Genomic DNA, 53,936 nt, shown 5'->3' with positions numbered 1-53,936 from the left:
TGTTTAACCGGAGAAGACTCATCCGGACTCGGCGAAAGCGTGGTTAATCGCCTGTAAAATCCTATGCTTAACGGATTCTTATCGAGCCGGCGTGCCTGGCGGCGGGGCTCAGATAAACGAGCGCACCAGGCTGCCGACGAGCAGGTTCCAGCCGTCGATCAGCACGAAGAACAGAATCTTGAAGGGCAGCGAAATCGCCGTCGGGGGAAGCATCATCATGCCCATGGCCATGGTGATGGTCGCGACGATCAGGTCGATCACGAGGAAGGGCAGCATGATCAGGAAGCCGATCTCGAAACCGCGGCGGATCTCCGAGATCATGAAGGCCGGCACGACGGCACGCAGGTCCACCTTCTCGTCGACGACGACGGTCTGGCCCTTCTCCCGGGCGATGTCGATGAAGAGCTGCAGGTCCTTGTCGCGGGTGTTGGCCAGCATGAATTCGCGGAAGGGCTCGGACATCCGCTGCATCGCCTCCGTCTCGGAGATCTCGTTCTTCAGGAGCGGATCGATGCCGTCGCTCCAGGCGCGGTCGAAGGTGGGCGCCATGACATAGAATGTCATGAACAGCGCGAGCGACACCATGATCATGTTGGAGGGCGTCGTGGCGAGCCCCATGCCTGAGCGCAGGATCGCGAAGGCGATGACGAAGCGCGGGAAGCTCGTCACCATGATCAGGATACCCGGGGCCACCGAAAGGACGGTCAGGAGGCCGAAGGTGCGGATGATCCACGAGGCGACGGAGCCGTCGACCGGCGTGTTCAGGATATCGGCGGGGAAGCTCTGAGCCCCGGCAATTCCCGACATCGCCATCATGGCGATTATGAAGGTGGCAAACCGGAGCATCAGCGAATCATTGGATGACGAAGGTGCGGAACATCACATTCGTTACGCGGCCCTCGGAGCGCAGGTCAACCCGCTCCTGGATGTCATCCCGGAGATATTGAAAGCCGCGCGGCCCCTGGATCTGCTGCAGCGACACGGTCTTCAGATAGGCCGCAATATCCTGGTGTATCGTCTCCGCCAGCGCAACGTCGGGAGCGCCATCGAACTGGAGCGCGACCTCGAGGCGAACCCAGTTTTCGGTCGGATAGGCAAGGTTCGTCGTAATGGGATCGAGCTGCACGATGCCGTGTGCCGCCGCGGCGATTTTCGGTATGTCCTCCTCGCCGGTCGCGTTGGCGGGAAGCTCGGCCGGGATTTCCGTCTTCTCGGACGGCGGCGGCGCGAGCAGCATGCCTGCAAGCCAGCCCCCGCCGCCGGCGAGGAGCGTCAGCACCGCTACAGCCGCGATGGTCGTCAGCCGCGAGGGGGCCTTCGTTTCTTTGCTCTCGATTTCTTCCATTGTGCGTTCCGGCCGATCAGAGGGGCGAGACGAGATCGACGAGCTGCTGACCCCACGGCGGCTGCTGGACCTCCGTCAGGCGGCCGCGGCCGCCATAGGAGATGCGCGCCTCGGCGATGCGGTCGTAGGAAATGACGTTGTCGGCGTCCACGTCGCGCGGCCGGACGATGCCCGCGACATTGAGGATGCGCAGCTCGTGGTTGACGCGCACTTCCTGGGAGCCGCTGATCAGCAGGTTGCCGTTTTCGAGGACGCCGGTCACGACCGCGGCGACCAGCAGCCTGAGCTTCTCCGAACGCTCGGTCTTGCCGTCGCCTTCGGTCTTGGTGTTGGAGCCGTATTCGAGATCGCCCGACCAGGCGAAGTCGCTCGTCTGGGACTGCCCGCTGGCGCCGAGATTGAAGCCGCTCGAATTCTTGCGGCTGCGGTCCGTCTCGTTTTCGAAGGAGGCCTTGTCGTCGATACGGATGTCGACCGTCAGAATGTCGCCGATATTGATCGCGCGCGCATCCTTGAAGAGGGCCGCCTGCTGGTCGTTCCACAGGGAGTAGCCGTTGGTGACGTGGCGCGGCTGCTTCGGATACATGGCAAGCTGCGGCGTCTGCGTATATTGCAGGCCGCTGCCGATCGGGCTCATGGCCGGCGCCCGCCCGATCTCGTTGAAGGCCTGATTCTGGCAACCCGCCAGGAGCCCTGCGGCCAGTACGGCCGTGATGCGCGTTCTCATGATGGCTCCTTGGAGGTATTGGGGTCGCTCGCGCTCGAAATGATGTTGGTCAGCACCGCTGCCCTTTCGTCGCTCATCTCGCTCAGGATCAGCGACGACTGGCGTGGCGGCAGCCGCATGACGATCGCCGCCGCGATCTCGGGACGCACCATTTCGAGCTTGCCGGCGGCGGCATCCGGCTTCATCGTCTTGTAGATGTCGACGAGGCCGAGCTCCGCCTGTTTGAGGAAATCGTTGCGGCGCTTAAGCCAGTCCTCGTATTCCGCCCGGCGCGCCTCCAGCGTCGCAATCCGTTCGTCGACATTCGCTTTCAGCTTCTCCAGGTCCTGGCGCTGCAAAACGTAGCGCTGGTCGCGCGCGGCGTCGGCGATATTGGTGCAGAACTTTTCGATTTCGCTCGCGGTCGCGCTGTCGGCCGGCGGCGACGTGACGTCCTGCGCGAAAGCACCGGGCATCGAAAGCATGAGCGCGGCGGCGACCGAGCCCAGGAGAACGCGGCGTGCCTGGCCGAAAAGACGATCGAAGTTTCCGGTCATTGCAGAACAAGCTCCGCCTGTAGGGCTCCCGCCGATTTGATGCTCTGGAGGATCGCGATGATCCCGTCCGGCTTGACGCCGATGCTGTTCAGGCCCGCGACCAGCGAACGCAGGCTGGAGCCGTTGAGGATGGCGACCGTGCCGCCGTCGGCCTGCGCTTCGATCGTGGTGTTGGGCTCGTAGGCCGTCTGACCGCGCGAGAACGGCTCCGGCTGGACGATCGTCGGCGTCTCGCTGACCTGCACCGTCAGCGTACCGTAGCTGACGGCCACTTCGGCGACGCGGACGTCCTGGCCGATGACGATCGTGCCCGTGCGCTCGTTGATGACCACCCGGGCCGGCGCGTCGGTCTCGATCACCAGGTTTTCCACGTCGGCCATCAGGCGCGCGAGATCCGCCATCTTCGGCTTCTGGACCAGGACGGACTGCGAGTCCAAGGCTTCGGCGATGCGGCCGCCAAATTGGGCCGCGGCATATTTGTTTATCGCCGCGGCCATGCCGACGGCGGTGGAAAAGTCCGGGTTGCGCAGCTGCAGCACCAGGTTGAAGCCGTCCTTGAATTTCGACGGCAGTTCCCGCTCGATGATGGCGCCGTTCGGGACACGTCCCGCCGTGGTCACGCCCTGGCTCAATTGGGCGGCTTCACCTTGCGCGTTGAAACCGCTGACGACCACCGAGCCCTGCGCCACGGCGTAGATCTGGCCGTCGGCGCCCGAAAGCGAGGTCATGACCAGCGTCCCGCCGCGCAGCGACGTCGCATCGCCCAGCGAACCGACGGTCACGTCGAGCCGGCTGCCGGGGCTCGCGAAGGGCGGGAGCGTGGCGGTGACGAGCACCGCGGCGACGTTGCGCGTGCGCGAGTCGCCGCCCTGCGTAGAAATGCCGAGGTTCTGCAGCATGGCGCGGATCGACTGATCCGTGAATGGAGACGAGCGCAGGCTGTCACCGGTGCCCTGCAGGCCCACCACCAGGCCGTAACCGATGAGCTGGTTGTCCCTGCCCGACTGCAGGGACGCGACGTCCTTGATCCGCGAGGCCGCATAGGCAGAGGTCAAGCTCGTGGCGAAGACCACCGCGAGCGTCAGCAGCCACTTGCATGCATTGATGTTCATTTCGCCACCACATGGATCGTGCTGTCCGCCATCACCGTCCCGGAGACGATCACGCCCGTATCGACGTTGCGCACGCGGATCAGATCGCCGACCGCGGCATCCTGCAGCGGCGAGCCGGCGGCCGTTATCGTCAGACCGCCATTGTTGAAGACGAGACGAACGGTGGAGCCGCGTTCGACCGCATATTGCTCGCGCAGCGCCGAGGCCAGGATGACCCGCCCGGGAAGAAGGGTCCGCTTGGTCACCATGCCGTCGACCTCGTCGATCGAGCGCACATAGCCGTCGCGCAGGTCCGGATTGGTCACGTCGACCACCTCCAGCATGCTCGCATCGAGCTTTTCGCCGGGATAGATCGTCTGCTTCGGAATGACGGCCGTCGGCGGCTCGGCAAGAGCTGCGGCCGGCGAAAGCAGGCAACCCGCCATTGCGGCAAACAGAACGGCACGCGCCGGCTGCGCGAGGCCGCCTGAAATTGCTTTTCCTCCGGGGGATCGGCGAAACATCATGTTTGCCTCCTCTTCCTGTTACCTCAGGTTCTTGCTCACCGTGGCGGCCATTTCGTCCGCGGCCTGGATGATCTTCGAATTCATCTCATAGGCACGCTGGGCCGAGATGAGGTCGGTAATTTCCTTGACCGGGTCGACGTTCGAAGATTCCAGGTAGTTCTGCTTGATCTGCGCGAAGCCCGGATCGGCCGGCGTGCCGACGATCGGATCCCCGGACGCCGGCGTCTGCCGGAACAGGTTCTCGCCCATCGGCTCGAGGCCCGCCTCGTTGACGAAGTTGGCGATCGTCAGCTGTCCGACTTCCTGCAGTTCCGTGTCGTTGCCGATCCGCACCATCACCTGGCCCGAAGAGGTGAAGACGATCTCGGTCGCGTCCTGCGGCACGGTGACGCCCGGCACCACGGTATAGCCGTCGATGGTGACGAGCTGGCCCGTAGCATTGGTGTTGAAAGCCCCCGAGCGGGTGTAGACCGTCTCGCCATCCGGCGTCTCGATCTGAAACCAGCCGCGGCCGACGAGCGCGAGGTCGTAGTCGTTGCCGGTATTGACGAGGCTGCCCTGGATATGAAGGTTGCGCACGGCGGAGGTCTGGACGCCCAGGCCGATGATCGCGCCTTCCGGCACGATCGCCTGGTTCGAGCGGTTGGGGACGCCCTGCGCCCGCTCGGTCTGGTAAAGCAGGTCGGAAAATTCTGCGCGCGCCCGCTTGTAGCCGGTCGTGTTGATGTTCGCGATGTTGTTCGCGATCACTTCGAGATTCAGTTGCTGGGCGTTCATGCCCGTGGCGGCGATGGAAAGGGCCTTCATGTGTCTTTTCCTCAGATCTGCATGCGCGCGATTTCGAGATAGGCGGTGACCACCTTGTCGCGGATGGCGATTGCGGTCTGGAGAGACTGCTCGGCGCTCATGACGGCATCGACGACTTCGCGGGTATTCGCTTCTCCGCGGATCGCCTGAAGCGAGACCCCCTCGGCCGACTTCATCGAGCGGATGGCGTCCGTGGTCATGTTGCCGAGGACTTCGGCGAAGCTCCCCGCCTGAGGCGCGGCCGCGCCGGCACCCGGCATAACGAGCGAGCCGGAAGAGGCCGAGCCGGCACCTTCGGTCTCCCTGATGGTCGAAAACGCCCCTAAGGACTGAATTGCGTCGATCATTATTGCGAAGCCCTCAACAGGTCGATTGTCTGGGAGATGAGATCGCGAGATTGCTTGATGGTCTGCAGATTGGCCTCGAAAGCGCGGTTGGCCTCGCGCATGTCGGCCATCTCGATCAGGATGTTGACGTTCGGCAATTTCACCATGCCCTTTTCGTCGGCGGCCGGATTGCCCGGGTCGAACTCGATGTTGAAATCGGAATCGTCCGTGCCGAGGCGTTCGACCTCGACGAGGGACGCGCCGCTTGCCCGGTCGACCTCCGCGGCGAAGCTGATCGTCTTGCGGCGGAAAGGATCGGCGCCGGGGGCGTCACCGGTGGAGCGGGCATTGGCAATGTTTTCCGAGACGATGCGCAGGCGCGTCGATTCCGCCTGCAGACCGGAGGCGGAAACCTTAAGGGCGGAGGTCAAAGGATCCATGGTCGCTTACTTCCGTACCGTCATGAGAATCATCCGGTGAAAGGACTTCACCAGCCCGGCATTGAGCTCGTAGTCGCGCTTGATCGCGCCGGTCTTCATCAATTCCTCTTCGAGCGCGACCGTATTGCCGGACTGCTGCACCGCGACATCGTCGAGAGCGCTGACTTCGGTCACATGGGCGGCTTCCGGGCTCTCGGTGAAATGGGCGCGATGCGTCGCGGCCATTTGGATGCCGGTGTTCTGGAGCACGCTTTCGAAGGGCTGGACGTCTTTTGCCCTGTAGTGCGGCGTATTGGCATTGGCGATGTTGCCCGCCACCACGTTCTGGCGGACGGTGAGCCACTGGGCCTGCCGCGACGCGAGTTCGAAAAGCTGAATCGGTTCCATCAAGAGCTCCTGCTGATGATGGCGAACCTAGGCCGGTAATCTTGCGTGGGACTTGTCGAAGATGCGGAAGGAACGGTTTCGGGCGTCTCATAAGCCCCCTCCCCAACCCCTCCCCACCAGGGGCGGAGCTACTTCTGCCGCACCCTCGCCGCCCGAAAAGCCCCTCCGGAGGGGTTGGGGAAGGGTCTGGACGTCCTTCGCCACGCCTCGGACAAGGCGCTACTTCGCCGCGAAAATCTCGCCCTTGGACGTGATCATCACCCAGCGGCCGTCGCGCTCCTCGAAGGTCGCAAGCCGGCTGTTGTCCGGCAATACCGAACCGATACGGACGATATACATGCCGCTGGCATCCTCGATGAGCGCGCGGCCATTGGCGACGTGCATGAGTTTGAAGCTCTCTTTTGCGGGGAACGGCTGATCGGGAACCCCCATGTCCGTGCTTTGGGCGGGATCCTGATCGAGCCCCGGCACCGTCGCGGTCGTCAGGCGATCGACCGCGGCGGCGGTCTCCTCGTCCATGTCCGTCATCGCCAGCGGCGACACCGAGAGGATCTGCCGTTCCGGACGCTCCGGCAGATCGCGCGTCGTTCCCTGCCAGAGCGAAGGCATCGAGAATTTCTCCGGATGCAGATAGACGTACCACGGCAGCAACGTCGCGCAGGCAGCCATGGCCAGGCCGATCGCACCGAGTATCCTGTCGATCAGCGGCATCCCGGTTTCGCGGCGGCGTTGGCGCACGATCTCGTCTGCATCGAAGTCCGTCAAATTCATCCCCTTCCGCGCAGGCCGGCGGCGCCCGGCTGATTGCCCATCGCGGCTGCCTTCAGCGCGTTGGCGAGATCCGTGAAGGCGTCGAAGGCGGGCCGTTCGCCGGGCATCTGCTTCAGTACGTCGTAGATGACCGGCACCTGCTTGATCGCCATGTCGAGATCGGCGTCGCCGCCCGGCCGATAGCCGCCGATGAGCCGGAGGTCCCGGGTTTCCTCGAAGCGGTGGATCAGGGATTTCAACCGGGCAACCAGCTTCTCCTGGTCCGGCGTCCAGGCCTTTCTGGCAAGGCGCGAGATGGAGGCGAGCGGATTGACCGGCGGGTAGCGCCCCTCTTCGGCAAGGCTTCGGTCGAGGACGATGTGCCCGTCGAGAATGCCGCGCGCCGAGTCGGCGACCGGGTCGTTGTGATTGTCGCCGTCGACCAGGATCGAAATGATCGCCGTGATCGTGCCCGTTCCCTCGGCGCCGGGCCCGGCGCGCTCGAGCAGCCGCGGCAATTCGGTGAAGACCGAGGCCGGATAGCCGCGGGCGATCGGCGGCTCCCCCGCTGCCGTCGCCACCTCGCGGATCGCATGAGCGAAACGGGTGACGCTGTCGACGATGAGCAGCACGTTGTCGCCCTTGTCGCGATAATGTTCGGCAATCGTGACCGCGGTCAGCGGAGCCATTTTTCTCAGCATCGGGCTCTCGTCGCTGGTGGCGACGACGGCGACCGATTTCGAAAGATTGTCGCCCAGCGTGTCCTCGATGAACTCGCGCACTTCGCGGCCGCGCTCGCCGACCAGCGCGATCACCACCTTGTCGAAGGCGTCGGCGCGGGCCAGCATGGAAAGCAGCGTCGATTTGCCGACGCCGGAACCCGCGAAGATGCCGAGGCGCTGCCCGAGGCAGAGCGGGGAGAAGATGTCTATCGCCCGCACGCCCGTCCTGAAGCCCTGCTCCACCCGCTTTCGCGTCATGGAGGGCGGCGCGGTGTTCGCGATCGAGCGGCGGATGTCGCCCTGCAGCAGCGGACCCAGACCGTCGATCGGCTCGGCCAGCGCATTGATGGTGCGGCCGCACCAGTTGTCTGTCGGCGCTATGCGGAAGGCACCCTTGCGGATAACGACGTCATGGATGCCGATCGGGTCCCCCGGTTCGATCGGGCAGACGACCACCCGCTCGGGCTCCACGCGGACGACTTCGCCGAGATGGGTGCCGGTCGTGCTCTTGTGCGCGACGAAGTCCCCGAGCCGGACATGCCGCGACAGGCCGCTGACCGTGTAGTGCCCCGGCGAAATCGTCTGGACATGACCGCCCGGTGCGATGGCAAAGTCGGGATTTGCATAGCGCTCGACCAAACCGGCGAGCGCTGCGAGCGACGTCGACGTTGCAGTTTTTTCAACAGCTTCGCGTGCCATCCGGCTTTCCGTTCCGTCCCGCCCTAAATTCCGTCGACAGAATCATCAACGGCTGCCGCCGAGCGTCTCGATGGCTTTGTCGAGCGATCCCTCACTGTCGCGCATCAGCGCGGTGACGTTGTCGAAGGCGCGGGTGATCATGATCAGCTGCGACATTTCCTGTACGGCGTTCACGTTCGACTCCTCCAGGAAGCCTTGCATCACGCCGACATCGAACCGATCAACGACCGGTTCCGGCTGGGCAGCCGGCATAACGGAACTGTTGTCGTAACGCATGAAGCCTTTGCTGAAATCCGTCTCGTAAAGCCCGAGCAGGGCGATCTGAACGCCGTTCTGGTGAATGGCTCCATCGGCACCGACGGTAATTTCACCGGCACCGCCGTTCAGCTGGATCGGCGCGCCGCCGGCATCGAGCACCGGATATCCCTTGATGGTCACGAGCTCGCCGGTCTCCGTCAGCGTGAACCGGCCGTCGCGCGTCAGCGCCGGGCCGCCGGGCGTCTCGATCGAGAACCAGGCGTTGCCCTTGATGGCGAAATCGAGCGCTGAGCCGGTGCGCGCGAGCGCGCCGGTTTTGCTGCTCAGGAATTCTTCGCCTTCCGACACATAGGAAACCTTGGTCGGCCTGGTGTCGCCAAGCACCTGGTTGAACTTCACTTCCGTGGCGCGGAAGCCGACCGTGTTGGAGTTGGCGACATTGTCGGCCAGCGTATTCAGGCGCTTTTCAAGCGCCATCTGCGACGAAAGCGCGACATAGAGACCGGTCTGCAAATCAGCGTCCCCCGAGTTTGAGATTGTTGATGGTCAGAAGCAGGTCGGGAGAAATTCCGTAGCCGCTCGACGCGCCGAAAACCGCAAGCGGGTCATAGCCGCCGGAAGGATTGTCGATTTCCCAAAGGGCGGTGAAGCGGTCCAGGAACTCGGCTGTTTTCTGAGGGTCCTGGAAATCCTTGAAATCGATCGCCGCCTCGTAGGCCTCCGCCTGGCGATCCACATCGGCGGCTGCGAATTCGGCCGGCAGCTGCAGGACGGTACGGACCACACTCGAGAGGGCCTCGTCGGCGATGATTTCGTAGCCATTGGCAATCGTCGGCGCCATGCGCTGGAAATAGAGCGCCAGCCGCACGCCGGTGTTTTCCTCGCCGGCTTTCTGCTCCAGCGTCTGCCGCGTGTATTTTTCGGCCACGCCCTTCTGCGCCCTCTCGAAGGCAGTAGCGGCTTCGCCGTGCCGGGCGAAATTCAACGACTCGACCAGCGCCTTGTAGCGCCCGTCGGCCAGCTTGTTGGCAAAGGCGTCGTCACTGTCGATGCCTTCGGCGAGCACCTTGCGCATGAAGGCCTTGGCATAGGCCATGTCCTCGAGGCCGTGCGCCTTCATGGCGTAGTTGTAGAGCCGGCTGTCGGCGAAGAAATCGTCGAGCGTTTTGATGCTGCCGATCTTCGACAGATAGTACTCCGTCTCGCGGGCGACGTCCGGCTGCGCCGAAACGCGTTCCAGCGATTTCGTCAGATCCGCAGTGATCAGCCTGTAGCTAGTATAGGTCGTCGTCACGATCGGCTCGCCCTGTCGCATGAAGCGTGAGGAAATGTGTGCGGTCTTCAGCCCGCACCGACTGTCGGGGTTCGGAACGCCATGCGATCCGACCCTGGCCAACAACCCTGACGGCGTTGGCTTGCGCGAACCTGTCCCGGACGCCGGGTCTCGCGGCCAGCCTCACGCAAGGATCGGACCCTATTTCATCGGGGGAAAATCACGATCGCGACAGGTATCGGCAATGAACATCATCATCGGGCTTCTTGTGACTTTCGGCTGTATCCTCGGCGGTTACATGGCGATGGGCGGCCACCTGGAAGTCCTCAACCAGCCTTTCGAGCTGATGATCATCGGCGGGGCCGGCATTGGCGGCTTCATCATGGCCAACTCGATGAAGGTGGTCAAAGACACCGGCAAGGCGCTCGGCGAGGCCTTCAGGCACAAGGTGCCGAAGGAACGTCAATACCTCGACACGCTCGGCGTCCTCTACAGCCTGATGCGCGACCTGCGAACGAAGTCGCGCAACGAGATCGAGAGCCACATCGACAATCCGGAAGAATCCTCGATCTTCCAGTCCGCACCCACCGTCCTGCAGAACAAAGAACTGACCGCCTTCATCTGCGACTATGTGCGGCTGATCATCATCGGCAACGCCCGCTCGCATGAGATCGAGGCGCTGATGGACGAGGAAATCCAGACGATCACCCACGACAAGATGAAGTGCTACCACGCGCTGACGAGCATGGGCGATGCGCTGCCGGCGATCGGCATCGTCGCGGCGGTTCTCGGCGTCATCAAGGCGATGGGCGCGATCAGCGAAGCACCGGAAGTGCTGGGCGCCAAGATCGCCGCCGCACTCGTCGGAACGCTGCTCGGCGTGTTCCTTTCCTATTCGATCGTCGGCCCCCTCGTCGCAAACATCAAGTCCGTACGGGAAAAGCAGAACCGGCTCTATGTCATCGTCAAGCAGACGCTGCTTGCCTACATGAACGGTTCGGTTCCGCAGGTCGCACTCGAATACGGCCGCAAGACCATCTCCGCCTATGAACGGCCGTCCATCGATGCGGTCGAACAGGAAATGATGAATCCCGGCGGTGGCAGCGAAAGCAAGGCGGCCTGACATGAGCACAAGCACCGCATCGAACGTCCATGCATTCGACAGAAGGCTGATCGCGCGCATGACCGGCGCGCTCGGCGACGACAAGGCCATCGGCCGAACCGCACTCGAGCTTGCCCAGGTGTTCGACGAACTCCTGCCCGGTGTCCTGCAATCGGAGACCGGATGCGACGTCACGATCGCCTATGCGGGCTTCCGGACGGGGCTCCGCAACGAGCTCATCGCCGCTCTCGGAGACGGAGTCCTGCTCGGCGATCTCTCCCTGCGAAACTGGTGCGCGGACTTCCAGGTCGGCTGCGACAGTCCGGTTCTGATCGCACTTGTCGAGGCTCTGCTCGGGGCCGAACCGACGAGCATCGAGGAGCCGGCTCCACGCTCTCTGTCGAAGATCGAGATCGATGTCGCCTTGCCGGTGTTTCATGGCATCGCCGAGGTCCTGCGCACTGCAGTGAACGCGCCCGGCGGGTTCGAGCCCGTTGTCGGCCGTCCTTACAACAGCGCGGAACGGGCAAAGCCCGATCCAGTGCTTGAAGACGTCTTCGCAGCCTCGATCGACATGACCATAGGCCTCGGGCCGGTGCTCTCCACTTTCTCGGTCATCGTCCCGCAAAGCACGCTCCTCAAGACCCGCATCATCTTTCGGAAGGGTGCCGGCGAGGACCGGAACGCGAAAACCGAATGGACGGAACAGCTGGAGGAGCAGGTCCGCCGATCGGCCGTCGCGCTCGAGGCACGCATCCGGTTGGAAAGCCTGACGCTCGACACTCTCAGCCGCCTGCAGCCCGGGGATGTCATCCCTTTTCACGACGGGCAGGATGTCCGCGTGGAGGTGAGCGCCAACGGGCGCGACCTCTATGTCTGCGAGTTCGGCCGTTCGGGTTCGCGATATACGGTCCGGGTCAAGGATACCCACGGCTCCGAGCAGGACATCCTTCGCCACATCATGAGTTAATCCTCCCTCGCCTGGCAGAATGCCTGAGGCAAGCTTCAACTGGAATATTCGGCACATGGCACCCAAGAAAGCAGCACCCATCGCAGAACCGGCCGCATTCGCGGCAGACGCCGAGCTCGACCAGGCGATCGACGACCTGCGCGGCGTTCTCAAGAAGGACGGCGAGGCTGACTTCGGCGCCGATTTCGCCGCCGCCGGGCCGCTCGAACAGCCCATGGATTTCGGCAGCGACTTCGGTTCCGCCGACAGCGCTGGATTCGGCGGGGATTTCGGCGCCGACGTCACGGAATCCGCCTTCAGCGCGGACTCCGGGGTTGCCGGCGGGGATTTCGATTCGGCACCGGCCGCCGCTGAAACAGCGCCCGGCAGCGGAATGAACGCCAATATGGACCTGATCATGGACATCCCGATCGATGTCCAGATCGTACTCGGGACCAGCCGCATGCAGGTCTCCGGTCTCATGGCGCTCACCGAGGGCGCAACGATCGCGCTCGACCGCAAGATCGGCGAACCCGTGGAGATCATGGTCAACGGCCGGGTGATAGGCCGCGGAGAAATCACCGTTCTCGAGGGCGATGTGACCCGCTTCGGCGTCAAGCTCCTGGAGATCAAAGGCAGCAGGAAATAGTGCGGGATGAGGAAAGGTGTAAGCGGCTTTCCGCCCGCATCCCGTTTCAACTCACTTGGAGCCCGATGACCGGGCGGGGATGAATCCATGACGGATTTCGGAAGTTTCGAGGCACAGGCTCAGGCGCTCGCACAACCGCTGAGCCAGACGGAAAAGGCGGCGGCGGTGCTGCTCGCAATGGGCAAGTCGATTGCCGGGAATCTGTTGAAATTCTTCACCCAGAGCGAGCTGCAGGCCATCATCGCCGCGGCACAGTCGCTCAGAGCCGTGCCGCCGCACGAACTGGAAGCGCTCGTCAACGAGTTCGAGGATCTCTTCACCGAAGGTGCAGGCCTCATGGACAATGCCAAGGCCATTGAGAGCATTCTGGAAGAGGGCCTGACGCCCGACGAGGTGGACGGCCTCCTCGGCCGCCGCGCCACCTTCCAGTCCTACGAGGCGAGCATCTGGGACCGGCTGATGGATTGCGATCCTGCGATCATCGCGCAATTGCTCGCCCGGGAACATCCGCAGACGATCGCCTATGTTCTGTCGATGATGCCGTCGAGCTTCGGCGCCAAGGTGCTGCTGCAGCTGTCCGACAAGCAGCGGCCCGAGATTCTCAACCGTGCCGTCAACATCAAGAACGTCAACCCGAAGGCGGCGGCAATCATCGAGGCGCGGGTGATCGAAATCATCGAAGAGATGGAGGCCGAGCGCAACTCGCCCGGCCCGGCGAAGATCGCCGAAGTGATGAACGAGCTCGATAAGCCGCAGGTGGACACGCTGCTCGCCTCGCTCGAAACGATCAGCACCGATTCGGTCAAGAAGGTCCGGCCGAAGATATTCCTCTTCGACGACATCCTTTTCATGCCGCAGCGCAGCCGCGTGCAGCTCTTCAACGACGTCTCCACCGACGTCATCACCATGGCGCTCAGAGGTTCTGCTGCGGAGTTGCGCGAGTCTATTCTCGCCTCCATCGGCGCCCGCCAGCGGCGCATGATCGAATCGGACCTCGCCGCCGGCGATGCCGGCATCAATCCCCGCGATATCGCGATCGCGAGGCGCTCGATCACGCAGGAGGCGATTCGCCTCTCCGCAAGCGGGCAGCTCGAGCTCAAGGAAAAGGAAGCGGAGGCCGCCTGACGCTTCCGGCCTGCCGATCAATCGCGTTTCGTTTCCGATTTCTGTTGACCCGCGCGGGCTGCCGCACACCCGCACTTGCGCAGGGGCCTGTCCGGGTTCACCACAACAGCGAGCGCTTGCATCTGCTGCCACGATTCCCTCGCGAATTCGGGTCGAGGGGTAACCGCAAGCGTCGTTCACATTGTCGCCTGCTGAGGAGCTTGCTGTTTCATGGCGGAAGAGCAGGACAAGGACAGTAAAACAGAAGCGCCGTCGGAAAAGAAGATTTCCGACGCGACCGAGAAAGGCAACGTCCCCTTCTCGCGTGAGGTGACCGCTTTCGCCTCGACGCTGGCGATCTACATTTTCGTCGTCTTTTTTCTTTCGGACGGCGCGGCAAACATGGCCGAGGCGCTGAAGGACATTTTCGAGCAGCCGGAAGCCTGGCGCCTCGACACCGCAACCGACGCCGTCGCCCTGATTTCGCATGTCGTTCTGAAATGCGCCGCGCTGGTTCTGCCGGTTTTCATCCTGCTCATCCTCTTCGGCGTCGGGTCGTCGATCTTCCAGAACCTGCCGCGGCCGGTCCTCGACCGCATCCAGCCGAAATGGAACCGGGTATCGCCCGTGGCCGGTTTCAAACGGATCTACGGCGTTCAGGGGCTGGTGGAGTTCGGCAAGTCGCTGTTCAAGATCATCGTCGTTTCGATCGTCGTCGTCCTCGTGCTCTGGAACGATTATTTCGCCACGCTCGACATGATGTTCTCCGATCCGGTGACGATCTTCACGACGATGATCTCCGACCTCAAGCAGATCATCATCGTCGTTCTCTTCGCCACCGCGACGCTCGCCATCGTCGATCTCTTCTGGACGCGCCATCACTGGTACACGGAGCTCAGGATGACGAAGCAGGAGGTCAAGGACGAGCTGAAGCAATCGCAGGGCGACCCGATCGTCAAATCGCGGCTCAGATCGATGCAGCGCGACCGCGCCCGCAAGAGGATGATCTCCTCGGTTCCGCGCGCAACCCTGATCATCGCCAACCCGACCCACTATGCCGTAGCACTGCGCTATGTGCGCGAGGAGAGTGACGCGCCGGTCGTCGTGGCCATGGGAAAGGACCTGGTGGCCCTGAAGATTCGCGAAATTGCGGAGAAGAACGGCATCCCCGTCTTCGAAGATCCGCCGCTTGCACGCTCCATGTTTGCACAAGTCTCGGTGGATAGTGTCATTCCACCGGTGTTTTACAAGGCAGTCGCCGAACTGATTCACCGGGTTTATGCAGCTCAGCCGCAACAAAGACGGGTGACATGATCTTGAAAAAGTGCCAATTCTCCGAAGAACGAGAACAGATAGTTGCGGAGGCGATCCGTCCGGTTGCGACCGAATTGCGCCTCATCGATGCTGCGGATTTCATCGCGCTCCTGCGCTTCGAGTCCTATGCGAGCATCGCCGATTTGGTGGAATCGGCGGCAGAGCTCTATTTCCTGCCCGGTACCGTGAACTTCGGCCTCGGCGGCAACTATAATCTCGACTGGGACAGTCGCCCGGAGGTTATCCTCGACCTCGAACTGAAGCCCCGCGGCGTGACGGTCTATGCGCGACTCGTGCTCGCGGGCGATACGGCCGGCATCGAGATCAGCCACATCAACTTTCAACAGTCCTCCGGCAATCCGGACGAGAACACGGCCTTTCTCGCCAAGAGCCTGGCAGAGGCGAAGTTCGTCAAAACCTATCCGCTGCCGCTGGCGAGTTGAGGAAATCGAACAGGCCGCCGCGGGAATTCCGGATCTCGACAGGCCTTAGCGATGGCTAGCTGATATAGCCAAGGCGGATCGCCTTGGCTATCGCCTGGATCCGGTTGACGGAGTCGAGCTTCGTCGTCGCGGCCCCGAGATAGGCATTCACCGTATGTATCGAGAGGCCCATCTTGTCGGCGATCTCCTCGCTGATATGTCCGTCGCCGGCCATTTGCAGGCAGGCGATCTCGCGATCGCTCAAAGCTTCGGTCTTGAACAGGCGCTTCTCGTCGGCGGCCAGGAGGTCTGTCATGATCTGCGCGCTGCGGCCGTGCAGCTCGACGATCTGTTCGCCCGAAACATCGAGGTAGCTGCCGGCGAAAATCACGTAGCCGTTGCCCTGCGCGCCGAGCCTTATCGGAAAGGCGATGCCCGAATAGGAAAGCTTGCGCTCTCTCAGCCGGCGCGTGAAGGGGGCGAAATCCGAGGCTTCGGCGGTCTGATGCTCGCCCTGACCGTTCCAGAGCACCGGCAGCAGGGAAAGATCGAGATGCTGGAGCAACTCGTCGCCGTAGAGAATAATCAGATCACGCGCGTTTTCCTCGCAAGCGGCTCCCCAGTTGTGGAGGACGCAGGTGAGCTTACGCGTTCCGGGGACGCCCCTGCCATTCGTTCGCAGAACGGCGAAATTCTTGGCGTTGATCTGCCGTTGCATGGCCTGCAAGCGCGTCACCAGCGTCGCCGCCCGCGCCGCGCGGACGTTGCGACCCGACCGGCCGGCGTCGTCGCGATCCTGCGTCACGAGATAAGCCATCGTCACCGCTCCTAAACCAGATTGTTGCGCACGGCGTGGGCGATCGCTTCCGACCGCGTTCGCGTCGCCGTCTTGCGCATTACACTGGTGATGTAGTTGTTGATCGTGTTGCGGGAGATCCCGAGTATGACGGCGATCTCATCGCTCGTCTTGCCTTCGGCAATCCAGAACAGACATTCGAGCTCGCGCTCGGTCAGTTCGCATTCCCGGTCGTGGCGCACATCGGCCTTGATCTTGTGACTGGCGACATAGCCGGCAAGCACCGCGATGTCGCGCAGCGCCTCCTGGGAGAGGATCACGTCCTCGGGGAAGAGCAGCATCAAGGAGAACCGCGTGCGCCCTACGCTGAAGGTCACGGCGCAATAGCTCCGGCTGACCCCGCGCGGCAAACCGATATCGTCGGGCATCGTATGGAAGGCCGGCTGCAGTTGGGCGAGGCACTTTTCCAGTTCGGTGCTCTTCGCATGGAGCCCGGCGATAATGCCCGAAAGACGCCGAACGATGTCGAACGGCCAGTCGGAACAGACGACAAAATCAAGTCCGCCGTCCTGCGAAACATCCTGCCGGGCGAGAAGGTAATGGGTTGCGCCGACATATTCCGTCAGCGCCGCCAATCCGTTGCCGAGTCCGGTGCCCGAGGCCACTTCCCCAAGCCTTCGGATCAGTTGCTCCCTTGATATTTTGCGTCCACAAACCCGCGGAGCAGCGGTCTCCGAAGACCAGACTGCGTCCGACCGCGACATTTCCATAACACTCAGCCCCCGTGCCGGATTCGACGCCCTGGAATGTCACGCTTGCCCTGTCGTCCCCGACAGCCGGCTTCGCCGGTATTCTTGCCACCAAGCGAGCATCAGGACGCGAATCAATTGCTAAACTGTACATCGCTGCCCCCAAAAAGACAGGGCGTCCTGTTGCGCGATTACTTGCCAACCTTGCCTTGAGCCATTCACGTATGCGTGAGCCGGTGGGCGGCCGGTCACGCTTCCACTCCGACCGCTTCTCTAATCAAGATGTTGATAATAAACGCTATCCTGCGATCGTTGTTTGTGGCTGCGCGGTTGAAAATCCGTGACATAGGACGGGAGCTCGCCCTGTCGTTGCAGGTCGGTAGCTTTCGGGACGCCTCAACTGTTCATCCAAGACTTACTTTAAGCCGGGGAATGTTGCCGAAATGCATCAAATCCTGGCGGGCCCAATGACAGCAACGCCGGGAATGCGGAAAGTCTGTGCTTGAAATTATATTCCGCCTTTTCGAATATATATTTCAATACTCCTCCGGATCCCGCAAACAACGCGGAGTAACTGGCTGCGCGAGCCGCAGCACGGAGAGCGGCGTGCGAATCTAAATTAATTAAAAATTGGTTTAAATTTGCCGACGGCCATCTGACGGAGTCCATGACGAGGGGCGGATTCTTTGGCCGGACTCCCCCGTGTCGTCGCCAGCCGGAGCTAGACTCGCCAATACTCTCGGAAGGCCCTTGCGCCGGCGCGGGCCGGATTGAGGCGCGCGCAATAGGCAAAGTCCCGCCTGTTGGGCGGGACTTCGTTCCAGTTCAGGTTTCCGCCGGCATTTTTCACGCCGCCCGATCGACCGCCCATTTTCGCAGGATCTTCGCCGCCCGCTCTTCGCTGATCTCGACCATCCGGGCGAGACGCCGCTCCGGCCCTTCCTTGACGCGGCGGTTGAAGCCCGCCTCGTCGCCGAGATTGAGCAGATCGTCGCCGCCGTCGAAGCCGAAATCGGAGCCGAACCCCTCCATGAGGGCACCCCCTGCGCCGGCGCCGGCGGGCGAGAAGTCCGGCAGTTCGAGCCCGGCGGCTTCGCCTTCAAGCTTGCCCGCCTGGCCGCCGAAGCCCAGCTGGCGCGCAAGCGGCCGCATCCCGAACCACACGACCAGGAAAGCGACTGCGACGAAGGCGAGCGCGTTGATGATGCCGCCGAGGTTGCGCGTCAGCATTTCCATGATCCCCGGACCCGGCACCGCCTGGTCGAGGAGCTGTGTCTCCACGAAATCCATGGCGTTCAACGTCACGACGTCGCCGCGGCCCGGATCTATCCCGGCGGCAGAGGAAACGATCTTCTGCATCTCCTGCAGATAGGCATCGATCTTCGCCTGATCCGCGGGTTCGCCAGCCATGGCCGCGAGGCGCCCGCGATTGACGACGACCGCGATCGACAGCCGCTCGATCGAATAGCTGTTCTTGACGGTGGCGATCGTCTTGCTGTTGATCTCGTAATTCGTCTGCTCTTCCTTCTTCTCCGCCTCGTCGCTCGACTGCTGACCGGCTCCGCCGCGCGGGGCGGCCTGGGGGACGTTCTGCTGGACCGTCGCGGCATTGTCCGGCTGCTGCTGGCTGGACTTCTGCTCTTCCTTGATCACGCGCGTCGAGCGCTCGACGCGCGATTCCGGATCGAAGACCGTCTCCTGAATCTGCTGCGCATCGGTGTTGAGCCTGGCGGTGACGCTGGTGCGGAAATTGTCCATCCCGAGGAATGGCGCCAGCGCATTGTCGATCTTCTTTTCGAGATCGGACTGAACGTTCTGGACGACGCCGAGTGACTGATTGAGCGCGCTGTTCGACGGGTCGTCGCCGGATGCGAGCAGTTGGCCGGTCGAATCGAGGACGGTGACGTCGTCGACATCGAGGCCCGGCACGGACGACGCGACCAGATGCCGGATGGAGGACGCGGCGCCGCGGCCGACCGTGGCGCTTGCCCGTATCATGACCGAGGCCGTCGGCGTCTGCTCGGCCTTGCGGAAGCTGCCGCGCTCCGGCATGACGATGTGGACGCGTGCGGCGGCGATGCCGGAGATCTGCTGGATCGTGCGGGCGATTTCGCCCTCGAGCGCCCGAACGCGGGTCACTTCCTGCATGAAGGACGTGAGCCCGAGCGAACCGACATTGTCGAAGAGCTCGTAACCGGCATTGGCGCTGCTCGGCAGGCCGCGCTCGGCAAGCAGCAGACGGGCCTTGCCGGTCATGCCCACGGGCACCTGGATGCTGCCGCCGTCGGTGCCGACTTCGAAATCGACGTTGGCCTCTGCAAGCGCAATGCTGATCTGGGTGACGTCGCTGCGTTCGAGGCCGACATAGAGCGTCTCGAAGGACGGCCGGTTCACATAGATACCGGCACCGAGGATGAAGCCGATCGCCACGACGCCGGCCACGGCAAGCGCGATGAGCTTTCCTTGTCCGAGATCGCTCAGATTTTTCGTGAACATCGAGAATTGATCGAACAGATTCATTCTGTTTCCGCACCCAGTATCGCAAGGCACCCGCTCCAATTTATCCGGTCGGTACCCTGCGCAGATCCAACATTCGGGTTTGCTGGAAAACGGCTTGCGCTCAGCCGTTCTGCATTAGCCGCGAATCTACCAGCCCCGGAAGCGAAGCTAGGACACGAAACTTGCGCGAACTTGGCGAAAGGTCAGGTATCGGCGAACTGTCGCGCAACGCACCGTCCCGATCGCGCGGCGGCCCTCGTCCGCCAGTCGGGAGAGGGTTAGCCCTCGGGTTAAACCGGGTGCGACCCGAAGGAAGGGGCACTCCTCTGCGACGACGCCCCTCAGAAGGCCTCGAAATCGCCGGCCGCCTTGGTCAGCGGCTGCGAATGCCCATGCCGGAGAATGCCGCTGCCGAGCGCCTTCTTCATGTCGGCAAGCTTGACGAGGCTGACTGCGGTGGTGACGTCGACCAGGCAGGTGTCGGGAATGGAGGCGGTGATGGTATCGATGAACTCGGCGAGCCCGCGCGTCTTCTGCACCGCAAGGTCGATGCCCTGCAGCACCATGATCCTGTCCGCGCCGGCGCCGTCATCGCTCATGAGTTGAGGCTCTATACGCTCGATCAGATAAGCGACATCGTGGAGTTCCGTGACGACGCGCATCAGCACGTCCGGCAGAGATTCTTCCGCGTGAGGCTGGTTGTGGTCTTTCTGCATTGTTTCCTCACGTGGCCTCGGCCGGTATGATCAGAAGAATTCGATGGAGCTTTCGGCCGGCTTCGGCACGGCGGGCCGCTGGTCCATCTGAAGCGCCCGCTGTGCCTCCACGCCGGTCAGCGCATATTGCCGCGCGCGCCCTGACGACGGCCAGTATTCGAGCTTACGCCCGTGGTCGCCGCCGGTGCTTTCGCCGACGATGCGGATACCCTCGTCCATCAGGAACTGGCGCGCGAAGGCGGCATTCTGCTCGCCGACGTTCGAGAAACGCGCAATCGTCCTGGCTCCGCCGAAGATCTTCGCCTCCAGCCGGTCGCGGCGCGCGCCCTGCTTCAGGAGGCCGTTGATGAGAAGCTCCATCAGGTGCACGCCGTAGCGCGTGGCGTCCGCGCCGGAACTCGGCGAGGTCGCCGATCCCGGCAGCAGGAAGTGATTCATGCCGCCGACGCCGGCCACCGGATCGCGCATGCAGGCGGCCACGCAGGAGCCGAGAATGGTCGAAAGCACGATATCCGGATCGTTGACGACCTTGAACTCGCCCTGAATGACATGAACGCGCCTGCCGGCAGCCTCGGTGTTCATTTCAGCGCCCCGAACACGGCCTCGATCGCGGCTTTCATCTTTTCGATCGTGAACGGCTTGGCCAGCACGTTGTTGGCGCCGAGCGCAGCCGCCTTCTGCACCAGCGCGCGGTCGCCCTGTGCCGTGAGGATGATGAAGGCCGCCTTCTTCGTGGCCGGGTTCGCACGCACCGCCTGGAGCAGGCCGAGCCCATCCATTTTCGGCATGTTGAAATCGGAGATGACCAGATGATGGGGATTCTGAGCCATGATCTTCATGCCCTGTTCCCCGTCACCGGCTGCGGTGATCTGCTTGAAGCCGAGCTGCTGCAGTGCGTCGCCCAAGAGCAGACGACTCGTGACCTGATCGTCGACGATCAGAACTTTTATCTTTTCGGCGAGAGACATTATTCGATTCCTTCTTTTCGGGCTGCCGCCGTCTTCAAAATCTCCTCCCCGATTGATCCGAGAGGGAGCTGCGTTTCGACCGCGCCCAATTCATAGGCGACGCGCGGCATGCCGTAGACGACACAGGTCTTTTCGTTCTGACCGAAGGTGCGTGCCCCGGCATGCCGCAATTTCAGAAGACCGGCGGCGCCATCGCGGCCCATTCCGGTAAGAATCACCCCGATGGCGTTGCGTCCCGCCAGTTCGGCGACGGAACCGAACAGCACGTCGACCGAGGGTCGATGTCCGTTGACCGCCGGCTGATCCACCAGTCGGCAGCAGGGCGCGGCGGCATTATGCACCTCAAGATGCCGTTCGCCGCCGGGCGCCAGGTAGACCTTTCCGACCTCGAGCCGCGCGCCATCCGTCGCCTCCTGGACCGTCGGGGCGCAAAGCCGGTTCAGCCGTTCGGCAAAGCTCTTCGTGAAGGTGTGCGGCATGTGCTGCGTGATCACCGTCGGCGGGCAATTCGCCGGGAACTTCTGCAGGACCGTGATCAGAGCCTCGACCCCGCCGGTCGAAGCTCCCATCGCGACGATCTTGCGCCCTGCCCTGTAGTCGGAAACGGCTGTCACCGCCGGCGCAGCCGCCCTGTTGCTGGTGATCATGGACTTGCGCTGCGAACGCGCGGCCGCCTTGACCTTGTCGGCGAGATCGCGGAACGGATGCGGATCCCCTTGCTGCGGCTTGCCGACGCAGTCGAAGGCGCCGATCTCGAGCGCGGCGATCGTCGCTTCCGCGCCCCTATGCGTCAGCGTCGAGACCATGATCACCGGCATGGGCCTCAGCCGCATGATCTTGTCGAGGAATTCGAGGCCGTTCATATTCGGCATCTCGATGTCGAGGGTCACGACATCGGGGTCGAGCTGCTTGATCGCCTGGCGCGCCTCGAGCGCGTCGGCAGCCTGACCGACGACCGTAATGTCCGGATCGGCATTGAGCACGGCGGAGATGAGGCCGCGCATGGTGGCCGAGTCGTCGACGACGAGAACACGTGCGGGAGTGCTCATGCCCGACCTCCGTGGAACTTGCCGGTGTGGCGATAGGTCGTGATGCCGATATTGTCGAAGAGCGCCTTTGCATCCCCCGACACGCGTTCCGAGTGGCCGATATAGAGGTGCCCGCCATTGTCCAGCACGCCGGCGAAGCGCGACCAGATCTTCATCTGCGTCGGCTCGTCGAAATAGATCACGACATTGCGGCAGAAGATCACGTCGAACGGCCCCTTGATCGGCCACTGCGCCATCAGGTTGAGTTCGTTGAAGGTGATCAGCCGCTTGACGCGATCGTCGACCTGCCATTTGCGGCGACCGCCGATTTCAACCTCGCTGAACCATTGCTTGCGCATGGCAGGGTTCACCGTCTCGATCGCCGTCGCGTCGTAGGCGCCGGCCCGCGCCAGCGCCAGGATCTTCGGATCGATATCGGTCGCGAGGATGCGAAAGTCGTAGTCCGCGGCATTGGGCAGCAGCGACAACACCGTCAGCGCCATCGAATAGGGCTCCTGGCCATCCGAACACGCCGCAGACCAGATGCGAACGCGGCCGCCGTTCTTCGCGCGGGCGATGAGACCCGGCAAAACGTCTGTTTTCAGGTGCTCGAAATGATGGTTTTCGCGGAAAAAGCGGGTGAAATTCGTCGTGAGATGCGAAAGCATGTCGCGGCGTGCCGCCGCGCCGGCAGGCGAAGCGACGAGCTGGCAGTACTCGCGGAACCCCTTCAGTCCGAGATTGCGAATATGCTTCGAAAGCCGCGAATAGACGAGCGATGCCTTCGATTCGTTGAGATAGATGCCGGCATCCGCGTAGATCATGGCGGCGATCTCGGTAAGATCGCGGCGGGTCAGCGGATATTCTCCGCTCGCGAGACATTCGTCCGGATACGGACTCTGATCGATGTTGGCCCGCACGCTCATGCCGCCTCCCTTTCCTCGCTCGGGAAGACCGAGTCGAGCTCTACGAGGCAGATCATGCGCCCCTCTATCGCCAACACGCCGCGTGCGAAACTCCGCTCGAAATCGGACGCGATGTCCGGTGTCGGCTGAATATCGCGGTCGGAGACGGTGAGAATGTCGGAAACGGCGTCGACCAGCAGGCCGACCACCCTGCTCTTGACCTGCGCGACGATGATCACGTGCCGAACCGTCGGCTCGGCCGCCTTCATGCCTAGCCGGGCGGAGAAATCGACGATCGGCAGCACGGCGCCGCGCAGATTGATGACGCCGAGCACGCAGGGGGGCGCATGCGGCATGGGGGTCGCCGGCGTCCATCCGCGAATTTCGCGCACCGACATGATGTTGACGCAGAATTCCTGGTCGCCGACGCGAAAGGCGATCAGCTCCCGTCCCGCACTGGTCAGATGTTTTGCGGCATTGGTCATGGGGATTATCCGGCGGCAGCAAGAGACATTTCGGGTTTCAGGGATTGCCCGCGCGACGCAGCAACGATGGCGTCGACATCGAGGATGAGTGCCACGCGCCCGTCGCCGAGAATGGTCGCCGCGGCGATGCCGGGCACATGCGTGTAGTTGGCTTCGAGGCTCTTGATAACCACCTGGCGCTGGCCCTGGATGGCATCGACCATCAGGGCGCGCTGGCCGCCGCCTTCGGATTCGACGAGAAGCGCCACACCTTCGACCGGGTTGGCCTGGGCCCCGCGAAAGTTCAGGATGCGGCCCACGTCCACCAGCGGGCAGAAGGAGTCGCGGATCGAGATCAGCCGCTGGCTGGAACCGAAGCTGTGGATCGCGGAGGCCTCCGGCTGCAGCGTCTCGACGATTGCCGTCAGCGGCACGACGAGCGTCTGGTTGGCGACAGTCACCACCATGCCGTCGAGGACGGCGAGCGTCAGCGGCAGGCTCATGGTGAAGATCGAGCCCTGGCCCGGCTTCGAAGAGATGTTGATGCGTCCGCCGAGTGCCTGGATGGAGCGCTTGACGACATCCATGCCGACACCGCGGCCGGAAATGTCGGAGATCTTGTCGGCCGTGGAGAAACCCGCGTGGAAGATCAGGTTGTCGACCTCCTCGTCCGAAAGGTTTGCGTCCGCGGCAATGAGATCGTTGTCGATCGCCTTCTGGCGCACCTTCTCGCGATTGATGCCGGCGCCGTCGTCTGCAAGCTCGATGACGATGCGGCCGGAACGGTGCTTGGCCGTGAGCCGCACCGTTCCTTCCGGGTTCTTGCCCGCGGCAACCCGTTTTTCCGGCGTCTCGAGACCGTGATCGACCGCGTTGCGGATCATGTGCGTGAGCGGCTCGGCGAGCTTGTCGATGACCGTCTTGTCGACTTCCGTATTTTCACCCTCGGTGATGAGACGGACGGACTTGCCGGTCATGTCGGCGATTTCGCGAACGATGCGGGACATGCGCTGGAAGACCGGCTTGACCGGCTGCGCGCGGATCGCCATGACGCTGTCCTGGATTTCGCGCGTAAGCTGCTGCAGTTCCTCCAGGCCCATATTGATCGACGACGTGCCGTTGGTGTCGTTTTCGATCACGCTCTGCGACAGCATCGCCTGGTTGATGACGAGTTCGCCGACGAGATTGATCAGGCGGTCGACCCGATCGAGATCGACGCGAATGGTCGGGGTTGCGGCGGAAGCGGCCTGCTGGGCGGCAGCCTGTGCCGCCGATGCCGATTGGGAAGTGCGCGCATTCTCCGGGGAGACGCGCGCCGTGGACTGCGCCATTTGCAGGACGTTGCTCGCCGTCTGCGCCGCCGCGACGGCCGCATTCCGGGGGTCGCCCTCGCTGGTGGCGGCCCGGTCCTCTTGCCCGGCAGGCGCCTGGGCTTCCTCCTCGAGGATCGAAAGGTCGAAGGGGACGGGCTGCATCGGCAGGTCCTCGTCCATCCCGACCGTACCGCCGGCGAGCGCGACGTCGAGGTCGCAATCCCACTCTGCGAATTCGAACACGGAGCGGATCGCCTCTTCGCCCTGGTCGGTCTTCAGCGAAACCTTCCAGGAGAAATAGGCCTCCTCCGGATTCATCCGGTCCAGCGGCGGCAGAGTGTCCATGTCGCAATGGATGCTCATTTCGCCGAGGCGGGAGAGATCGCGCAGGAGCAGCGTGGCGTCGTTGCCCTTGGAATAAAGATCCGACTTGGGCTTGAAGACGATCTCATAGGTGGACGGTTCGATCGTCGGCTCGTCGCCTGTCTCGAAATCGTCGAAGGAGAAGGCAACCGGCTGGAAGCCTTCCTCGTTGACGGCCGGAGCAGCCGGGGCAATGGCGGCCGGCGCCGTCTTCGGCGCGGATTCGGCGGCGGCTTGCGGCAATTCGCCGTTGGCGAGCGCTTCGAGTTCCTTGATCAGTTGCCGGCTGCGCGCCTCGTCGACGCCGCCGCCGTCACGGGCGGCGTTGGTGAGATCGGCAAGCACGTCCGCCGATCTCAGCATGACTTTCAGAACGTCCTGATTGGGTTCCAGCCTGTTGGATCGAACGCAATCGAGCGTCGTCTCGAACACATGCGCGAAGGAGACGAGATCGTCGAGCCCGAAGGCGCCGGCGCCACCCTTGATGGAATGGACCGCACGGAAAACGGCATTCACCGTTTCCGGATCGCGATCGCCGTCATTGAGCTTGAGGAGACCCGATTCCAGTTCCGCGAGTTGCTCCTCGCATTCCTGGAAGAAAATCTCTTTGATTTCGTTCATGTCCATTGGATGGCTGTCCCCGGAATTCAGGCCGTTACGCGCTCGATGGCATCGATCAGCTTGGTCGGGTCGAACGGTTTGACGATCCAGCCGGTGGCGCCCGCCTGCCGCGCACGGTTCTTCTTGTCCGCATCGCTCTCGGTGGTCAGCACGAGGATCGGCACCGCACGGTAGCGATCGTTCTTGCGCACACCCTCGATGAAGCCGAAGCCGTCGAGGCGCGGCATGTTGATGTCCGTTACGATGACGTCGGGGTTGGCCGTGTCGAGCTTCTCGAGGCCCTCGACGCCATCCTCCGCCTGGATCGTTTCGAATCCGGCATTGTTGAGGGTGACGAGAAGCATGTTCCGGATCGTCCGGGAATCGTCGACAGTCAGGACTCTCTTCTTCATTGCTCAAATCTCCTTTGCCATCAGGGGACCGATGTCCGCCCCGATGAGCTGTGTCGTCTTGATGAAAGCGTCGGACACCTCGGCAAAGGTGAAAGACAGGCGATCCGCTTCCCAGCTTCTCGCGGCGGCCATGAGCACCTGGACACAAAGCGCCCCGACGCGCTCGACGGCGGACGCGTCGATCGCCACGGCGCCGCCTTTCAGTGCCAGGAGCCTTTCATGCAGCACCGTTGCCTCGTTCAGGTCCAATACCGGAGCGAGCTTCAGCGTGTTTCGTGCGGAGTTTCTGCTGGCCATTTTTCCCTCGCTTGACATGCCCTGCTAACGCCGCCATCCGGCCAGATGACGTTCGGAAGTGACTTCGACGAACGGGCTCGTGGTCTCGTCTTCCGGCGCTTCTATGCTCATCCGCGGGGCGAAGCTCGCGGCCGATCTCGCCTGACGGTCGAGATGAAAGCGACGGACGGTCTCGCCCAGCTCCACGATGACACCGTGAAGATCGTCGGCCGACGCGAGTGCCGCGCCCCCGAGTGCGGCGCTTCGGTTCATCGCCCGCGCGATCCCGCCGATCTCCGAGGTTGCGGAGGCAAGATCGCTCACCTGACATTCCGCCTCGCGGGCAATGCCGGTGACGGCCTCGTTTATGGAGATTACCTGTTCGGCGATGCTGCTGATCGCGTGCTGTGTCCGGCCGACGATCTCGACGCCGGCCACGACCTGGCCCTTGGTTCCGGTCACGAGCTGCTTGATCTCGCGCGCCGCTTCGCCGGAGCGTTGCGCGAGCGCACGCACCTCCTGTGCGACGACCGCGAAACCGCGGCCGCTTTCGCCCGCCCGTGCGGCCTCGATACCTGCGTTGAGGGCCAGGAGGTTGGTCTGGAAGGCGATCTCGTCGATCACGCCGATGATCTGACCGATCTTCTCGGCGGAAGCCTCGATGTCCGCCATGGCAGAGATCGCCTGACCGGCGATCTCGCCGCTGCGTTCCACGGCGATCCGCGTCTCGCCTGCCTTGGTCTCGGTCTCGGCGATCCGGATCGATCCGGTGCGAATCCGCTCGGTTACGGTGTCGAGGCTCACGAGATGCTGGTCGATGGCTTTCGCTTCTGCGCCGGCATTGCCCGAGAATTCGGCGGCACTGCCGCGCAGCTCCGAGACGATGGCCTCGGCCGCCGTGGCGCGTTTATCGGCCGCAAGCAGCGCATCCCTGATCTGGTCCAATGCCGTGTTGAGGCCTGCCACGATCGGCTGGTAGGTATCCGGCGCATCTTCCGGAAGACGCGCAGTCAGGTCGCCCTCCCCGAGAGCCCGAAGAAAATCCGAGAAGAGTGTCTTCAACTCGCTTTCGTCGTCCCGACGCTGCTCCGAAAGCTGCCGCTGGTGCTGCTGGCGCAGCGCGTTGAAACGCAGCGAGACTGCAATCTCCGTATCGACGAAGGCAGTGCGCACGAGAGCGGCGACGAGATCGCGGAGTTCTTGCCTGCGTGCCTTGCCGAGGGAGAGGATCGATTTCGGCCAGGCATCCTCGATCGCACCGAGAATAAGGTGCTCGAGCACGATCGCATGACTTGCGATCTGCCAGCGCGGGTCGAGACCCATGCGGCTTTCGGTATCGGCGAGGACCTTTACGCGCTCCGCATAAAGTCCGTCGAAACGCGCATCCGTGAGCACGTTCCAGTGTGACGACTGCAGGTCGTGAAGCCGATCGATCTGGCGATCGCTGTCGAAGCGGCGCGCCGCATTGGGATTGCTCTGCAGACGGTGCGAAAAATCACGAAGCGCAAGCTCGATGCGTGGCGAAAGAGCCTGGCGGTGATCGCGCAGCAGCGCGGAGGCATCCTCGTCGAGACCGGCAAAGCGGAGGCGTTCCAGCAGGCTGCCCGCCTGGCCCTTTCTCGCCTGTTCTGACGCTTCCTGTTTCACCCTGGTCCCCGGCTGCTGATGCGTCCCGCATTCGAAATCTGCTGGGGAGTGTCGCCGCCGGCGGCCGGTCACGCCCACCCGATAGAGCAGCGCGCCCGGAAGCGCCCGCCATCGTCCGTCCCACAGTGATTTCAATGAAAGTGGATACCGGACCGAAACCGGTACGGCGGTGCGGCATCATGCCTTGAGGAGAAGTAGAGACTTCCTATTCCGACGTGTTGGACCATGTTTATGGTTAATTCCTTGCTTGAAAGTTAATGCCTCATGCCTCCTAACCGGAATCGCTAAAATTCAACCGGAGCTTTGCCGTCCGCTAGCGATGCAACGTTTTCTTTGAACGCAGCCACAGGTTTTCAATGATGAGAGTTTAGAATTGCGGATCTGCTTGCCGTTGAGTATCGAAACATACAGCGTCATGCGTCTCCCATCGGATGGGCAGAGGTCGCTATAGCATTTGAAGTGCTGCATGTTCCTGGTGTCGGCTGCGATTCAGAACATGCAGGTATGATGGCGCGAACTACGCGTTGAGTAGCATCTTCAGGCAAAGGGCGGCATCATGACGGTGCGCCACGGGACGTGAACAATGATTGTTCTTGGAATAGGCGCCATCATCACCGCAACGCTCGCAATGGCGGCGATATCGATCGTTGTCAACCTTGAGCATGGCCGCGCAGCGAGCAGAACGTCCGTCTTCTGAGATTCCTTTACGGATCACTCCGGACATGCGCAGCAGTGCGCCGGCGCCATGTCTCGGCATAAGCCGCACAGGGGTCCGGCTTTGCGGCCGGTATCGGCTCGGTCCCCGTCCTGACGCGGGCGCCCGCAACGAGGCAGGCGGCGCCGAGGCTCGTTCCCGTACTGTTCAGCCTGTTGGCAAGCACCGGCCGGCCGGTGGCGGCGGCAAGCATCCTCAGATAGGCGTCATTCAAGGCAAACGGCCCCTCGACCAGGATCTCGCCCCTTGCCCCGATCAGATCGAGGCAGGTCGCCGTCATCAGCGCAAGATGAAAGGAGACGACGGCGAGCCGTTCGGCGGGAGCGAGCTTGCCTTCGTCCGTCGTCCAGCATGAGCGCGCAGCCGGAAACGGCCCCGAACCACCCGGCAGCGACGGCAGCAGCATATGCCCTTGTTCCAGGACACTGGCTTCGGCCTCGGGCGAGGCCGGCGGCGGATCGTCGCCGATCAGCAGGGAATAGGCGCGCCCGCCCATGAAGCGGGCCGAAGGCACCGGATCGCCGAGTGCGTTGACGTTGATGAGCGTGTCGCGCCGCTCGTCGAGTTTCACGGGAACGGCGCCGACGGCGAGCATCACCACCCAGGTACCGGTCGAGACTACGGAGAACGGCGCCTGGCGCGTAATGAGATGCGGCAGCAGCGAGGCGTTCGAATCGTGAATGCCGCAGTGGACCGGCGTTTCCGGCGGCAGGCCCGTCTCATCGGCAACCTGCCGAAGCAGGGGACCAAGCACGTCGCCCGCCCTTCGCACCGGCGCGAAGAGAGAGCGCCAACCCTGCTCATCGACCATCGACGAGAAGGTTGCCGCCTTCGGATTCCAGAGATCGGTGTGGCAGCCGAGCGAGGTCAACTCGCTCGTCCTGACCCCCGTCAGCCGGTAGGACCAATATTGCGCATAGGTGAGGATCGTCGCGACGCGGGCGAAATGCTCCGGAAACATGCGCTGCTGCCAGAAGAGCTGAGCGCCGACATTGAGCCCCGTCGGCAGGCGCGCCGAACCGGTCTCCGTGAAGAGAGGGCGCGCCTCCTCGTATTCCTCCGCGAGCGCATCCGGACCGGCGAATTCATAGTCCAGAACCGGCAAGGCGAGCTCGCCCGCTTCATCGAGCAGCACGGCGGTCGCGCCATGCGTGGTCACCGAAATCGCATCCACCGGGTGCTCGCCGTGAAGCGCGGCCAGACTGTCGAGAATGAAACGCCAGAGGCGCTCGGTGTCGAAATGCGGGTAAAGCCCGTTAGCGCTGACAGCATTGCCGGCTTTGCGCACGGCGATTTCCTCGAAGCGCTCGAGATCGACGAGTGCGACCTTGGCGTTTGTCTTGCCGATATCGACGACGGCGACGGTTTTCATCATCATTTGAGGTGGAAGACGGTTTTGAGCGGCACGGCGACCGGCTCGTTGTCAGCGCGGGTCTCCATGATATCGGCCATATGGGCCCACCATTTACGCATCACCGGGTGCGACGGCAGATCGGCCATCCTGTGATCGTCCGAACGCCAGAGGACGCCGAAGAGCAGCCCGTTCTCCTCATCGAGGTGGATCGAATAATCGGAGACACCGGCGTCCTTCAGGAGCGTGACCAACTCCGGCCAGATCGCGTCGTGACGCGCCTGGTATTCGGCGGCCTCGCCGGGATGGAGTCGCATGCGGAAGGCGTATTTTTCCATGACTTGCATCTCAACGAACGGAACGGCGGCGGGCGCGCTGCCAGAGAATCGGCAGCGCGATCACCGAAATCAGGAGCAGGCCGATGAAGATCGACATGACGATGCCGGGCACGTTCAGGAGGCCGAAGCCGAAAGTGACCATGCCCATGATCAGCGCCGCCAGCACGACCCCGGGTATCGTGCCGGAGCCGCCGAGAATGTTGACGCCGCCGAGCACCACCATGGTCACGACCTCGAGCTCCCAGCCGAGCGCGATCGAGGGCCGTGTGGAGCCGAGGCGCGAGGTGAGGCAGACGGAGGCGAGCCCGGCCATAAGGCCGGTCAGCAGGAAGAGCGTGAACTTGACCCGCCCGACTCGCACGCCGGAAAAGAGTGCCGCCGTCTGGTTGTTGCCGATGGCATAGACGGCACGGCCGAAATTCGTCCTGTGCAGCAGGACTGCGTAAATGACGGCGAGCACGACGAAGAGCGTGAACTCGAAGGAGAAGACCCACCAGACATAACCTTGGCCGAACCAGGCGAAGCTCTCGGGATAGCCGGTAAAGGCCTGGTCGCCGAGCACGATGAAGGACAGGCCGCGAAACAGGCTCATGGTGCCGATCGTCACGACGATCGACGGCAGACCCAGGCCTGTGATCAGGAGCCCGTTGACGAGACCGCAGAGGAGACCGACGCCAAGGCCGGTCGCGACGAGCGCGGGCGTGCCGAACCCGAGTTGCACCGCATAGCCCATGGCTGTCGAGGCAAGGGCGATGATGGAAGCAACCGAGAGGTCGATCTCGCCGGAGATGATCACCAGCGCCATGGCGAAGGCGATCATCGCCTTTTCGGTGAAGTTGAACGTGGCGTCGGAGAGGTTCCACGGATCGAGGAAATAGGGCGACGCCAGCGAATTGCCGAGGAAGATCACGGTGGCGACCACGAAGAGCAGCGCTTCCCAGCTCTTCAGAAGGCGAGCGCCGCCTCCTTGCAGGCGATCGGGAATGTGGCGGGAAGAAATTTGCGCGTCCGCCATCAGACCGCCTCCGCTTTCTTGAGAATGACCCTGCCCTTGCGCCGCTCGGCGCGGGCGTTGACGGCAACCGCGATGATGATGACCGTTCCGGATATCGCCAGCTGTGCGAAGGGCGAGATGTTGATGACCGGCAGGGCGTTCTTGATCACGCCGAGGAAGAGCGCTCCGAGGACGGCGCCCGCCACAGAGCCGATGCCGCCGGCAATCGAAATGCCGCCGATGACGCAGGCTGCGATGATGTCGAGCTCGAAGCCGGCCGCGATGTCCACATAGGCGACCGCATAGCGCGATACCCAGAGGTAGCCCGACAGGCCCGCAAGCGCGCCCGAGAGGCAATAGGCGAAGAAACGCGTGCGTCCGACATCGATGCCCGTATAGACGGCTGCGTGCGGATTGCCGCCGACGGCATAGAAGGCGCGTCCGAGCGGCGTGCGACCCATGACCAGGAACATCAGCGCGACCATCACGAGCGAGAGCCAGGAAAGCACCGGCATGCCGGCCACATCCAGCCGCGGCAGCGCCTTGAAGGCGTCGCTCATCTCATGGGCATTGATCCACTTGCCGTTCGTCAGCACGAAGATCAGGCCGCGATAGATCGTCAGCGTCCCGAGCGTGACGACGATCGGGGGAATATCGAGCTTCCAGACCAACGCGCCGTTGATCGCCCCGAGAAAGCCGCCCAGCACCATGACGGCAACAAGGATGAGCGGTATCGGCAGGTCGGGAAAGGCGTTGTTCAACATGGCCGCGACCATGCCGCAGAGCGCCAGGTTGGCCGCCATCGACAAATCGATGCAGCGGGTGAGAATGACGGCCATCTGCCCCAGCGCCAGAATGACGAGGATGGAGGTGTCGCCATAGACGCGCGCAAGATTGGAAGGAGCCACGAAAGCCGGAAAGCGCAAGGCGATCAGGGCAAGCAGTACCGCAATCGCGACCACGAGCAGGATTTCTCGGTTCTTGAGAAGCCTGGCCATCATGCGGCCCTCCCATCGGCTTGCGTTTCGATGCCTGCTGCGGCGCGCACCAGCTTCTCGGCGGTCAGTTCCGATCGCTCGTATCTTCCGACGACGCGCCCCTCGCGCATGACGATGACGCGGTCCGACATCCCCATGATCTCGGGAATTTCCGAGGAAACCATGATGACGCTCAAGCCTTGCGCCGCAAGCTCGCTCATGAAGGCATGAACGGCGGCCTTGGAGCCGATATCGATGCCCTTGGTCGGCTCGTCGAGGACGATGACCTTCGGCCGGGTGGCGAGCCACTTGGCGATGACCACCTTCTGCTGGTTGCCGCCGGAAAGCGTGCCGACGTCCTGATCGAGCGCAGCGGCCCGCAGATCGAGGCGGGAGGTGTATTCGCGCGCCAGCGCGAATTCCTCGGCAAGCCGCAGGAAGCCCGAGCGCGAGGTCTGTGAAAGCGAGGGCAGCGTGACGTTCTGGAAGATCGGCATGCCGATGATCGCTCCCTGCCGTCCGCGCTCTTCCGGTACATAGACGATGCCGGCGCGGATCGCCTCCGCCGGGCTGCGGATGACCAGCACCTCGCCGTCGAGTTTCACGGCACCGGCGGACGGGCGGGTGATGCCGATCAGCGACTGCATGAATTCCGAACGCCCGGCGCCGACAAGGCCATAGAAACCGAGGATCTCGCCGCGCCTGAGTTCGAAGTTGATGTCCTCGAATTCGGTCGGGTGGCGATATCCGGAAACGGTAAGCACCGGCTGACCGATCGTCACCTCCTTTTTCGGATAGACGGAGCCGACGGCGCGGCCGACCATCATGCGGACGAGATCGTCCTGGCTGACGTCGGCGATCAGCCCTTCGCCGATCATCGCTCCGTCGCGAAAGACGGTGTAGCGGTCGGCGATGCGGAATATCTCATCGAATTTGTGGCTGATGAACAGGATGGCCTTGCCGTCGGCCTTGAGCCGCTCGATCAGTTCGTAGAGCTCGTGAATTTCCTTGTGCGACAGTGCGGCCGTCGGCTCGTCCATGATGACGACGCGCGCATCGACCGAGAGCGCCCGGGCGATCGCGACCAGATGCTTCTTGGCGATGCCGAGATCGCGCAGGCGGATGGTCGGGTCGAAATCGGCGCCCGCGCGGCGCAACAGGGCCTGAGCGTCGGCGTTGAGCTTCTTCCAGTCGATGAGGCCGAACCGGTTGCGCGGCGCGTGGCCGAGAAAGATGTTTTCCGCGACGGAGAGCTCGTCGAAGAGCACCGTCTCCTGATGAATTGCCGTGACCCCGGCGCGGGACGCCGCAAGGGCGGTCGGAAAGGTGGTCTCCGTGTCGCCGAGCCGGATGCTGCCCGCATCGGGCTGATAGATGCCGGTCAGTATCTTGACGAGCGTCGACTTGCCGGCGCCGTTCTCGCCGACCAGCGCCGTCACCGAACCGGGATAGAGAGCGAGCGATACATCGGAAAGAGCGCGCACGCCCGGAAAGGACTTCGATATGCCCTCAAGCGCAATGGCGGGCTTCATCCGCGATGTGGTTGTGTCCTGCAACAAGAGTGGATCCACCAGTTCAGTCGTTTCAATTGGAGGGCGGCCAGGTCCTCGATCGCATGAGGCTGCCCCTCATCCTGTCCCTATCCCTATCCCTCTCCCCGCTCGCGGGGAGAGGGATAGGAGAAGATTGCCGCACGTCGCTTCTCCCCGTCAGAACGGGGAGAAGGTGGCCGGCAGGCCGGATGAGGGGCGGACGCCGCCTCCTCGTGACGATCAGAAGATCTTCGCGAATTCCTCGACGTTCGAGGCATCATAGACGAACGGGTCGGCCATGGCGCCTTCGTTGTTCTCGTCGAGCTTGACCGTGCCCATGCGGCCCATCTTGAGTTCCGCGCCGGGCTTGGCTTCGGCACCGTTGATGAGGTCGTAGGCGATCATCGTTGCCGAATAGCCGAGGTCGATCGGATTCCAGATGGCGAAGGACTTCGAGGCGCCGGACTTCACGTGTCCGGCCATTTCGGAGGGAAGGCCCAGACCGGTGACGTTGATCTGGCCGATCTTGCCGGCGTCGGTCACGGCCTGCGCCGCGGCAACGATGCCGACGGAGGTCGGCGCTATGATGGCCTTCAGGTTCGGGTGGGACTGGATGAGCCCTTGCGTCTCGCGATAGGACTTGTCGGCCAGGTCGTCGCCATAGACGGTGGCGACCACATTGATGCCCTTGTAGTTGCCCTGGACCTTCTTCATTTCGGCGATCCACGTATTCTGGTTGGTCGCCGTTGCGGAGGCCGAGAGCACTGCGACGTCGCCGCCCTCGGGCAGGTTGTCGGCGGCGAGCTTGATGATCATGTTGCCGATCAGCGGGCTCGAGGACGGGTTGAGATGCATCAGGCGGCCTTCCTTGGCCACACCCGAATCCCAGGAGATGACTTTGATGCCGCGGTCCATCGCCTTCTTCAGCGCCGGGACGAGCGCGTCCGTGTCGTTGGCAGAAACCGCGATCGCATCGACTTTCTGGGCGATCAGCGAGTTGATCACTTCGATCTGGCCTTCGGCCGTCGTCGAGGTCGGGCCGGTATAGATGATCTCGACGTCGCCGAGTTCCTTGGCCGCTTCCTGAGCGCCCTTGTTGGCCGCTTCGAAGAAGCCGATGCCCAACGCCTTGACGACAAGGGCGATCTTCTTGTTCTCCGCATGAGCGGCATTTGCCATCAGCGCCACGGCGACGGCGGCCGTCACCATCAATGATTTCAGGACTTTCATCGTTTTTCTCTCCTCCCATGGGCCCGCATCCGGAGTGGCTGCGTCTTCCTGCCCGAACAATCATTTCCCGATCTTCACCCGGAAGCTCGGGACATCAGCTCCTCTCCCCATGCTTCATGCGGGTGTCGAAGCCTTTTCGGCGTCGGCCTTGGCGCTCTGAGCGGCGACGATCAGGCTGACGCCGGCATTTTCAAGCATCGAGGCATGTCTGTCCTCGATACCCGAATCGGTAATGACGGTGGCGATGCGCTTGAGACCGCACAGAATGAGACTCGAGCGCCTGTGAAATTTCGAGGAATCGACGAGCACGACGAGGTCGTCGGCCTGGTCGATCAGCTTCTGCTCAGCCTGGATCAGCAGCGGATCGGCCTCCATCAGCCCGAGAGGCCCCAGCCCCTGCGCCCCCATGAACATGCGCCGCGCATAGAAGTTGCGCGTCACGTCGTTCTCGAAGGGGCTCAATATGATGTTCTGCTCGCGATAGATCGTCCCGCCCGACAGCATGACGGTGTTCTTGGAATGCTTGAGCAGGTGCTCGGCGATCGGGAAGGAGTTGGTGAAGACCTGCATCCGGCGATTGGCGAGGAAATGCACCATCTGAAAGGTCGTGGTGCCGCCATTGATGATGATCGGTTCGCCGTCCTGACAGAGCGCCACCGCTTCCCGGGCGATCGCCTGCTTCTCCCGCGCATGCAGGCCTTCGTTCACCCGGAAGGGGCGGCCGGCAAGGCCTACGAACTGCGGAGGGTTGATCGCTTCGGCACCGCCCCTGACACGGCGCAGCCGCTTTTGCACATGCAGTGCCGCGATGTCGCGGCGGATCGTCGCCTCCGAACTGCCGGTGAGATCGACCAGTTCAGGCACGGTTGCGACCGGCTTTTCCTGCACCGCCGACAGGATGATCCTGTGTCTCTCTTTCTCGTGCATGCGCTCCTCCGATGCTCCGCATGCTTCCATCCCTTCCGAGCATTGTCAATCACAACCAATCATGTTTTTTCATTGTGCGGCGCATCATGAAAGTTTTTGATCGTTTTTGATTGACACCGGGGTGATCACCGTGTGATCTGGTGCCAATCATAGGGCCGCGGTTCCAAGTTGCGGCAGCCAGATCAGCGGGAGGAGTTCGACATGCTCGACAAGCACCAGGGCGCGCGCCTTGCCAATCTTTGGGACGAGGGCAAAGCGGCAGGAATGACCGAGCCGGAAAAGCTCCTCTACCGCTCGAACCTCCTCGGATCGGACAAGAGAATCACCAATTACGGCGGCGGCAATACCTCCGCCAAGGTCATGGAAAAAGACCCGCTGACCGGCGAAATGGTCGAGGTCCTCTGGGTCAAGGGCTCCGGCGGCGACGTCGGCACGATCAAGATGGACGGCTTCTCCACCCTCTACATGGACAAGCTCCGCGCGCTGAAGGGCATTTATCGCGGCGTCGAATTCGAAGACGAAATGGTCGGCTACCTGCCGCATTGCACTTTCAACCTCAACCCCCGCGCCGCCTCGATCGACACGCCGCTGCACGCCTATGTTCCGAAGCCGCATGTCGATCACATGCATCCCGATGCGATCATCGCCATCGCCGCCTCGAAGAACAGCAGGGAACTGACGAGCAGGATCTTCGGCGACGAGATCGGCTGGCTGCCGTGGAAACGGCCCGGCTACGAGCTCGGCCTCTGGCTTGAAAAGTTCTGCCAGGAAAACCCGGATGCGCGCGGCGTCGTGCTCGAAAGCCACGGCCTCTTCACCTGGGGCGACACGGCGAAGGAGGCCTACGAGACGACGATCGAGATCATCAACCGCGCCATCGCCTGGTTCGAGACCGAGAACACGGGTCCCGCCTTCGGCGGTCAGTCCAAACCGGTGCTCGCCGCCGCCGATCGCGCCGCGATCGCCAAGAAGCTGATGCCGGTGATCCGCGGTCTCATCAGCGCGGGGGAAAGCAAGGTCGGCCATTTCGACGACGGTCAGGCGGTGCTCGACTTCGTGACCTCGACCAGCCTCGAGCCGCTGGCGGCGCTCGGCACGAGCTGCCCCGACCACTTTCTTCGCACCAAGATCCGACCGCTGGTCGTCGATTTCGACCCGACGCAGCCGGATGTCGGAAAAACCCTTGCGGGCCTGCCCGAGGCGATCGCCACCTATCGCGCCGACTACGCAGCCTATTACGAGCGATGCAAGCGCGCCGACAGTCCGGCCATGCGCGATCCGAACGCGGTCGTCTATCTGGTGCCCGGCGTCGGCATGATCACCTTCGCCAAGGACAAGGCGACGGCGCGCATCTCGGCCGAGTTTTACATCAATGCGATCAATGTGATGCGCGGCGCGTCCGGCGTGTCGACCTATGTCGGGCTGCCGGAGCAGGAAGCTTTCGATATCGAATACTGGCTGCTCGAAGAAGCCAAGCTGCAGCGCATGCCGAAGCCGAAGAGCCTGGCCGGGCGCATCGCGCTCGTCACCGGAGGCGCCGGCGGCATCGGCAAGGCGACGGCCAACCGGCTGATGCAGGAGGGCGCCTGCGTGGTGCTTGCCGATATCGACGAGACGGCGCTCGAAGCGGCTCAGACCGAGCTTTCCACCCGCTACGGCAAGGACTTCGTCCGCTCCGTCAACATGAACGTCACGAGCGAGGCGGCCGTCGAATCGGGCTTCGGCGACGCGCTCCTCGCCTTCGGCGGCCTCGATATTCTCGTTTCCAATGCCGGCCTCGCCACTTCGGCGGCGGTGGAGGACACGACGCTGGCGCTCTGGAACAAGAACATGGACATTCTCGCGACCGGCTACTTCCTGGTCTCGCGCGAGGCTTTCCGCATCTTCCGCAACCAGAAGGCCGGCGGCAATGTCGTTTTCGTCGCCTCCAAGAACGGGCTTGCGGCCTCGCCCGGGGCGTCGGCCTATTGCACGGCCAAGGCGGCCGAGATCCATCTTGCCCGCTGCCTGGCGCTCGAGGGAGCGTCGGCGCAGATCCGCGTGAACGTGGTCAATCCCGACGCGGTTCTGCGTGGCTCCAAGATCTGGACCGGCGAATGGAAGGAGCAGCGCGCAGCTGCCTACAAGATGGACGTCGACGAGCTGGAGGCGCATTACCGCGAACGCTCGATGCTGAAGCTCAGCGTCTTCCCGGAAGATATCGCCGAGGCGATCTACTTCCTGGCTTCCGACATGTCGGCGAAATCCACCGGCAATATCGTCAATGTCGACGCGGGCAATGCCCAGTCCTTCACCCGCTGACCGGGAGGCTCCGATGACCCTGATGATCAGCACATCCGTCCTCGATTTAGAGAATGCAAGCCGCCGGGACGGTCTCACGCGCGACTACGAAAGCCTGGGCGAGCGGCTCGCCCGCCGCGGCATCGATATCGATGCGGTGAAGGCCAAGGTCGCGGCCTACGGCGTTGCCGTCCCCTCCTGGGGCGTCGGCACCGGCGGGACGCGCTTTGCCCGCTTCCCGGGCCCCGGCGAGCCGCGCAATATCTTCGACAAGCTTGAAGACTGCGCCGTCATCCAGCAATTGACGCGGGCGACGCCGGCCGTGTCGCTCCATATCCCCTGGGACAAGGTCTCCGATCTTGCGGCCTTGAAGGAGAAGGGCACGGCGCTCGGCTTGAGCTTCGACGCGATGAACTCGAACACCTTCTCGGACGCGCCCGGCCAGGCGCATTCCTACAAGTTCGGCTCCCTCTCCCACACCGATTCCGCGACACGACGCCAGGCGATCGAGCATAATCTCGAATGCGTCGAGATCGGCAAGGCGCTCGGCTCCAAGGCACTGACCGTCTGGATCGGCGACGGCTCCAACTTCCCCGGCCAGAGCAATTTCACCCGGGCATTCGAACGCTATCTCGACTCGATGAAGACGGTTTACGCGGCGCTTCCGGATGATTGGCGCATCTTCACCGAGCACAAGATGTTCGAACCGGCCTTCTATTCGACCGTCGTGCAGGATTGGGGCACGAACTACCTGATCGCACAGGAGCTCGGGCCCAAGGCCTTCTGCCTCGTCGACCTCGGGCACCACGCACCGAACGTCAACATCGAGATGATCGTCGCCCGGCTGATCCAGTTCAAGAAGCTCGGGGGCTTCCATTTCAACGATTCGAAATACGGCGACGACGATCTCGACACCGGATCGATCGACCCCTACCGCCTGTTCCTCGTTTTCAACGAGCTCGTCGATGCGGAGACACGCGCCGCGGACGGTTTCGATCCGGCCCATATGCTCGACCAGAGCCATAACGTGACGGATCCGATCGAAAGCCTGATGACGAGCGCCATGGAGGTCGGCCGTGCCTATGCCCAGGCGCTGATCGTCGACCGTAACGCACTTGCAGGCTATCAGGAGGAGAACGATGCGCTGATGGCATCAGAAACACTGAAGACTGCCTTCCGGACCGACGTCGAGCCCATCCTCGCCATGGCCCGTCTGGAGAATGGCGGGGCCATTGCGCCGGTTTCCGCCTACCGGGCAAGCGGCTACCGCGCCAGGGTGGCAGCCGAGCGTCCTGCAGTCGCCGGCGGCGGCGGCGGCATCGTCTGAACCGCACCGGCAGCGACTTCTCCCTGCCAGAACGGGAGAAAGTCGCGGCGGCGGCGAAGAAGGCATTCCCCGCCTTCAAAAATACGACGCGCGACTTCTATCGCATTCGAAAACATGGTTTATCCTCTCCTCAGATACAACGAGAGGGTGATTCATGGGCATTGAAAGCATTCTGGTATTCCTGATCGTCGGCGCGGTTGCAGGCTGGCTTGCCGGTTTGATCGTCAGCGGAGGCGGCTTCGGTCTGCTCGGGAATATCGTGATCGGCATCGTCGGCGCCTTCATCGCCGGCCTTCTCTTCCCGGCCATCGGGATCAGCATCGGCACCGGCATCTTTTCTGCCATTATTCACTCGACGATCGGGGCCGTGATCCTTTTGGTGCTGATTCGCGTCGTCAAACAGGCCTGATCCGCGTTACCCCCATACGGTCCGCGCCAAACGCGGACCGGCCATCGCAAGCCAACGAGCGGAGGCGAAAATGACCGAACTCTACGCGGAAAAGATCGAGGACGCGCTCAAGTCGTACATCGCGGACCACCCCGGCACCCTGACGCGCGAGCAGGCGATCTCCACCATCCTCGAAACCTGGTTCGCCAGCAACGGCTACCTGCCGTCTCAGCAGGAAGGGATGCGTCCCGAAGATCTCGATGCTTCGAACGACGACTGAATTGTGCCGCGCCTGAACGGCGGTTTTTAGCCCTGTGCCGCGTCGACGCAAATTTGATCCAAACTACAGATTGCCGAAATGAGCCTCGCTTCCGTCAAACAGTTCTTTTCCCGGCACGCACCGGACATCGACGTCATCGAGCTGGAGCAGAGCACCGCCACCGTGGCGCTCGCGGCAGAAGGCCATGGCGTCGAACCGGCGCAGATAGCCAAGACGCTCGCGCTCCGGGTCGGCGACGAAATCATCCTGATCGTCACGCGCGGCGATGCGCGCCTCGACAACAAGAAATACAAGGCGCGGTTTGGAACCAAGGCGCGCATGCTCGGCTTCGACGAGGTCGAGGCGGAAACGGGCCATCCGGTCGGCGGGGTCTGCCCCTTCGGGCTCCCCAAGCCCCACAGCATCTATTGTGACGAGTCTCTCAAGGCTTTCGACGTGGTCGTGCCCGCAGCTGGTGCGACCAACGCCGCCGTCCATATCAGCCCGGAGCGGATGGCCGAGCTGACCGGTGCGAAATGGATCGACGTCTCGGCGGTGTAGCGTCTACATGCCGCGGCACGCAGTGGTCTTGGGCAGTGGTCTTGGGCAGCGGCCTTGGAATGGCCACATAGTTTAACTGAATGCTGATAACTCCCCCACCCCGCGAAGCAGGCCGATGAGTCGGAATGCACCGCGCTGTAGATCTGGAGCGGTACGGAGAAATGAAATCACGCGCATGCGCCCTCGCCCTCGCCACATTGGCGGCATGCCCAACGCAAGCGATGGACCGGTCCCTCGTCCGGCAATTCGAGAAGCTCGATCCCCAGACGCGGCTGGAGCAGCGTTGCGATACGGAAGCGATGGAGCGGATCGGCGCCGACAAGAACCGGTTCAAACCGGACAAGGTCATCGCCTATACCTTCGCCGATCCCGTCATGAAAGGCGACAGGATGAAGGCGACGGGCGCGGTATTCCGAAGCAAGGGCGACTGGTACAAACTGGCATTCAGGTGCAAAACGGATTCCGAGCACCTTGAGGTGCTGTCCTTCGAATACAAGATCGGAGAACGTGTGCCGCGGGAGAACTGGGACCAGCTCTATCTTTATCCCTAGGAGAGCCGCACAGTCATCGGGATCTAGACGATCGCCATCAGGAACACCAGGGACCCGAGCGACAGTGCGGCGATGATGCTCATCAGCACTTTCATCATGTGTTCCGTCATTTCGTACATCCTACCCAGCTCCTCAGGAAGACGAATGCCGCACCTGCGCCGGATCGACGGGCCAGCCGGCCCGTGATCATCGGCGTCAAGAATTTTGTAAGAAATTGGTTAACAAATCACCTTCATTGGCGTGATCCGGCTTGCTCCGGCCCACGACCCGCATTGGCGAGCGATTACCGCAAGACCCCGCCTGACTTCGAACCGCCCTGCGACTGCCCGGCTCCCGGGCCGCCCTGCGACACGCCGCCGCCATGCGCGCTACCGGGATTTGTTCCGTCCGGACCGTTGCCGTAGCCATTGTTGCCCTTCGCGCCGCCACCGCCGCCGCCACCACCCGACTTGGCAATTGCATACGATGTAAGGCTGGTCGAAAGCAGCATGGTGACGGCGGGGGGCGTCACCACCGCGAAGCGCCCACAATTCTTCAGAAATTCACGCCGGTCTTCGTCGCTGCGCGACGGCAGTCCGTTTGGCATTTCGGAACTCATGGACGCCTCCCCCTGTGCGTTGACTATTTCGCCGAATTTACAGTAAAATTGCGCTGGAAAATAGTGTTACATTTGGGTGCTTTCCGCCATATAGAATACTATATAATCAATTATAATTAGCCATAAATAGCTAAAGATTTATTTTGGTATACACTCAATAACGTTACAGGAAATCGGCACCCTTCAGTCATCAATATCTACTCTAGATCTTTCCCGGCGGTCTCGACCGAAAGATACGTCGGAGCTCGCGGATTTTCCGCTCGGCCTCCTGGCGCCGCGACGGGTATGACTCACCGCCGTACCGGTCCCAGGACGGGTAGTGGGCGATCTCGGTCAGGAGCGTGAAAACGGTGAAGGGGACGAAGAGATAATCCCTTCCAAGCTGGACGCGTCTGCGTTGCAATTGAAGCCGCGGCAGCTTCCCGGCGGACAAACCGGACGCCCCACCTATCCCGAACAGCATGTCGGCTGTCAGAATCTGCGTCTCGACCGCATGTCTTTCGTACCCCCTGGCGAAAAGCGACATCAGCTGCGCCCAGTCGACGCTGTCCGAGGCTGCGAGCTTCGACAGATCGAGAAGGTGCCGTAGATCGATCAGGCCGCGCCAGTAGTCGCCATCCTGGAACTGATCATGCAAGATCAGGAAGACGATCTGGGCAAAGGGCGACGAAATGCGAACGTCTCCCCCATCGAGGGCGATCCTGCGGCTGTGCCCATACAGCCATTCGATATCGCTGAAGGAGGCCGGCCCTTTAGGCCGGCATTGAAGATCGATGCTCCCTGCATCCGTCGGCCGCTCCAGGACTGCGGGCAGATGGAATTTGGGGTTTCCCGGCCATGAGCCGCTGCCGGCGGCAAGGCGGATCTCGTAACCGATGTCCTGCAGTGCTCCAATCGATGAAGCCATGTCGGCGGGGCGGACGAGAATGTCGAGGTCGGTCAGCATCCGCGCGCCGATCTCGTCCGGCTTCTGTGCAACCAGGATTGCCGCACCCTTCATGAGGACCGGCTCCACGCCGATGCGGGCGAGGCATTGGACCGCCTCGGTCAGTTGCGCCAACAGTCTCCTGTTGCGCTCCGCGTTCCTGTCGTAAATCAGAGAGAGGTAGCGACGGACATCCTCGGGCACGTCCACCGCATATTTCCTCGCCGCGAGAGCGAGCGAGGATACCGTCAGGCTATCATTCGCAAGCGCGATGACGTGCTCCCAGTCCACGTCAGCCGGAGGGTTGCCGTTGAGGCAGGATGTGAGCGCGAGAAGGTTTCGGTAGCTACGTCCCGTCATGGTGCCTGCTCAGCATTTCTACGGCCTCGTCCAGCCGCATATAGGAAAGCTCGACGGCACTGGCGCCGCGAATGGCGTTCAGCAGGGCGTCGAACTGCGACAGATCGAGGCGCCGTGTCGGCGTAAAGGCGCCGAGAAAGAGTTCCGACAAAACCCGCGCCGGTTCGACCGCGGCAAGCTCCGTCCGGCCTTTGCGCCGGCGCAGCAGCACGATGGTGCCAAGCGGCACTGCATCGTCGGACGCAAAGGGGATCGACGCCAGGTAGCGGACATATCGATTGTCGAGGCGGCGATGAACCGGCGCCGCTTCGATCGTGCCGCGCATGCTTTCGAGGAGACCCCATGAGCCGCGCTTCAGAGCAGGGGCGAAGGGAACGCCCCGCAGCAGACCGTCCGGCGTCATCAGCGCGATATCGTCGCCGCCGCAGGCAAAGCCTGCTTCGAGGAGCGCGAGCGCGAGCGTCGACTTGCCCGCGCCCGGCGCGCCGCAAATCAGAAGCCCCTTCCCATTCTTCACCAGGTGCGCGGCATGAAGCGCGACCTTGGTACCGAGGCTTGCAAGCACATCCTCCGTCAGCAACGCTTTCAGCGCCGGCACCGCTTCGTTGACCGCGACGATCATGCCGGGGGAACGGTTGCGGCTGACGCACACGCGGTTGCCGAACTTCGCCACCGCATAGGAGACCGACGGCTTCAGGCCCTCTGACGCCTGATGATCGAATACGGGCAGGATGAGATCGAGGAGGCCTCTATCGTGATATGCTATCGAGACGGCGGCTCCATGCAAATCCAGCACATGCGTGTGTATCGGCGCCCCGTCCTCGGCGTCGAAGGCAATCTCCAGCAGACCCTCGCGGGACATATAAAGAAGATAATCCCGCACCGATTTGCGCGCTTCGGCCCGGCCGGCGCCGCGTGCCACGAGATCGGCCTCCAGCCGGCGCTGCGACAAGGGTTCGCCGAGAAGGCAGGTGAGATACGCGGTAAGGTCGTCAACCTCAAAAATCTGCTGCGACGCTTCGACGAAAATCGTCTTGCGCTGTCCGAGCAGAAAAAATCGTGCCCCGTCGGAGACGCGGAATTTCATTCCAACCCCCTCGCGCTGCCGCGTGCCTCGGCATGTTTTCGTATTTGTGGTCGAAAATTCGCAATCCCGCCAGCCCCGACGCGGCGTCCACGGCAGAGGATTCAATGGGATACTGCTAAAGATACATCGTTCGGCAGCGAAAATAAGCAGCTCGAGTTAAGGCCGCGGATGAGTGCCGTGGCCCGCTTGGAGGTGATGCTGGCACAATATCGGCGGCGACGAACACGATGGGGCTTACGGTGTCGCCTTCCTGCTGCACCCGGCGCGACTGCGATGGGCCAGACTGTGATGAGGTATTGCGCGCTGATGCGGCCGCGGAACGATGACGGCGAGGTCCCGGAGCCGCGAAACATTGACGAACTGCGTCAGTATCCGAGGTCGCCGAACAGCTCGCGGATGGAGCGGCCTTCGTTGTCGTTCCCGCCATCGTCGAGTCGTCGCCCGGTAAAGGCCAATATCTCGATGGAAGCCGGACACCTGGCGACACGCGGATTTTCAACTGGCCGAAAGATCCGCTAAGCTGGCGGTTTATAGGCCGCCTCTATGCGCATGTGCTGGAAATGCGTGAATTTTCGCGCCGGCTATATGCCTGCAGCTTTTCGTAACGCCTCATTCATCCGGCCCTGCCAGCCTTTGCCGCTTGCTCGAAACTTAGCAATCACATCTTCGTCCAACCGGAGGGTGATTTGCTTTTTCGGATGCTCCAGCGGTGGGCGCCCACGCGATCTGCGATGCTCTTCGATAGCTCTGAAAAACTCAGGCGGTAGCACCTCTTTTGCCGGGCGCATGTTGGCAAGCTCTTCGTCGGTCAACTCGGGAAAATCGACAGCGTCCCAGTCTTCTTTCGTGTAACCGTGACCTGGCTCAAACGTTTTCAGCTTTTGGGTCTTGGTGGCCATGGAAGCCTCCTTCTTTCTCTGTCGCTAGCAGGACGAAAACTGATGATCGATATAGCTTCCGTTCCGAGTGTCGCGAAAATGACCGCTGCTGTCCCATCACGAAAATAACCGATAGCCTTCAAGCGCTTTCCGCCCGAAGCATCTGGCTTGCTGTCCTCAAGGATGGCACTCGCCCAATCAATGTCGCTTACATCGGCAAAATCGAAACCATGCTTTTCAAGGTTGGCTTGCCGTTTGGGCTCGTCCCATACAATTCTCATGAATTAATGTAACTACATTTATGATTGATATCAAGCCGCAAGTGCGCGGAAACACGGCTGCTGAGGCTGCTGAATAGCTTCACGTAACACTCGGATTAGTCCTGTGACGAAGCATCAGATTGAGGTGATTATGTCGGTCGAGCGGCGTCGGCGCTGGTCTCGGGAGGAGGAGCGGCTGGTCGCGGCGAGGCTTGAGTCAGGCGCAAGCGTTTCGGAGATCGCGCACTCGGCGGGCGTTCATGTGAGCCAGCTCTTCCGCCGGCGCAAAGAGCGCTGCCAGAACCTCCGCGCTGTCCGTCCCGCAACCGGCGGCGCAAGAAGGCTCGAAGAGCTTTTAAAAACTCAATGATTTTAAGAGAAAAATGGTGCCCGGAGGCGGATTTGAACCACCGACACGCGGATTTTCAATCCGCTGCTCTACCAACTGAGCTATCCGGGCATCCTGCCTTGACGGCGGCAGTCTCCTTCGGGAAACCGCTGGGGCGTGTCGTTCGCCCCGGAAGCGAGCGGGGTTATAACATCTTGTTCGGCCGTGTCCAGCACCAAATGACTCTTTTTCGAAGGAATTTAGCTGGCTGCGGAAAGGTGGAGAAAGTCGAAGGAATTCAGAGAGATCGCCGGCGTCCGCGAATTCCCCGGGGCCCGCTCCGAAATAACCGATGTTCGGGTGGAGCGAAGAATTACCGTTCGTCGCCGTCGTCGGCCTTCGACTCGTCGTCGGCGACCGGGATCGCATAGGAACCGGACAGCCAGCGATTGAGATCGACGTTACGGCACCGCTCGGAACAGAAGGGATAATGCTCGCGCACGGACGGGCGTCCGCACTCCGCGCAGGGACGCGTTGCGCGCAGGGGTTCTACGTTCGACCCGTTCTTCTTGCCTTCGCCGCGCATCCTCTCAGCCTTCCAGCCAACGATCGTGCACGTCGTACCCTTCGCCGACGAGGAGATTGACGGTCTCATAGAGCGGCAAGCCTACCACATTGGTGTAAGAGCCGACCAGCTTCACGACGAAACCTCCGGCAATTCCCTGGATACCATATCCGCCGGCCTTGCCGCGCCACTGGCCGGAAGCGAGATAGCTCTCGATGTCGAGCGTGGAAAGGCGCTTGAATCGCACCTTGGTGTCGATCACCTTCTGGCGAAGCGTGCGGTCGGGCGTGACGAGGCAGATGCCCGTATAGACGCGGTGGCTGCGGCCCGACAGAAGATGCAATGCGCTCGACGCCTCGCTCACCAGTTCCGGCTTCGGCAGGATACGGCGGCCGACGCAAACGACGGTGTCGGCTGCGAGAATGTAGCTGCCGTCCCAGGCCGGGTCGCCGGTAATCGCAGAAAGCGCCGCCTTCGCCTTTTCAGCCGAGAGCCGCCGCGCAAGCGAGCGAGGGTGTTCCGAACGCTTCGGCGTTTCGTCCAGGTCCATCGGCATGAGGCGCGCGGGCTCGATTCCCGCCTGCGCCAGGAGCTCGACACGACGCGGCGATCCGGACGCCAGTATCAGTTTCTTGGTCACTGCCATCGATGCGAGCCGTTATTCCCGGAGTTTGTGCCATGCTCGTGCATATCGCTGCCCAAAATCGCTCAGCACTTTTGGGCGACGTGCATTCGGCCGGGGCCTACTTGAAGCGGTAGGTGATGCGACCCTTCGTCAGGTCATAGGGCGTCATCTCGACGAGGACCTTGTCGCCGGCCAGAACGCGGATACGGTTCTTGCGCATGCGGCCCGCCGTGTGGGCGATGATCTCGTGCTCGTTTTCAAGCTTCACGCGAAACGTCGCGTTGGGAAGCAATTCGGTGACCACGCCCGGAAATTCTAGGACTTCTTCTTTCGCCATGCAGGACTGTTCTTTCTCGTGCTCAATAGCGGACGCAACAGGCATCCTCGAAAAGTTGCCGGAAACTACACAATCGCCGCGGCTTTGTGAACCGCTTTGATCAGGCTTTTTCGGGTACCCGATCATCGCGCATCGAATCGCGGCGCGAGGATCGGAATCATGCCGCCGGAGGACTGCCTTTCTGGGGGCTTTCCACGGCGAGACGGCTTGCGATCAGCGTCGCCAGATGATCGCGCACCGCCCGGTAGGCGGCCACGATCTGCTCCCGTGTGCCGGTCGCAACGGTCGGGTCGGGTGTCGGCCAGTATACCACATCCACGGCCATGGATCGGGTCAATTCAAGGGCCATGTGGTGGGCTTCGGGCGCCAGCGTCACGATGAGGTCGAAGTAATCGTCTTCGAGCTCTTCGAGCGTGCGCGGCTGATGCCGGCCGATCGTCAGCCCGACCTCTTCGAGGACCACGTCTACGAAGGGATCCCGCTCGCCCTGCCGGACGCCGGCGGAGGCGACGTAGGTCCCCTTCGGAAGCGCCACGCGGGCGAGCGCCTCGGCCATCGGCGAACGGATGGCGTTCATGCCGCACATGAAAAGAACCGAGCGGGGCGCTTTCGATTGCGGCGTGGCGGTCGCGATCATCTCCGCCTCCCCGTCAGCCGCGCCAGTAGAGCACGCAGACGAGCGTGAAGAGCCGGCGCGCCGTATCGAAATCCAGCCTGATCTTGCCCGATAGCCGGTCCATCAGGGTCTGAGAACCCTCGTTGTGGATGCCGCGCCGCCCCATGTCGATCGCCTCGATCTGGCTCGGCGTCGCCGACCGGATCGCCTGGTAATAGCTTTCGCAGATCATGAAGTAGTCCTTCACGATACGGCGAAAGGGCGTGAGCGAGAGGATGTGGGTGGCGACCTCGGTACCGCCATCCGTCGAAATCCGGAAGACCAGCTTCGCGTCGACCAGCGACAGGTTGAGCCGATAGGGGCCGCCGGAATGCCCGACGGGTTCGAACAGATTATCTTCGAGCAGGTCGAAGATCGCAACCGCGCGCTCATGCTCCACATCCGGCGTCGAGCGGCCGATCGTCTCGTCCAGCACGACATCGCAGAGCCGCAGGTTGCGATCGGCCTTCATCCCTCTTCCCCGAGGTTGAGGCGGATGGCAACCGATCGGGCATGGGCCTCGAGGCCTTCCGATCTTGCCAGCGCGATCGCGGCGGGCCCGAGAATGCGCAACTGATCCGGGCCGAGCCGCAGGATCGATGTTCGCTTCACATAGTCGAGCACGCCGAGGCCCGAGGAGAACCGCGCCGAACGCGCCGTCGGCAGCACGTGGTTGGAACCGCCCACATAGTCGCCGATGACTTCGGGCGTGTGCCTGCCGATGAAGATCGCACCGGCATTGCGGATCGCAGGAACCATCGCGTCCGGATCGGCCGTCGCCAGTTCGAGATGCTCCGGGGCGATGCGGTTGGCGAGCGGCACGGCCTTGTCGAAATCCGGAACCAGGATCACGGCGCCGAAATCGCGCCAGCTGGCTGCCGCCGTGTCGGCGCGCGGCAGCGTCTTCAACTGACGCTCCACCGCCTTTTCGACCGCATCGCCGAAGGCCGCATCGTCGGTGATCAGGATCGCCTGCGCGCCGGCGTCGTGCTCGGCCTGGGCGAGCAGGTCCGCGGCGATCCAATCCGGATCGTTGTCGCGGTCCGCGATCACCAGCACTTCCGACGGCCCGGCGATCATGTCGATGCCGACCGTGCCGAAAACCTGCCGCTTGGCGGCCGCAACATAGGCATTCCCAGGGCCGACGATCTTCGCAACCGGTTCGATCGTCTCGGTGCCGTAGGCGAGCGCGGCCACGGCCTGCGCGCCGCCAATGCGGTAGATCTCCTCCACACCGGCAAGGCGGGCGGCTGCGAGCACCGCCGGATTGATCGCCCCGCCGCTGGCCGGCACGACCATGACGATGCGCGGCACGCCTGCGACCTTGGCCGGCAGAGCGTTCATCAGAACCGAGCTCGGATAGCTCGCCGTGCCGCCGGGCACATAGAGACCGACTGCGTCGATCGGCGTCCAGCGCGAGCCGAGGCCGACGCCCATCTGGTCTTCGTAAATGTCGTCCTTCGGCAATTGCCGCCGGTGATGCGCCTCGATGCGGGTCGCCGCGACTTTCAAAGCACCGAGCACTTCCGGAGCAACCGCGTGGATCGCCGCATCTATTTCCGCCGCCGTCACCGCCATGCCCGTGACCGTGAAGTCGATCCCGTCAAAACGCGTGGAATAATCGGCGAGCGCCGCATCTCCGCGGGCGCGGACATCGTCGATGATGGTGCGCACGACGGCGTTGACGTCTTCGGAAACTTCCCGTTTCGTCGTCAGGAACGTTGCGAAATCGCGCTCGAAGCTCGTATCGAGATAGTTCAGCCTGATTGCCAATGCGATGATCCTTTTGGTGGTTGCCGGCGGGGAGGCTCAAGCGGGAGTTCTCAAACCGGCGTCCTCAGGCGCCCTCGGGGTGGCGCGGCTTGAACGCCGTCTCCCAGGCGCCGCCGGTATCGGCAAGCTGCACCTCGATGCACTCCACATCGAGCGCGATCGACGCCTCGCCCGCGAGCACGAGCTCGATCGTGCCTTCCGGCCCCTCCCCCTTGACGTCGAAGCGCAGGGCGAGAAGGTCGAGCACCGCTTCCATGTCGGTGCGATCGAAGCCGAGCGACCGCACGGCACTGACGCATTTGAACAGAAGGACGGCACGGCGCCGCTCGAAGCCGCGGCGCTTGCCCTCCGCCTTTTCCCAGGCGAAGCGGTTGACCACCAGGGTGAACTGCCGGCGCCGGGCGTCGTAGGCGATGCCCGCTACCTTGAAGACTGCGTCCTGCACATGGGCGGAGACGACGCCAAGGTCTTCCTCGTCGAGTGCCAGCAGTTTCAAAGCATCCATGCGATTCATCCCGTCCGTTTTATGCCCCGCATTTTAGCGGGTGATCGTCAAGGACATAGGACGTTGCGCCCGAAACCGCAACGGCTCGAGCGCGGGAAGTGACCGAAAGCGCCACAGCGGCTTTGCGCACCTGATCGGACGCGCCGAGCCGGATCAGTCGCTGACACGCTCGACATGGGCGCCGCAGCGCGTGAGCTTCTCTTCGAGGCGCTCGAAGCCGCGGTCGAGATGGTAAACGCGCGAGACCATGGTCTCGCCCTCGGCCGCCAGGCCCGCGATGACGAGCGAAACTGAGGCCCTGAGATCCGTCGCCATCACCGGCGCGCCCTTCAGCCGCGACACGCCCTCGACCTTGGCCGTCTGGCCGGAGAGCGAGATCTTGGCGCCGAGCCGCGCCAGTTCCTGCACATGCATGAAACGGTTTTCGAAGATCGTCTCGGTAATGTGGGAAACGCCGCTCGACCGGGTCATCAGTCCCATGAACTGCGCCTGGAGGTCGGTGGGGAAGCCGGGGAACGGATCGGTGACGATGTCGACCGGCTTGATGCCGGCGCCGTTGCGGACGATGCGGATGCCGTTGTTCGTCTCGCTGATCTCGGCGCCGGCGCGACGGATCGCCTCGAGCGCCGTGTCCAGGAGGCTCGCCTCGGTGTCCTCGAGAATGACGTCGCCGCCCGCCATGGCGACCGCCATGGCATAGGTTCCCGTCTCGATGCGATCGGGCAGCACGCGGTGACGGGCGCCCGAAAGCGAGCGCACGCCCTCGATGGTGATAGTGCTCGTCCCCTGCCCGCTGATCTTCGCGCCCATGGCGTTCAGGCATTTGGCAAGATCGACGACTTCGGGCTCGCGTGCGGCATTGCCGAGCACGGTCGTGCCGTTGGCCAGCGTTGCCGCCATCATCAGCACATGGGTCGCGCCGACGGAAACCTTCGGGAACACGTAGCGCGCACCGATGAGCCCGCCTGCCGGTGCGGTGGCGTTGACGTAGCCGCCATCGATCTCGATATTGGCGCCAAGTGCTGCCAGCCCCTCGATGAAGAGATCGACCGGACGCGTTCCGATGGCGCAGCCGCCCGGCAGAGACACCCGCGCCTTGCCTTCGCGGGCGAGAAGCGGCCCGATGACCCAGAAGCTCGCGCGCATTTTCGAGACGAGTTCATAAGGCGCCGTCGTCGAAACGATGTTGCGGCTGGTGAAATGAACCGTGCGGGCATAGCTCTCGCCCTGGCGCTCGCGCCGGCCGTTGACGGAAATGTCGGCACCATGATTGCCCAGGATGCGGATCAATTGCTCGACATCGGCCAGATGCGGGACGTTTTCGAGCGTCAGCGTGTCGTCGGTCAGCAGCGACGCGATCATCAGCGGCAAGGCGGCGTTCTTCGCGCCGGAGATGGGGATCACCCCGTGGAGTTCGTTTCCGCCTACAATCCTGATGCGATCCATGAGACCTCTCGAACGGGCGCTGCCCGCCTTTCTGGAAAATCGATGCCGATCCGGCATTGTTGAAGGGCGTCTCTTTAGTGGAGATGCGGTGAAATTAGAAGTGCCTTGAAAGGCGGGGATGCAGGGAAGCGTGGACCCGGACGGCCCCGCCTGCCGCCGGTTGCAGGACCTAATCTTCCGATTCGTCCGTTTTTGCGGCAGGCAGTCCGGATGTCTCGTCCGCAGCACCCGCCCGGCGCGCGCGCATCTGCTGCTTGCGCCGCTGGAGATTGTCGCGCAGGTTCTTCGCCAGACGCAGCCGCCTCGCCTCGGCCTCGCTCGAATGCCCTGCGCCCTTTGCCCGCCCCGGCACATGCTTATTGTTGTCGTCGCTCTGCATGGCCATCCATTACCGCAAAACCAGGACCTTCGGAAGCGGCAAGCCGGCCGGAGGAGAGCGAAATCGGGGAAAACCGCGAAGCTGCTTCCGAGCCGGTCCGTGCCGCAACAGGCCGCAATGGAAGAGCTTCAACGCCCAGGACCGCGTGAGCCCGCCACCTTCCCGGCGCGGCCCGCCCAAAAACTTCGAAATGCGGCTTGCGCTCTCCCTCAAGCTATGGCAATAGGCCCCTCGCCTGATGCGGCTCTTCACGAAGCGCCGCCGGATGCTGCTATAGCTCAGGGGTAGAGCACTCCCTTGGTAAGGGAGAGGCCGAGAGTTCAAATCTCTCTAGCAGCACCATCATTTCCGCCGGAAAACACTTTTTTTGAGCTTTAAGGCTTACCGGCGAAGCCGGGACGGGGACGCGCCGGCATCCCGCCGCGTCCCCATCGGAGCTACTTCACCTCGGTAACGGTGAGCTTGCCGTCGACGCGTTCGGCAACGAATTCGATCTGATCGCCTTCCTTCAGCTTCGACAGCAGGGCTTCGTCCTTGACCCTGAAGACCATCGTCATGGCAGGCATTTCGAGAGCCTTCAGGTCCTCATGCTTCAGCGTGACCTTCTTCGCTTTGGCATCGACCTTCTTGACGGTACCTTTGGTGAAGTCGCCGGCGATGGCGCCGTAGGCAGTGCCGAGAGCGAGGGCGAAGGCGAGCGTGAACTTGACAGTCGTTTTCATGTGAGACCCTTTCCTGAGGATTTATTTCCGTGCGGCAGTCACGTCGCCGTGCATGCCCGCGTCGTAGTGACCCGGCACCAGGCACGCGATCTTGAAAGCGCCGGCATTGGTGAATTTCCAGACGATCTCGCCCGACCTTCCGGGGGCGAGACGGATCGGTTGGTTGAAGATCGTCATGCGCTATCATCCGTGTTTGGAGTGCTTCGGCGTGATCCGCGTCTTTGCGTCATCGGCCCTGGTCCAGTCCGGAAGCTCGCCCGTCCACTCCCAGGCCTGCGTTCCGGGCGGGTTCTCGTACCAGCCGGGATCGGAGTAATCGTCCGCCGAGATGCCCTCGCGCACCTTGACGACGGAGAACATGCCGCCCATTTCGATCGGCCCGTGCGGACCCCAGCCGGTCATCATGGGTATGGTGTTTTCGGGAAGCTCCATCTCCATCTTGCCCATGTCGGACATGCCGGCCGTACCCATCGGCATGTATTCCGGGTGGAGCTTCCGGATCTTTTCCGCGACGTCCTTCTTGTCGACGCCGATGAAGGTCGGGATGTCGTGTCCCATGGCGTTCATCGTGTGGTGCGACTTATGGCAGTGGATCGCCCAGTCGCCCGCGTATTTGGCGTCGAATTCGTAGGCGCGCATGGCGCCGACCGGAATGTCGATGCTGACCTCCGGCCAGCGCGCCTCCGGTCGGACCCAGCCGCCGTCGGTACATGTGACCTCGAAGTCGTAGCCGTGCATGTGGATCGGGTGGTTGGTCATGGTGAGATTGCCTACCCGCACGCGCACGCGGTCGTTCCTGGAAACGACCAGCGGGCTGATGCCCGGGAAGATGCGGCTGTTCCAGCACCACATATTGAAGTCGGTCATTTCCATGACACGCGGCACGTAGGAGCCCGGC

At 62.7% G+C, this 53,936-nt stretch carries 63 protein-coding genes, 2 tRNA genes and 1 pseudogene; 14 read left to right on the top strand and 52 right to left on the bottom strand.

Annotated features, from left to right (window positions below; all coding sequences use genetic code 11):
- Positions 1–108: 108 nt before the first annotated feature.
- From fliP to AC6CIG_RS27890, 14 genes are all read right to left on the bottom strand, one after another.
- Positions 109–846, bottom strand: coding sequence for a flagellar type III secretion system pore protein FliP (gene fliP, locus AC6CIG_RS27955; RefSeq protein WP_018094231.1), 738 nt, complete (start codon positions 844–846; stop codon positions 109–111).
- A 7-nt stretch (positions 847–853) separates the two neighbouring features.
- Positions 854–1,345 (bottom strand): flagellar basal body-associated FliL family protein, encoded by a 492-nt coding sequence (locus AC6CIG_RS27950; RefSeq protein ID WP_437407830.1) that lies wholly within the window; start codon positions 1,343–1,345, stop codon positions 854–856.
- 16 nt (positions 1,346–1,361) lie between these two features.
- Complete coding sequence (flgH, locus tag AC6CIG_RS27945) at positions 1,362–2,072, bottom strand: flagellar basal body L-ring protein FlgH (RefSeq protein ID WP_003529888.1); 711 nt, start codon at positions 2,070–2,072, stop codon at positions 1,362–1,364.
- Positions 2,069–2,608 (bottom strand): MotE family protein, encoded by a 540-nt coding sequence (locus AC6CIG_RS27940; RefSeq protein ID WP_100669585.1) that lies wholly within the window; start codon positions 2,606–2,608, stop codon positions 2,069–2,071. The genes flgH and AC6CIG_RS27940 overlap by 4 nt, the downstream gene beginning before the upstream one ends.
- Entirely contained in the window at positions 2,605–3,720 is a 1,116-nt protein-coding gene (locus AC6CIG_RS27935) for a flagellar basal body P-ring protein FlgI (RefSeq protein WP_100669587.1), read from the bottom strand. The genes AC6CIG_RS27940 and AC6CIG_RS27935 overlap by 4 nt, the downstream gene beginning before the upstream one ends.
- Positions 3,717–4,226 (bottom strand): flagellar basal body P-ring formation chaperone FlgA, encoded by a 510-nt coding sequence (gene flgA / locus AC6CIG_RS27930; RefSeq protein WP_275596769.1) that lies wholly within the window; start codon positions 4,224–4,226, stop codon positions 3,717–3,719. The genes AC6CIG_RS27935 and flgA overlap by 4 nt, the downstream gene beginning before the upstream one ends.
- 18 nt (positions 4,227–4,244) lie before the next feature.
- Positions 4,245–5,033, bottom strand: coding sequence for a flagellar basal-body rod protein FlgG (flgG, locus tag AC6CIG_RS27925; RefSeq protein WP_018094226.1), 789 nt, complete (start codon positions 5,031–5,033; stop codon positions 4,245–4,247).
- Between the two features lie 11 nt (positions 5,034–5,044).
- Entirely contained in the window at positions 5,045–5,380 is a 336-nt protein-coding gene (gene fliE, locus AC6CIG_RS27920; protein WP_411923362.1) for a flagellar hook-basal body complex protein FliE, read from the bottom strand.
- A complete protein-coding gene (gene flgC / locus AC6CIG_RS27915; RefSeq protein WP_437411791.1) occupies positions 5,380–5,799 on the bottom strand; it encodes a flagellar basal body rod protein FlgC in 420 nt (139 codons plus the stop codon). The genes fliE and flgC overlap by 1 nt, the downstream gene beginning before the upstream one ends.
- Before the next feature lie 6 nt (positions 5,800–5,805).
- On the bottom strand, positions 5,806–6,186 hold the full coding sequence (gene flgB, locus AC6CIG_RS27910) for a flagellar basal body rod protein FlgB (RefSeq protein WP_003529904.1): 381 nt from the start codon (positions 6,184–6,186) through the stop codon (positions 5,806–5,808).
- A 219-nt stretch (positions 6,187–6,405) separates the two neighbouring features.
- Positions 6,406–6,957 carry a flagellar protein gene (locus tag AC6CIG_RS27905; protein WP_437407831.1) on the bottom strand — a complete coding sequence of 184 codons (552 nt, stop codon included), beginning with the start codon at positions 6,955–6,957 and terminating at the stop codon, positions 6,406–6,408.
- A complete protein-coding gene (gene fliI / locus AC6CIG_RS27900) occupies positions 6,954–8,357 on the bottom strand; it encodes a flagellar protein export ATPase FliI (RefSeq protein WP_437407832.1) in 1,404 nt (467 codons plus the stop codon). Before fliI ends, AC6CIG_RS27905 begins: the two co-directional genes overlap by 4 nt.
- Positions 8,358–8,402: 45 nt before the next feature.
- Entirely contained in the window at positions 8,403–9,128 is a 726-nt protein-coding gene (gene flgF, locus AC6CIG_RS27895; protein WP_437411793.1) for a flagellar basal-body rod protein FlgF, read from the bottom strand.
- A 1-nt stretch (position 9,129) separates the two neighbouring features.
- A complete protein-coding gene (locus tag AC6CIG_RS27890; protein WP_411923366.1) occupies positions 9,130–9,909 on the bottom strand; it encodes a DUF1217 domain-containing protein in 780 nt (259 codons plus the stop codon).
- 223 nt (positions 9,910–10,132) lie between these two features.
- On the opposite strand from AC6CIG_RS27890, the gene motA reads away from it, so the two are divergent.
- The 6 genes from motA (at position 10,133) to AC6CIG_RS27860 (ending at position 15,449) form a co-directional block, all read left to right on the top strand.
- Complete coding sequence (gene motA, locus AC6CIG_RS27885) at positions 10,133–11,011, top strand: flagellar motor stator protein MotA (protein WP_018094219.1); 879 nt, start codon at positions 10,133–10,135, stop codon at positions 11,009–11,011.
- A 1-nt stretch (position 11,012) separates the two neighbouring features.
- Positions 11,013–11,960 carry a FliM/FliN family flagellar motor switch protein gene (locus AC6CIG_RS27880; RefSeq protein ID WP_437407834.1) on the top strand — a complete coding sequence of 316 codons (948 nt, stop codon included), beginning with the start codon at positions 11,013–11,015 and terminating at the stop codon, positions 11,958–11,960.
- A 55-nt stretch (positions 11,961–12,015) separates the two neighbouring features.
- Positions 12,016–12,588: a flagellar motor switch protein FliN gene (gene fliN, locus AC6CIG_RS27875; RefSeq protein WP_437407835.1), complete on the top strand. Its 573-nt coding sequence runs from the start codon at positions 12,016–12,018 to the stop codon at positions 12,586–12,588.
- A gap of 87 nt (positions 12,589–12,675) precedes the next feature.
- Positions 12,676–13,713: a flagellar motor switch protein FliG gene (gene fliG, locus AC6CIG_RS27870; protein WP_018094216.1), complete on the top strand. Its 1,038-nt coding sequence runs from the start codon at positions 12,676–12,678 to the stop codon at positions 13,711–13,713.
- 210 nt (positions 13,714–13,923) lie between these two features.
- Positions 13,924–15,006, top strand: coding sequence for a flagellar biosynthesis protein FlhB (gene flhB, locus AC6CIG_RS27865; protein ID WP_018094215.1), 1,083 nt, complete (start codon positions 13,924–13,926; stop codon positions 15,004–15,006).
- 2 nt (positions 15,007–15,008) lie between these two features.
- Entirely contained in the window at positions 15,009–15,449 is a 441-nt protein-coding gene (locus AC6CIG_RS27860) for a BspJ family T4SS effector nucleomodulin (protein ID WP_033047238.1), read from the top strand.
- A gap of 55 nt (positions 15,450–15,504) precedes the next feature.
- Here the strand turns inward: AC6CIG_RS27860 and visR are convergent, their stop codons facing one another.
- From visR to AC6CIG_RS27760, 20 genes are all read right to left on the bottom strand, one after another.
- Positions 15,505–16,245, bottom strand: a complete 741-nt coding sequence (gene visR, locus AC6CIG_RS27855; protein ID WP_437407836.1) for a transcriptional regulator VisR — start codon at positions 16,243–16,245, stop codon at positions 15,505–15,507.
- Between the two features lie 11 nt (positions 16,246–16,256).
- Positions 16,257–16,994, bottom strand: a complete 738-nt coding sequence (gene visN / locus AC6CIG_RS27850; protein ID WP_437407837.1) for a transcriptional regulator VisN — start codon at positions 16,992–16,994, stop codon at positions 16,257–16,259.
- An 825-nt stretch (positions 16,995–17,819) separates the two neighbouring features.
- Positions 17,820–19,493, bottom strand: coding sequence for a flagellar basal-body MS-ring/collar protein FliF (fliF, locus tag AC6CIG_RS27845; protein WP_437407838.1), 1,674 nt, complete (start codon positions 19,491–19,493; stop codon positions 17,820–17,822).
- Between the two features lie 320 nt (positions 19,494–19,813).
- A complete protein-coding gene (gene cheT / locus AC6CIG_RS27840) occupies positions 19,814–20,188 on the bottom strand; it encodes a chemotaxis protein CheT (protein WP_127598117.1) in 375 nt (124 codons plus the stop codon).
- Between the two features lie 30 nt (positions 20,189–20,218).
- On the bottom strand, positions 20,219–20,770 hold the full coding sequence (gene cheD, locus AC6CIG_RS27835; protein WP_018094208.1) for a chemoreceptor glutamine deamidase CheD: 552 nt from the start codon (positions 20,768–20,770) through the stop codon (positions 20,219–20,221).
- Positions 20,767–21,156 carry a response regulator gene (locus tag AC6CIG_RS27830; protein ID WP_003529938.1) on the bottom strand — a complete coding sequence of 130 codons (390 nt, stop codon included), beginning with the start codon at positions 21,154–21,156 and terminating at the stop codon, positions 20,767–20,769. Before AC6CIG_RS27830 ends, cheD begins: the two co-directional genes overlap by 4 nt.
- Entirely contained in the window at positions 21,156–22,205 is a 1,050-nt protein-coding gene (locus AC6CIG_RS27825) for a protein-glutamate methylesterase/protein-glutamine glutaminase (RefSeq protein WP_275596779.1), read from the bottom strand. The genes AC6CIG_RS27830 and AC6CIG_RS27825 overlap by 1 nt, the downstream gene beginning before the upstream one ends.
- Complete coding sequence (gene cheR / locus AC6CIG_RS27820) at positions 22,202–23,110, bottom strand: protein-glutamate O-methyltransferase CheR (RefSeq protein WP_018094206.1); 909 nt, start codon at positions 23,108–23,110, stop codon at positions 22,202–22,204. Before cheR ends, AC6CIG_RS27825 begins: the two co-directional genes overlap by 4 nt.
- Positions 23,107–23,574: a chemotaxis protein CheW gene (locus AC6CIG_RS27815; RefSeq protein ID WP_437407840.1), complete on the bottom strand. Its 468-nt coding sequence runs from the start codon at positions 23,572–23,574 to the stop codon at positions 23,107–23,109. Before AC6CIG_RS27815 ends, cheR begins: the two co-directional genes overlap by 4 nt.
- Positions 23,575–23,579: 5 nt before the next feature.
- Positions 23,580–25,856 (bottom strand): chemotaxis protein CheA, encoded by a 2,277-nt coding sequence (locus AC6CIG_RS27810; RefSeq protein WP_437407841.1) that lies wholly within the window; start codon positions 25,854–25,856, stop codon positions 23,580–23,582.
- 20 nt (positions 25,857–25,876) lie between these two features.
- Complete coding sequence (locus AC6CIG_RS27805) at positions 25,877–26,242, bottom strand: response regulator (RefSeq protein WP_018094203.1); 366 nt, start codon at positions 26,240–26,242, stop codon at positions 25,877–25,879.
- Between the two features lie 3 nt (positions 26,243–26,245).
- The gene (locus AC6CIG_RS27800) at positions 26,246–26,539 is read right to left on the bottom strand and encodes an STAS domain-containing protein (RefSeq protein ID WP_018094202.1); all 294 of its coding nucleotides are present in this window, start codon (positions 26,537–26,539) and stop codon (positions 26,246–26,248) included.
- A gap of 24 nt (positions 26,540–26,563) precedes the next feature.
- The gene (locus AC6CIG_RS27795) at positions 26,564–28,165 is read right to left on the bottom strand and encodes a globin-coupled sensor protein (protein WP_437407842.1); all 1,602 of its coding nucleotides are present in this window, start codon (positions 28,163–28,165) and stop codon (positions 26,564–26,566) included.
- 704 nt (positions 28,166–28,869) lie between these two features.
- On the bottom strand, positions 28,870–30,258 hold the full coding sequence (locus AC6CIG_RS27790) for an FGGY-family carbohydrate kinase (RefSeq protein ID WP_437407843.1): 1,389 nt from the start codon (positions 30,256–30,258) through the stop codon (positions 28,870–28,872).
- Positions 30,255–30,569, bottom strand: coding sequence for an L-rhamnose mutarotase (rhaM, locus tag AC6CIG_RS27785; RefSeq protein WP_437407844.1), 315 nt, complete (start codon positions 30,567–30,569; stop codon positions 30,255–30,257). The genes AC6CIG_RS27790 and rhaM overlap by 4 nt, the downstream gene beginning before the upstream one ends.
- Positions 30,570–30,579: 10 nt before the next feature.
- The gene (locus tag AC6CIG_RS27780; RefSeq protein WP_437407845.1) at positions 30,580–31,584 is read right to left on the bottom strand and encodes an ABC transporter permease; all 1,005 of its coding nucleotides are present in this window, start codon (positions 31,582–31,584) and stop codon (positions 30,580–30,582) included.
- Complete coding sequence (locus AC6CIG_RS27775) at positions 31,584–32,564, bottom strand: ABC transporter permease (RefSeq protein WP_018094196.1); 981 nt, start codon at positions 32,562–32,564, stop codon at positions 31,584–31,586. Before AC6CIG_RS27775 ends, AC6CIG_RS27780 begins: the two co-directional genes overlap by 1 nt.
- On the bottom strand, positions 32,561–34,072 hold the full coding sequence (locus tag AC6CIG_RS27770) for a sugar ABC transporter ATP-binding protein (protein WP_437407846.1): 1,512 nt from the start codon (positions 34,070–34,072) through the stop codon (positions 32,561–32,563). The genes AC6CIG_RS27775 and AC6CIG_RS27770 overlap by 4 nt, the downstream gene beginning before the upstream one ends.
- A gap of 240 nt (positions 34,073–34,312) precedes the next feature.
- A complete protein-coding gene (gene rhaS, locus AC6CIG_RS27765) occupies positions 34,313–35,302 on the bottom strand; it encodes a rhamnose ABC transporter substrate-binding protein (protein WP_004436001.1) in 990 nt (329 codons plus the stop codon).
- Positions 35,303–35,416: 114 nt separating this feature from the next.
- Positions 35,417–36,229, bottom strand: coding sequence for a DeoR/GlpR family DNA-binding transcription regulator (locus tag AC6CIG_RS27760; protein ID WP_018094194.1), 813 nt, complete (start codon positions 36,227–36,229; stop codon positions 35,417–35,419).
- 201 nt (positions 36,230–36,430) lie between these two features.
- Between AC6CIG_RS27760 and AC6CIG_RS27755 the strand changes: the two genes are divergently transcribed.
- The 6 genes from AC6CIG_RS27755 (at position 36,431) to AC6CIG_RS27730 (ending at position 41,595) form a co-directional block, all read left to right on the top strand.
- Entirely contained in the window at positions 36,431–38,530 is a 2,100-nt protein-coding gene (locus AC6CIG_RS27755; protein ID WP_437407847.1) for a bifunctional rhamnulose-1-phosphate aldolase/short-chain dehydrogenase, read from the top strand.
- Positions 38,531–38,543: 13 nt separating this feature from the next.
- Entirely contained in the window at positions 38,544–39,836 is a 1,293-nt protein-coding gene (gene rhaI, locus AC6CIG_RS27750) for an L-rhamnose catabolism isomerase (RefSeq protein WP_437407848.1), read from the top strand.
- A 154-nt stretch (positions 39,837–39,990) separates the two neighbouring features.
- On the top strand, positions 39,991–40,245 hold the full coding sequence (locus AC6CIG_RS27745; protein ID WP_004435988.1) for a GlsB/YeaQ/YmgE family stress response membrane protein: 255 nt from the start codon (positions 39,991–39,993) through the stop codon (positions 40,243–40,245).
- A gap of 70 nt (positions 40,246–40,315) precedes the next feature.
- The gene (locus AC6CIG_RS27740; RefSeq protein ID WP_018094191.1) at positions 40,316–40,504 is read left to right on the top strand and encodes a hypothetical protein; all 189 of its coding nucleotides are present in this window, start codon (positions 40,316–40,318) and stop codon (positions 40,502–40,504) included.
- Positions 40,505–40,582: 78 nt separating this feature from the next.
- The gene (locus AC6CIG_RS27735) at positions 40,583–41,044 is read left to right on the top strand and encodes a YbaK/EbsC family protein (protein WP_018094190.1); all 462 of its coding nucleotides are present in this window, start codon (positions 40,583–40,585) and stop codon (positions 41,042–41,044) included.
- Positions 41,045–41,205: 161 nt separating this feature from the next.
- Positions 41,206–41,595, top strand: coding sequence for a DUF930 domain-containing protein (locus AC6CIG_RS27730; RefSeq protein WP_018094189.1), 390 nt, complete (start codon positions 41,206–41,208; stop codon positions 41,593–41,595).
- 283 nt (positions 41,596–41,878) lie between these two features.
- Here the strand turns inward: AC6CIG_RS27730 and AC6CIG_RS27725 are convergent, their stop codons facing one another.
- From AC6CIG_RS27725 to AC6CIG_RS27705, 5 genes are all read right to left on the bottom strand, one after another.
- Positions 41,879–42,193: a hypothetical protein gene (locus AC6CIG_RS27725; protein ID WP_437407849.1), complete on the bottom strand. Its 315-nt coding sequence runs from the start codon at positions 42,191–42,193 to the stop codon at positions 41,879–41,881.
- Between the two features lie 202 nt (positions 42,194–42,395).
- Complete coding sequence (locus AC6CIG_RS27720; RefSeq protein WP_437411795.1) at positions 42,396–43,478, bottom strand: nucleotidyltransferase family protein; 1,083 nt, start codon at positions 43,476–43,478, stop codon at positions 42,396–42,398.
- A complete protein-coding gene (locus AC6CIG_RS27715; protein WP_437411797.1) occupies positions 43,465–44,565 on the bottom strand; it encodes a serine kinase in 1,101 nt (366 codons plus the stop codon). Before AC6CIG_RS27715 ends, AC6CIG_RS27720 begins: the two co-directional genes overlap by 14 nt.
- Before the next feature lie 581 nt (positions 44,566–45,146).
- Entirely contained in the window at positions 45,147–45,464 is a 318-nt protein-coding gene (locus AC6CIG_RS27710) for a BrnA antitoxin family protein (RefSeq protein WP_324762882.1), read from the bottom strand.
- A complete protein-coding gene (locus tag AC6CIG_RS27705; RefSeq protein WP_437407852.1) occupies positions 45,440–45,724 on the bottom strand; it encodes a BrnT family toxin in 285 nt (94 codons plus the stop codon). Before AC6CIG_RS27705 ends, AC6CIG_RS27710 begins: the two co-directional genes overlap by 25 nt.
- A 103-nt stretch (positions 45,725–45,827) precedes the next feature.
- Here AC6CIG_RS27705 and AC6CIG_RS27700 point away from each other — a divergent pair, with 103 nt between their 5' ends.
- Positions 45,828–46,073 carry a transposase gene (locus AC6CIG_RS27700; RefSeq protein WP_437411799.1) on the top strand — a complete coding sequence of 82 codons (246 nt, stop codon included), beginning with the start codon at positions 45,828–45,830 and terminating at the stop codon, positions 46,071–46,073.
- A gap of 14 nt (positions 46,074–46,087) precedes the next feature.
- On the opposite strand, the gene AC6CIG_RS27695 is transcribed toward AC6CIG_RS27700, so the two are convergent.
- From AC6CIG_RS27695 to AC6CIG_RS27650, 10 genes are all read right to left on the bottom strand, one after another.
- Positions 46,088–46,163, bottom strand: a tRNA-Phe gene (locus AC6CIG_RS27695).
- A gap of 241 nt (positions 46,164–46,404) precedes the next feature.
- Positions 46,405–46,617: a DNA gyrase inhibitor YacG gene (yacG, locus tag AC6CIG_RS27690; protein WP_018094182.1), complete on the bottom strand. Its 213-nt coding sequence runs from the start codon at positions 46,615–46,617 to the stop codon at positions 46,405–46,407.
- Positions 46,618–46,621: 4 nt separating this feature from the next.
- Complete coding sequence (locus AC6CIG_RS27685) at positions 46,622–47,242, bottom strand: Maf-like protein (RefSeq protein ID WP_004435951.1); 621 nt, start codon at positions 47,240–47,242, stop codon at positions 46,622–46,624.
- 97 nt (positions 47,243–47,339) lie between these two features.
- Positions 47,340–47,558: a translation initiation factor IF-1 gene (infA, locus tag AC6CIG_RS27680; RefSeq protein ID WP_004435948.1), complete on the bottom strand. Its 219-nt coding sequence runs from the start codon at positions 47,556–47,558 to the stop codon at positions 47,340–47,342.
- A gap of 157 nt (positions 47,559–47,715) precedes the next feature.
- A complete protein-coding gene (locus AC6CIG_RS27675) occupies positions 47,716–48,195 on the bottom strand; it encodes an arsenate-mycothiol transferase ArsC (protein ID WP_100669629.1) in 480 nt (159 codons plus the stop codon).
- A gap of 13 nt (positions 48,196–48,208) precedes the next feature.
- Entirely contained in the window at positions 48,209–48,685 is a 477-nt protein-coding gene (locus tag AC6CIG_RS27670) for a UPF0262 family protein (RefSeq protein WP_018094178.1), read from the bottom strand.
- A complete protein-coding gene (hisD, locus tag AC6CIG_RS27665; RefSeq protein WP_498324216.1) occupies positions 48,682–49,986 on the bottom strand; it encodes a histidinol dehydrogenase in 1,305 nt (434 codons plus the stop codon). Before hisD ends, AC6CIG_RS27670 begins: the two co-directional genes overlap by 4 nt.
- 64 nt (positions 49,987–50,050) lie before the next feature.
- Positions 50,051–50,491, bottom strand: coding sequence for a DUF2948 family protein (locus AC6CIG_RS27660; protein WP_018094176.1), 441 nt, complete (start codon positions 50,489–50,491; stop codon positions 50,051–50,053).
- A gap of 153 nt (positions 50,492–50,644) precedes the next feature.
- On the bottom strand, positions 50,645–51,937 hold the full coding sequence (gene murA / locus AC6CIG_RS27655) for a UDP-N-acetylglucosamine 1-carboxyvinyltransferase (protein WP_324762879.1): 1,293 nt from the start codon (positions 51,935–51,937) through the stop codon (positions 50,645–50,647).
- 169 nt (positions 51,938–52,106) lie between these two features.
- A complete protein-coding gene (locus AC6CIG_RS27650) occupies positions 52,107–52,322 on the bottom strand; it encodes a hypothetical protein (protein ID WP_018094174.1) in 216 nt (71 codons plus the stop codon).
- Between the two features lie 261 nt (positions 52,323–52,583).
- Here AC6CIG_RS27650 and AC6CIG_RS27645 point away from each other — a divergent pair.
- Positions 52,584–52,658: transfer RNA gene (locus AC6CIG_RS27645), tRNA-Thr, on the top strand.
- Positions 52,659–52,753: 95 nt separating this feature from the next.
- On the opposite strand, the gene AC6CIG_RS27640 is transcribed toward AC6CIG_RS27645, so the two are convergent.
- From AC6CIG_RS27640 to AC6CIG_RS27630, 3 genes and pseudogenes are all read right to left on the bottom strand, one after another.
- Positions 52,754–53,038, bottom strand: a complete 285-nt coding sequence (locus AC6CIG_RS27640; protein WP_018094173.1) for a copper-binding protein — start codon at positions 53,036–53,038, stop codon at positions 52,754–52,756.
- Between the two features lie 21 nt (positions 53,039–53,059).
- A pseudogene (locus AC6CIG_RS27635) lies at positions 53,060–53,194 on the bottom strand (cupredoxin domain-containing protein); the annotation flags it as partial.
- A 27-nt stretch (positions 53,195–53,221) separates the two neighbouring features.
- Positions 53,222–53,936: multicopper oxidase domain-containing protein (locus tag AC6CIG_RS27630; RefSeq protein WP_498324215.1), on the bottom strand; the 715-nt coding region annotated here is incomplete at its 5' end.

The sequence above is a fragment of the Sinorhizobium sp. GQ132 genome (assembly GCF_059758575.1).
The sequence above is the reverse complement of the archived record's forward strand: the minus strand, read 5'-3'. Positions and strand labels throughout refer to the sequence as shown.

Excerpts from the sequence above, each read along its gene's own strand:
- fliP (WP_018094231.1), bottom strand. The coding sequence starts at position 846 with ATGCTCCGGTTTGCCACCTTCATAATCGCCATGATGGCGATGTCGGGA.
- AC6CIG_RS27950 (WP_437407830.1), bottom strand. The coding sequence starts at position 1,345 with ATGGAAGAAATCGAGAGCAAAGAAACGAAGGCCCCCTCGCGGCTGACG.
- flgH (WP_003529888.1), bottom strand. The coding sequence starts at position 2,072 with ATGAGAACGCGCATCACGGCCGTACTGGCCGCAGGGCTCCTGGCGGGT.
- AC6CIG_RS27940 (WP_100669585.1), bottom strand. The coding sequence starts at position 2,608 with ATGACCGGAAACTTCGATCGTCTTTTCGGCCAGGCACGCCGCGTTCTC.
- AC6CIG_RS27935 (WP_100669587.1), bottom strand. The coding sequence starts at position 3,720 with ATGAACATCAATGCATGCAAGTGGCTGCTGACGCTCGCGGTGGTCTTC.
- flgA (WP_275596769.1), bottom strand. The coding sequence starts at position 4,226 with ATGATGTTTCGCCGATCCCCCGGAGGAAAAGCAATTTCAGGCGGCCTC.
- flgG (WP_018094226.1), bottom strand. The coding sequence starts at position 5,033 with ATGAAGGCCCTTTCCATCGCCGCCACGGGCATGAACGCCCAGCAACTG.
- fliE (WP_411923362.1), bottom strand. The coding sequence starts at position 5,380 with ATGATCGACGCAATTCAGTCCTTAGGGGCGTTTTCGACCATCAGGGAG.
- flgC (WP_437411791.1), bottom strand. The coding sequence starts at position 5,799 with ATGGATCCTTTGACCTCCGCCCTTAAGGTTTCCGCCTCCGGTCTGCAG.
- flgB (WP_003529904.1), bottom strand. The coding sequence starts at position 6,186 with ATGGAACCGATTCAGCTTTTCGAACTCGCGTCGCGGCAGGCCCAGTGG.
- AC6CIG_RS27905 (WP_437407831.1), bottom strand. The coding sequence starts at position 6,957 with ATGAATTTGACGGACTTCGATGCAGACGAGATCGTGCGCCAACGCCGC.
- fliI (WP_437407832.1), bottom strand. The coding sequence starts at position 8,357 with ATGGCACGCGAAGCTGTTGAAAAAACTGCAACGTCGACGTCGCTCGCA.
- motA (WP_018094219.1), top strand. The coding sequence starts at position 10,133 with ATGAACATCATCATCGGGCTTCTTGTGACTTTCGGCTGTATCCTCGGC.
- AC6CIG_RS27880 (WP_437407834.1), top strand. The coding sequence starts at position 11,013 with ATGAGCACAAGCACCGCATCGAACGTCCATGCATTCGACAGAAGGCTG.
- fliN (WP_437407835.1), top strand. The coding sequence starts at position 12,016 with ATGGCACCCAAGAAAGCAGCACCCATCGCAGAACCGGCCGCATTCGCG.
- fliG (WP_018094216.1), top strand. The coding sequence starts at position 12,676 with ATGACGGATTTCGGAAGTTTCGAGGCACAGGCTCAGGCGCTCGCACAA.
- flhB (WP_018094215.1), top strand. The coding sequence starts at position 13,924 with ATGGCGGAAGAGCAGGACAAGGACAGTAAAACAGAAGCGCCGTCGGAA.
- visR (WP_437407836.1), bottom strand. The coding sequence starts at position 16,245 with ATGGCTTATCTCGTGACGCAGGATCGCGACGACGCCGGCCGGTCGGGT.
- visN (WP_437407837.1), bottom strand. The coding sequence starts at position 16,994 with ATGGAAATGTCGCGGTCGGACGCAGTCTGGTCTTCGGAGACCGCTGCT.
- fliF (WP_437407838.1), bottom strand. The coding sequence starts at position 19,493 with ATGAATCTGTTCGATCAATTCTCGATGTTCACGAAAAATCTGAGCGAT.
- cheT (WP_127598117.1), bottom strand. The coding sequence starts at position 20,188 with ATGCAGAAAGACCACAACCAGCCTCACGCGGAAGAATCTCTGCCGGAC.
- cheD (WP_018094208.1), bottom strand. The coding sequence starts at position 20,770 with ATGAACACCGAGGCTGCCGGCAGGCGCGTTCATGTCATTCAGGGCGAG.
- AC6CIG_RS27830 (WP_003529938.1), bottom strand. The coding sequence starts at position 21,156 with ATGTCTCTCGCCGAAAAGATAAAAGTTCTGATCGTCGACGATCAGGTC.
- AC6CIG_RS27825 (WP_275596779.1), bottom strand. The coding sequence starts at position 22,205 with ATGAGCACTCCCGCACGTGTTCTCGTCGTCGACGACTCGGCCACCATG.
- cheR (WP_018094206.1), bottom strand. The coding sequence starts at position 23,110 with ATGAGCGTGCGGGCCAACATCGATCAGAGTCCGTATCCGGACGAATGT.
- AC6CIG_RS27815 (WP_437407840.1), bottom strand. The coding sequence starts at position 23,574 with ATGACCAATGCCGCAAAACATCTGACCAGTGCGGGACGGGAGCTGATC.
- AC6CIG_RS27810 (WP_437407841.1), bottom strand. The coding sequence starts at position 25,856 with ATGGACATGAACGAAATCAAAGAGATTTTCTTCCAGGAATGCGAGGAG.
- AC6CIG_RS27805 (WP_018094203.1), bottom strand. The coding sequence starts at position 26,242 with ATGAAGAAGAGAGTCCTGACTGTCGACGATTCCCGGACGATCCGGAAC.
- AC6CIG_RS27800 (WP_018094202.1), bottom strand. The coding sequence starts at position 26,539 with ATGGCCAGCAGAAACTCCGCACGAAACACGCTGAAGCTCGCTCCGGTA.
- AC6CIG_RS27790 (WP_437407843.1), bottom strand. The coding sequence starts at position 30,258 with ATGATGATGAAAACCGTCGCCGTCGTCGATATCGGCAAGACAAACGCC.
- rhaM (WP_437407844.1), bottom strand. The coding sequence starts at position 30,569 with ATGGAAAAATACGCCTTCCGCATGCGACTCCATCCCGGCGAGGCCGCC.
- AC6CIG_RS27780 (WP_437407845.1), bottom strand. The coding sequence starts at position 31,584 with ATGGCGGACGCGCAAATTTCTTCCCGCCACATTCCCGATCGCCTGCAA.
- AC6CIG_RS27775 (WP_018094196.1), bottom strand. The coding sequence starts at position 32,564 with ATGATGGCCAGGCTTCTCAAGAACCGAGAAATCCTGCTCGTGGTCGCG.
- AC6CIG_RS27770 (WP_437407846.1), bottom strand. The coding sequence starts at position 34,072 with ATGAAGCCCGCCATTGCGCTTGAGGGCATATCGAAGTCCTTTCCGGGC.
- rhaS (WP_004436001.1), bottom strand. The coding sequence starts at position 35,302 with ATGAAAGTCCTGAAATCATTGATGGTGACGGCCGCCGTCGCCGTGGCG.
- AC6CIG_RS27760 (WP_018094194.1), bottom strand. The coding sequence starts at position 36,229 with ATGCACGAGAAAGAGAGACACAGGATCATCCTGTCGGCGGTGCAGGAA.
- AC6CIG_RS27755 (WP_437407847.1), top strand. The coding sequence starts at position 36,431 with ATGCTCGACAAGCACCAGGGCGCGCGCCTTGCCAATCTTTGGGACGAG.
- rhaI (WP_437407848.1), top strand. The coding sequence starts at position 38,544 with ATGACCCTGATGATCAGCACATCCGTCCTCGATTTAGAGAATGCAAGC.
- AC6CIG_RS27745 (WP_004435988.1), top strand. The coding sequence starts at position 39,991 with ATGGGCATTGAAAGCATTCTGGTATTCCTGATCGTCGGCGCGGTTGCA.
- AC6CIG_RS27740 (WP_018094191.1), top strand. The coding sequence starts at position 40,316 with ATGACCGAACTCTACGCGGAAAAGATCGAGGACGCGCTCAAGTCGTAC.
- AC6CIG_RS27735 (WP_018094190.1), top strand. The coding sequence starts at position 40,583 with ATGAGCCTCGCTTCCGTCAAACAGTTCTTTTCCCGGCACGCACCGGAC.
- AC6CIG_RS27730 (WP_018094189.1), top strand. The coding sequence starts at position 41,206 with ATGAAATCACGCGCATGCGCCCTCGCCCTCGCCACATTGGCGGCATGC.
- AC6CIG_RS27725 (WP_437407849.1), bottom strand. The coding sequence starts at position 42,193 with ATGAGTTCCGAAATGCCAAACGGACTGCCGTCGCGCAGCGACGAAGAC.
- AC6CIG_RS27720 (WP_437411795.1), bottom strand. The coding sequence starts at position 43,478 with ATGACGGGACGTAGCTACCGAAACCTTCTCGCGCTCACATCCTGCCTC.
- AC6CIG_RS27715 (WP_437411797.1), bottom strand. The coding sequence starts at position 44,565 with ATGAAATTCCGCGTCTCCGACGGGGCACGATTTTTTCTGCTCGGACAG.
- AC6CIG_RS27710 (WP_324762882.1), bottom strand. The coding sequence starts at position 45,464 with ATGGCCACCAAGACCCAAAAGCTGAAAACGTTTGAGCCAGGTCACGGT.
- AC6CIG_RS27705 (WP_437407852.1), bottom strand. The coding sequence starts at position 45,724 with ATGAGAATTGTATGGGACGAGCCCAAACGGCAAGCCAACCTTGAAAAG.
- yacG (WP_018094182.1), bottom strand. The coding sequence starts at position 46,617 with ATGCGCGGCGAAGGCAAGAAGAACGGGTCGAACGTAGAACCCCTGCGC.
- AC6CIG_RS27685 (WP_004435951.1), bottom strand. The coding sequence starts at position 47,242 with ATGGCAGTGACCAAGAAACTGATACTGGCGTCCGGATCGCCGCGTCGT.
- infA (WP_004435948.1), bottom strand. The coding sequence starts at position 47,558 with ATGGCGAAAGAAGAAGTCCTAGAATTTCCGGGCGTGGTCACCGAATTG.
- AC6CIG_RS27675 (WP_100669629.1), bottom strand. The coding sequence starts at position 48,195 with ATGATCGCGACCGCCACGCCGCAATCGAAAGCGCCCCGCTCGGTTCTT.
- AC6CIG_RS27670 (WP_018094178.1), bottom strand. The coding sequence starts at position 48,685 with ATGAAGGCCGATCGCAACCTGCGGCTCTGCGATGTCGTGCTGGACGAG.
- AC6CIG_RS27660 (WP_018094176.1), bottom strand. The coding sequence starts at position 50,491 with ATGGATGCTTTGAAACTGCTGGCACTCGACGAGGAAGACCTTGGCGTC.
- murA (WP_324762879.1), bottom strand. The coding sequence starts at position 51,937 with ATGGATCGCATCAGGATTGTAGGCGGAAACGAACTCCACGGGGTGATC.
- AC6CIG_RS27650 (WP_018094174.1), bottom strand. The coding sequence starts at position 52,322 with ATGGCCATGCAGAGCGACGACAACAATAAGCATGTGCCGGGGCGGGCA.
- AC6CIG_RS27640 (WP_018094173.1), bottom strand. The coding sequence starts at position 53,038 with ATGAAAACGACTGTCAAGTTCACGCTCGCCTTCGCCCTCGCTCTCGGC.